A 56,459-nucleotide genomic window follows, 5' to 3' on the forward strand; every position below is an offset into this window, starting at 1 on the left:
TCCCCGGTACTCATGACGGCGGTGCTGATGGCGGTGCCGACGGTGGTGCGGACGGCGGTGCTGATGGCGGTGCCGACGGCGGCGCCGGGCAGCAAGGCAGCTGAATTTGAGCGCTGCCAGTACTGATTTCCAGGACCCCGGTGCGGTGAAAGGCGGCGGGGTCCTGGAAACACGTTTGATCGATGTCGGCCGGGAGCAGTTCGCCAGTGATGTCTGGGGGCGGTCGGCCTTGCTGACCAGGGGTGTCAGTGATTTCGCCGATGTGTTCTCAAGCAGCGCCGTTGACGAGCTGATTTCACGCCGCGGGCTCCGGACACCGTTCCTGCGTGTCGCCAAGGGAGGATCCACCCTTCCCGAGTCCTCCTTCACTTCGCAGGCGGGGGTGGGCGCCACCATTTCCGATCAACTCGACGACACCGCGTTGTGGCGCAAATTCGCTGACGGGGCCACTTTGGTCCTGCAGGCCCTGCATCGCACGTGGGATCCGGTGGCGACTTTCAGTTCGCGGCTAAGTACCGAGCTCGGCCATCCTGTGCAGGCCAACGCCTACATAACGCCGCCGCAGAACCGCGGTTTCGATGACCACTACGACGTCCATGACGTTTTCGTGCTGCAGATCGAGGGAACCAAGCGCTGGATCATCCATGAACCGGTCCATGAGGACCCGTTGCGTACCCAACCCTGGACCGATCGCAGCGACGCAGTGGCCCAGGCCGCCAAGGGTGAGGCGTACATAGACACGATCCTGGAACCCGGTGATGTCCTGTATCTGCCCCGAGGCTGGTTGCACGCCGCGCAGGCCCAAGGCAAAGTCTCCATCCATCTCACACTGGGAGTCCATAACTGGACCCGCCATGCCTTGGCCGAACACTTGGCGCAGGCCGCGCTCGCAGCGTTGGGTGAGGATCCCGCCATGCGCCGATCTTTGCCTTTGGGTGTGGGCGGGCCCGAAGAAGAGATCGCTGCTGTTCGCGAACGGTTCGCCGCTGCTGTCATGGAAGCGGACACCACGTCCCTTTTCCACCGCACCCGGAGGGGCCAAGGACGCCCTGCCCCGCTTGGTCCGGTGGCCCAGCTCGCGGCCATCGAGCGCTTGGGGCCGGAGTCGGTGGTGCGGCTTCGGGAAGCACTGGAAGCGCGGCTTGAGGGCTCACGCCTCACTACCCGGGTAGGGTGGCTCGATTTCCATGATGACCACCTGTCATCGGTGCGGCGCCTGCTGGAGGGCGGGGACCACATTGCGGCTGATCTTGGCGTAGAACTCGTCGAAAGGCTGTTGCGCGCAGGCGTTCTCATCCCCGTTGAGCCGTGACGTCGCCTGTGGCCCCAACAGGACGTTTCTTCTGCGCCGAAAACGCCCGGATTCGCGGAGACTCAATGGCGGGGACGGCGTCGCCTTCCTTGGTGTGGGTCCTGGTGGAGTACCGGGGTGCGTGGCCGCCCAGCGGCTTCGAAGGCCTTGACCTCGATGCCGGAACCAAAGCCATGGTCCTCTCCTCGGCGCGGGCGGCGAATGCACGGGTCCTCCTGGTGCGGCGGCCCGGTCCCCGGCGCCGCCACGGAGTGGCCAGCTGGGCGGTCCTTCGCCATGAGAGTTCCGGCGCATATCGCCAGCATTGGGGAACGTGGGAGCGGGACGAGGACCTGGCGGAGATTGCTTCGGCCTTGGCCCTGCCCGGTGGGACGGGGTTGCCGCCGGCCATCCTGGTCTGCGCGCATGGCCAGCACGACCCTTGCTGCGCGGTGTGGGGGCGGCCGGTGGGGCTTGCCCTGAGTGAGCGCTGGCCTGAACTGGTGTGGGAATGCTCCCACGTTGGCGGTGACAGGTTCGCGGCCAATGCGGTGGTCGCCCCTGACGGCGTGTATTACGGAGGACTCGACGCCGGGACTTCCGTCACCACCATCGAGGAGCATCTTGCCGGCCGCGTCCATGCCCGGTATTTACGCGGCTACACGGATCTCCTGCCGCCACAGCAGGCAGCAGTCGCGGCCGTACTGGGAGAATTCGGGCCCGCCGGCAGGCATGATTACGTGGTCACGCAGGCCTTGCGTGAGGGCGATCAGTGGCTAATCCACATCGATGGCCGGCCGCCCCATCCGGCACGTATCGAGGTGGAACTGCGCGCACTGCGCACACCGCAGCGCCAGTTGACGTGCCGGGCAGCGGTGGAGGGCTCGGTGGTGATCTACCAGCCAACCTCCATCCGGAGTGCGTGAGGCACCTTGCTGCGCCAGGGGGCTGTCCAGGAAACTGCTTAGGGAGCTTGGCGGGATTCGGGGTCGTCGGACGGATCCATATCAAGTGGTGGATCCAGGAGGCCCGGAGGTTTGGGCACCCGCGCCAGCATGAGGCAAACGACGGTCAGCCACGCTACCGCCACCGTCAGCACCTCCGCCCACACTGTTTCTCCGAGACCCATGTAGAGATCATAGGACCCAATCCCACCAAATCATAAGTACCCTTAGTGTTGAAGCGAAGTTAGGGGAAATGTGTCGCTCCACTAGGCTTGACGCATGACTCGGATGGGGCGGAAATAGTGGCGAAACGCGGTAAAAGGTCGACGGCGGGAGTCGTCGAGGTGCCTTCCGGCGCCCGCCCTGACGGTCCAGTGGCGGGGGTCTACTATATCGATACCGGCGACTGCGAACTCATCCCGGACCAGGACAACTCCAACGGCTGGCTGCTGAAGATCAATGGCGTCATGAGCTCGCACATCGACCTCGCAGATCCCCTGTTCCTGGACTTTGAATACATGCGCTGGATTGCCGCCTTGGTGGAATCGCGGTGGCCGCGCGAGCAGAAACCGAAGCTGCGCGCACTGCACCTTGGTGGGGGAGCGTGCTCCATGGCCCGCTACTTCCACGCCGCCTACCCCGAAGCACGGCAGGTCGTGGTGGAGCTCGATGGCAAGCTGGCCGATTACGTACGCGGGTGGTTCGACCTCCCCAAAGCACCATTGTTAAGGCTTCGTGTGGGCGAAGCCCGCCAAGTCACTGAATCCCTCACTCCGGATACCAGGGACCTCATCATCCGCGATGTCTTTGCCGGCGCCTTCACGCCCCGTGCACTGACCACCCGTGAGTTCACGGCGCATGCCGATGCGGTCCTGGCAGCCGACGGACTGTACGTGGTCAATTCAGGGGATGCGCCGGACCTCAAGAATGCCCGGGCCGATGCCGCCACCATCGCGGACACGTTTGAGCACACCATGATCATCGCCGACCCCGCCATGCTCAAGGGGCGACGCTACGGCAACATGATCATGGCCGGCAGCCATGCGCCCTTCGGCGACGACCCCACATTGGCCCGCCGGCTCCTGGGAGGCGGAGTTCCGGCGCACATCTGGGACGACGCCAAAGTGCGCGCATTCGCCAAAGGAACCCCCGTGCGGCACGACCCCCAGGGGTGAGCTACTGCACTCCAAAAACTCCACGTCAATTCCGGCTCAGTGAGCTGTTCCAGGCATCCCACAACGTGGCGTACCTGCCTCCGGTGGCCAGCAACTGCTGATGCGGGCCGGACTCGATGATCCTCCCGTGGTCCATCACCACTACGGTGTCCGCGGAGGCAGCCTGGGACAAACGGTGCGCGATCACCACTGACGTCCGGCCCGCCAACGCAGCCTCCGCAGCCCGGTCCAGCAAGACTGCCGAGCCGGTTCCCGCTTCAGCAGTGGCTTCGTCGAGGACTGCGATGGGCGGATCCTTGAGCATGAGCCGGGCCAGGGCCAGTTGCTGCGCCTGCTCGGGCGTGAGCTGATGGCCGCCGGCGCCTACGGAAGTCTCCAGTCCGTCGTCGAACGCTTCAACCCAAGTGGCCCCGACAGCCTGCAAGGCATGGGAAAGTTCCTCGGTGGAAGCGTCCTCTTTGGCGATCCTGAGGTCCTCGGCCAGCGTGCCGGAGAAGACATGCACCTCCTGGCTGACCATGGCGATCCGCGAATGCAGGTCTTCCGTTGCCGAGCGGACGGAATCGAGCCCACCCACCCGGACCGTCCCTGTCTCGGGGTGTTCCAGGCCCATGATGATCTTGGCCAAGGTGGTTTTACCGGCGCCTGAGGTCCCCACGATCGCAACCCGCTCGCCAGGGCGGACCGTCAGCGAGACTTCCTGGAGCGCTGGCCGCTGGCCGGGATAGGCGAAGGTGACGTTCTCCACCATGATCCCGGAGTCAGCTGCCGCGGAGGTCCCTGGCGTGGTGGGTGATCCTGCAGACATGGTCAGCCCGAACATGCGGCCCAATCCGGCGGCTGCCTTCTGGAGCTCGTCGAACTGGCCCAGGACCAGCCCGATCGGATCGAACAGCCGGTAGAAGTACAAAGCCGCCGCCGTGGCTGCTCCAATGGTCACGGCACCCTCGGCGTGAAGCCAGAATCCCACCGCCAACACTGCGGACAAGCCAATCAGTTCTGCAAGGTTGAGGCGGTTGTAGAACCTGGTCAGGAAACCCACGCCGCGCAGCGAATGGCCGATGTTCTCGTGCGAGGCTGCTGCCACCAATCCGGCGTGGTGGGGGCCCAGGCCCAAGGCCAGGACGGACGGTGAGCCGTGGACGGTTTCGATGATCTGCTCGGTCCGGTTGGCCTCGGTGATCCGCACGGTGCGGTAAATGGGCGCGGTCCGCTTGAGGAACCAGCGCAGGGTGAAGACTTGCAGCGGCGCAGCAATGAGAACGGCCACGGCAAAGCGCCAGTCGATGACGCCCAAGCCCAGCAAGGTCACGCCGATGGTGAAGGCCGCGCTGGTGAACGCCGGCAGCACCCCCGAGATTGCTTCGCTGACGGCTTCCACGTCGCCGGATACCCGGGCCACGACGTCGCCGATCCCCGCCTTTTCCAACTGTGCCAGTGGTTTGCGGATGGCGGCCGCAAACACTTCCTCGCGCAGGCCTGCGAGGGCTTCCTCACAGATCCGGGCGAGCAGGTTCTGGCCCAGAATGCCCAGCAACGCTCCCAGGCCGCCAGCTGCCAAAAGCCCGATGGCCAGCCACAGCAGCGACATGACGTCCCCGCCGGATGCTGCGATATTGACCATCACCCCCAGGATTGCCGGGGCGGCCAAACCACAGCAGGACGCCGCCAGCAACACCAGGATGGTCAGGGCGAGCCTGCCGGGCCGTTGCGCCAGCAGGCGCCACATGGCCTTCCGGGTCTCGCGCGGGGTGGCAATTGGCAGGATCCCGGCACTCATGAGCCCACCACCTCGCGGTAGCCGGCCGATGCCGCGAGCAATTCCCGGTGGGTGCCTGTTTCCGGTGGCCCATCGGCGCGGCCCACCACCACGCGGTGGCAGACGGCCAGCAGCGTGGGGCTCGTGGTGACCAACACCAGGGCTTTGTCCGGGAAATTTCGGAGACCCTCGGCAATGACGGCTTCGGTGGCGGTATCGACGGCGGTGGTGGGGTCGTGCAGGACCAGCACCGGTTGCTGCTGGTGCAGGGAGCGCCCCAGCACCAGCCGCTGCCGCTGCCCGCCGGACAGGCTTTGGCCATGTCCGGAAAGAACGGTTTCGGCGCCTTCCGGAAGTTGCGAAACAAAGTCCCCGACGGCGGCCGCCGCCATGGCCCGTTCCTGCAGTTGGGTGCCGGCTGCTGCGACGTTGTGGCGGACGCTGCCCCGGAAAAGTACGCCCTCGTGGCTGTCGGCAAAGACTTTGGCACGGACGTCCAAGGGGTCCAGGTCCGCGGCATCGCGGCCCTGGATGGACACGACGCCGCGGGGAGCCGGTATTCGGAAGCCGAGTGTGTCCACCAAGCGCCGGGCCTGGGAACTGTCGGGAAGAACGACACCCACGATTTCACCGGGAGATGCAGTGAACGGTGGGAATCCGTTGTTTTCCGGGGTGTAGAAGAGTTCAAGGAGCGGGACTGGCTGTCCCTTGGAGGTGGGGCGTCCCGCTGAGGCGGCTTGCCTCGCTGAGGCCGACTGCCCCACGGAGGTGGGCTGGGCCGCGGACCCGGCGGACGTCGTCGTGCTGGAACCGGTCGCGGGTACCGCGTCCGGTTCCTCGAGCAGGACTGCGATGCGTGCTGCGGAGGCCCGTTTGCGGGCGAGTTCAACGCTGAGGAATCCCAGCCAGGTCATGGGTCCCTGAACAAACTGGGCCACACCAACAACGGCTACCAGTTGGCCCACGGTGATGCTTCCCTGGAGCGCGAACCAGGCCGCGAAGAACGCGATGCCCGCCAGGAACGCTGCCGACAGGGCCGTGCTTGCCCCTGTGTAGGCGGATTTTGCGCGGATTGCTTTCAAGGCGGACGCCAGCGACGTCCGGCTCGCATTGCGGTAGCGGGCCAAGGCGGCATCTTCCGCGCCCAGGCCTTTGAGCGGGCGGGAGCCGGTGATGAAATCCGTGGCCAGCGCGCCGGCACGGGCTGCCGTGGACTGCTCCACGTCGCTGCGGATTTCCAAGGGTTTGGTCAGCCGGTGCATCACCAGGAGCACGATTGGGGTGGCCACCAGGACGGCGAGGCCCAGCGGGACGGAAATGAGCAGGAGGGTGACGGCGGAGGTCACCACACCGGCCACTGCAGCAAGGGCGCCGCTGATCAACCAGGCCAGTCCGGCCACCCTGTCAGCGTCCGAAGAGGCAATCGCCACGATTTCGCCGGGGGCGCGCCGGGCAGCCATTCCACGGGGATGCAGGGTCCGCTCCACCACCAACTGGCGGAGGTCGTGCGAGCCGTAATTGAAGGCACGTTCCGTGGCCAGGGTGCCGAAGCGCCAGGAGAGTGCAAGTACCACGAACACCGCGGCCAAGGCGCCCAGCCATCCCAGGAGGGCTCCGGCGTCGTTGGGTTCAATCGCGTTGTCCACCGCGGCGCCAATGGTTGCCGGCACCAAAGCCTCGCTGACCTGGTGAAGGGCGAGTCCGGCGCAACCAGCCACCAAGAGCTTCCAACGGCCGTTGGCGAACAACGTGAACCTGAAGAGGCGGGACGCTTTCCAGGGTGCTTGTTTGTTGCGCCCGGGCGGGCAGGGCGGAATGGCGGAACGGGAGGGCATGCTTACCATAGTAAGGCTCACCTAACTTCAAGAAGGCCAGATGACCCGCCAAGCTATATCGCAATCCGGACAGACCGTGCCCCGGGCGACACCGGAGGTGGAAGTCCACGTCAGGGGCATCTCGACCCAGTATTTCGAGTGCGCGACGCCGGCTACCTGGACTGACCACGTCCACGCTACCCACGAACTGCTGTGGGGTGCCCGGGGGGTTCTGACTGTGGAGGCCGACGGCGGGTTCTTCGCCGTTCCGGCAACACTGGGGCTGTGGATTCCGGCCGGTGTGGTCCATGCCGTGAAATCCACGCAAGGCACAGGGTTCTACTGTTCCAACATTGATGGCCAGGTGGTGCCGCACTTGGCGGAGAGGACCGTGGCGGTGACGGTGCCCGCCGCCGCGCAGGAGTTGTTGCGCCACATGAGTGCTTACGACATGGAGGATTCCCTTCGTGCCGGTTCCGAGCAGGTGGTGGTGGGACTCCTGGACGTGGTGGACGCCCGGCCGATGTTGCTGCCGATGCCCACCGATCCGCGGCTGGAACTTATTGCCCGGGCGCTCCTGGATGATCCGGCCTTGGATCGTTCGCTGGAGGAGTGGAGTGCGGAAGTTGCCATCAGCGTGCGCAACCTTTCCCGTTTGTTCCACAAGGAAACCGGAATGACGTTTGCCCAATGGCGGATCCATGCCAGGGTACGGGTCGCCTTGGGTTTGCTCGCTGCCGGCTACCCCGTTTCCTCGGTCAGCAGGCGCGTGGGTTACAACAACCCGAGTGCCTTCGTGCAGGTGTTCAGGAAGGTCATGGGGCACACTCCGGGGTGGTATGTGTCATCGATTAAGGCCGGAAACCACCACTCTTTGGCCGGTACCGAATAGAATCCACCGGTTTCTCAGACCATGACGTTGTTAGGGTAGGTATACCTAACTTCGGCAGCCGCTGCGAGAGTCCATCACACGGGCCGCGGCAGCCATCGGGAGCTCTCCGTCTCCCCTGAGAATCAAGAGGACCGCAGTGATTTCACGCTCTAAAACCATGTCTGCCGCCGTCGCGGCACTGGCATCAGCAGCCCTTCTCCTCAGCGGTTGTGCTGCAACGGATGCCAGCGCAAGCGCGAAATCGGAGACCCGCACCGTCACCAGCGAGGTCAAAGAGGTCAGCATCCCGGCCGACCCCAAGAAGGCCCTGGGCATGTACACCACCGACCTGGACATGCTGATCACGCTCGGCATCCCGCTGGCCAGCCAGCAGCCAATCCGTGACAGCGGCTACTCCGGCTTCCCGTACTTTTTCGACCAGGACGCCCTCAAAGGCATCTCGCCGTTCACCAATTACCCGGAATTCAACTTCGAGGCCATCCTCAAAGCCCAGCCGGACCTCATCCTGAACGGCCTGGGTTATGACAAGGAGTTGGACGGGAAGCTCTCCGACATCGCCCCCACCTACACCTTCAATGGCTTTGACGGCAGCGACTGGCGTACCAAGTTCAAGACCGTGGCCGAGGCCTTCGGGAAGACCGCGCAATACCAGGCCTGGATGGACAAGTACCAAGCCAAGGTGGACCAGGTGAAGAAGCGCCTGGCCGCGGCAGGTAAGTCCGATCTTGTCATCGGCCCCGTGGACTACTACGAGGACCAGGTCTCGGTCAGTTGCTATGGAACACCGTGCCTGGTCATCAAAGACCTGGGCTTGAAGGTATCCCCGCTGGCCGATGGCGAGGGCGTCAAGCTCAGCGCCGAGCAGTTGGAACAGCTCAACGGCATCGACGCCATCATCACCACCGAGGTTCCTGAGAAGGACGGAGCCAACCCGGATGCTTTCGCCCCGCTGGCCAACAACAAGCTCTGGACCTCGCTGCCCTTTGTGGCCAACAAGCAGATCCACCCGTACGACCTCGAAATGATCTACGGTTCCCCGAGCGGCCAGTACGCACTGCTTGAGAAGTTTGAAAGGCGCTCCTGCCATGATGAGTATCTACAGGGCAGAGGTAGTGGCCACGCGCCTGCTCACGCCGGGAATGTGTCGGATCACCTTCGGTGGTCCCGGCCTGGCCGGCTTCGCCAGCACGGGTGTGGGCGATGAATACCTGCGGGTTTTCCTGCCGGATCCGGGGACCCGGGAGGCTCGCCTGCCGATCTCCGCCGGAGACTCCTGGGACTGGTCGCCGGGGGTGGAGCCGTCCGCCAGGCGGACCTATACCGTCCGCGCTGTCGACCCTGCCGCCGGAACGGTGGACATCGACTTCGTCATTCACGACGGCGGGTTGGCAGCTTCCTGGGCGCAGCACGCCCAGGTGGGTGACGTCGTCGGACTTAACTCGCCCACTGGATTGTACGAACCGCCCGCTGACCTTCAATGGCAGATCCTGCTGGCCGATGCCACCGGGCTTCCGGCTGTTGCCCGGCTGGTGGAACAGACGCCGCCCGGTGTCCGGACGCGTGTGCTGATCGAGGTGGAAGCTCCATCTCACCGGCAGGAACTCACCTTGGGCGCCGGCACTGAAATCGCGTGGATCTACGGCGGGAACGGCCACAGCCAATCGCGGTTGGATGAGGTGCTGCGCTCCATGGAATTGCCCGGCGGTGTGGGCTACATCTGGGTAGCAGGAGAGACCAAGGTCCTTCGGGGGATCCGCAAATATCTCCGGCATGAGAAGAAGCTGACGCCCGCGGCCTACAAGCTGGTTGGCTACTGGACGGACCAGAGCGAAGCGTGGGAAGAACGTTGGGAAAACCTCGACGCCGAAACCCGCCGCTGGTTCGACGACCTCTGGTCCAACGAGAAGCGCGATCGCGAGGAAATCGTGGACCTGCAGGACGCCAAGTTCGAATTGCTGGGCCTGTAGTGACGGCTGGAACCATGGCGTGGGCGTCGCAGGTGTCCGCGCCCGCCGACGCTCAGGGGGCTTCCGGTGGCGAGGCTGACGGTCTTGCCTCCGCGAACCGGTACCGGCTCATGGGGTTGCTCACGGCGGTGGCTGCCCTGGCCCTGGTTCTATGGCTCAGCCTCGTAGTGGGCTCCAAGGACGTGGACCTGGCCAGCCTTTGGCCGGCGATCACTGCGTATGACGGTTCGCCGGAACATGTGATCATCCGCGACCTCCGGCTGCCGCGTACGGTGACCGGTGTGCTGGTGGGAATCGCACTGGGTTTGTCCGGGGCGCTGATCCAGGCATTGACGCGCAACCCCTTGGCAGACCCCGGCATCCTGGGAGTCAACGCGGGTGCGGGTTTCTTCGTGGTCCTGGGCGTTGCGTTGTTCGGTGTCACCACCATCGGGGAGTACATCTGGTTTTCGTTCGCCGGTGCAGTGGTTGCCACGGTGGGTGTGTACTTCATCGGGTCAAGGGGGAGGGGCGGGGCGACACCGCTCCGCCTCACCCTTGCCGGTGTTGCCCTGGGTGCGGTGCTGGGTGGAATCTCGTCCGGTATCACCCTTCTCCGCCCCGCAGTGTTTGAGAGCATGCGCAGCTGGAGCGCCGGCACGTTGAGCAACCGAACCTGGGAAATCTTCACCGCTGTCACACCGTTCATCGTGGTTGGCGCCCTGATAGCCCTCGCCCTCGCACGGCCGCTCAACGCCGTGGCCATGGGCGATGACACCGCCAAGTCACTTGGTGCCAATATCACCAGCACCCGGGTCTGGACCATCGTGTCCGTTACCCTCCTCTGTGGCGCTGCGACGGCTGCCGCCGGCCCCATCGGCTTCGTGGGGCTCATGATTCCGCACGTTTCCCGGTGGATCGTGGGACCGGACCAACGCTGGATCCTGGCCTACACCCTGGTGCTTTCACCGGTGCTGCTTCTCGTCTCGGACATCGCGGGCCGCCTGGTGCTTCGTCCCGCGGAAATGCAGGTGGGCATCATCACCGCGTTCATCGGCGCACCGGTCCTGATCTGGCTCATCCGACGCCGGAAAGTGAGCACCTTGTGACGGGCGCCAATCTTGTGCCTTCCATCAGGCAGGCGGCCTCCATTGACTTCGGCCGACGGACCCTGGCCATCCGTGGGTTCCGCGGGCGCGTCTCACTCCGCGTCGACGTCCGCACGGTGGGTGTCACCGCCGTCCTCGTCGCCGCCGCCCTGGCACTCGCCGTCGTCGCCCTTGGTTTGGGTGAGTTCAGCATCGCGGTGCCGGACGTCGTGTCCGCGTTGCTGGGTCAATCCACTGGAGCCGTGCACATGGTGGTGGTGGAGTGGAGATTGCCCCGCGTGCTCCTGGCCCTGTTGTTGGGGGCGGCCCTGGGTGTCAGCGGGGCGATCTTCCAGTCGCTGACGCGCAATGCGCTGGGCAGTCCGGACGTGATCGGCTTCAACACCGGCGCGTACACCGGTGCACTGGTGGTCATCCTGCTGATGGGCGGCGGGTACTTCGCGGTGTCCGCCGGTGCCTTGGTGGGTGGGCTGGTGACGGCTGCTTTGGTGTACCTGTTCGCGTACAAAAAGGGTATCCAAGGCTTCCGGCTGATCATTGCCGGCATCGCCGTGAGTGCCATGTTGGCGTCGGTGAACACCTGGATGATCCTCAAAGCCTCGCTGGAACAAGCCATGTCCGCAGCGGTGTGGGGTGCCGGTTCCTTGAACAAGGTCTCCTGGGATCAGGTGCTTCCGGTGGTGGGTACCTTCGCGGTGCTGCTGGCCCTGCTGGCCTTTTACGGCAGGCGGTTGGGACTGCTGGAGATGGGCGACGACGCCGCCAGGGCCTTGGGCGTCCGGCTGGAAGGCTCGCGGCTGGTCCTGGCAGTGGTGGGTGTGGCACTGACTGCCATGGTCACCGCGGCGGCCGGTCCCATTGCCTTTGTTTCCCTGGCCGCTCCCCAACTTGCCCGGCGATTGACCCGGTCCGCCTCGGTGGGAATGCTCCCTTCCGCAGCCATGGGCGCCTTCCTGCTGGTGGCCAGCGACATCGTGGCGCAGAATCTGTTCGCGCCCATCCAACTGCCTGTGGGAGTGGTGACCGTCAGCATCGGCGGCTGCTACCTCGTCTGGCTCCTTGCCCGCGAGGTGAAGCGGCAATGACTTCCGAGGAGATTGTCATGACTGATGTGTTGGATAGCGCTGCTGCCGTTGGCGCACTGCCCGGTTCCGCCCGCCTCCGCGCTGAGCAGGTGAGTTTGGGTTACGCCGGGCGGACTGTTTCCGAGTTCCTTGACGTACGCATTCCCGATGGTGAATTCACCGTCATTGTTGGGCCCAATGCCTGCGGGAAGTCGACGCTTTTGCGTGCGCTGTCCCGGCTTCTTGAGCCCAGCACCGGTTCCGTGTTGTTGGATGGGAAGAGCATTTCCTCCTATGGGGCAAAGGAAGTCGCGCGTCGTCTGGGGCTCTTGCCGCAGACCTCCATTGCCCCCGACGGAATCACCGTAGCTGACCTGGTAGCGCGCGGACGCTACCCCCACCAGAAGCTGTTGCGGCAGTGGTCCGAAACGGATGAAGCCGCTGTGGTGGCGGCCTTGGAGGCCACCAATGTGACTTCGCTGTCCGGCCGATTGGTGGACGAGCTCTCCGGCGGGCAGCGGCAAAGGGTGTGGGTGGCCATGGTCCTCGCCCAGCAAACCCCGCTGCTCCTGCTGGATGAGCCCACTACGTTCCTGGACATCGCACACCAGATTGAGTTGCTGGAACTCTTCCGGCGGCTCAACAACCAGGGCACCACGCTGGTTGCCGTGCTCCACGATCTCAACCATGCCTGCCGTTATGCCACGCACCTGATCGCCATGAAGGACGGTGCCGTGATTGCCGAGGGGCGGCCCGCCGACGTGATCTCGGCCGAGCTGGTGGAGCACGTGTTTGGCCTGCCGTGCATGGTGATCGATGACCCCGTAAGCCACACGCCGCTGGTGATCCCGCTGGGCTCCTGACCTCGGCGCCCGCGTTACTGCGCCCCCAGCAGCTCTTCCCGCCGCTGCTCCGTCTCCTCCCGCAAGGCCTGCACGACGGCGGCTACCGCGGGGCGGCGCATCGAGTCCGGGCGGAGGACCATCCAGTAGGGGAGAAGCTCGGCGAAGTCGGACGGGAGCAGGCGCACCAAATCCGGGTGCCGGTCGGCCATGAAGCACGGAAGGAATCCCACGCCTGCCCCGGCCCGGGTGGCTTCCACATGCACAAACACGTTGGTTGAACTCAGTCCGTCACGCATGGTGGGAACCAGCCGGCGGGGAGCATCCAGGTCATCCACTTGCAGCATCGAGTCAACAAAATAGACCAGCTGGTGCTGCGTCAGTTCCTCGACGCTCTCCGGCGTGCCCTTGTCTGCCAGGTAAGCGCGGGATGCGTACATGCCCAGCCGGTACTCGCCGAGCCTTATCGCTTCGGCGCGGTGAACCTGCGGAGTCCCCACCACCACTTCGATATCCAGGCCGGAACGTTGCTGCAGCGCCCTGCGTGTCACCGTCACGATCTCCACGCTCAGCCCTGGGTGCTCCCTCCGCAAGCGCGCCACGGCGGGCGCCGCGACGTAGGCGCTGAAGCCATCGGTCGCGGTCATGCGTACGACGCCGGTAATGGGGTCCGGTGCGGTGTCGCTCGGTCCCAGCGAGCCCACGGCCGCTTCGATCCGCTCAGCAACCAGTGCGGCTTCGGCGCCCAGTTCCGTCACTTCCCACCCACCGGCAGCCCGCGCAAGGACCCTGCCGCCCAGCGCTTTCTCCAGCGCCGCTATCCTGCGCGAAACCGTGGTGTGGTTCAATCCCAAGGCCTGGGCCGCCGTCGTAAATTTTCCTGAACGTGAGACGGCAAGGAAGATGAGGAGGTCGTCGGGGTTCGGGTTCATATCTGCAATTTTGCACACCTAAGGTGCCTGATTGGTCATTGAGGCATAACGAATCTGCAGCAATACTCAGTGAAGCTATTCGTGTTGTGGATCACAACATGGTCAAAAGGGTCAAAGAGGACACTGAGGAGATGGATATGAGCGTAGAGCAGCGCTCCGCGTCAAAAGCCGGGAAAGGCGCCGGCCAAGGCTCCGGCCTGAAGAAGATCGTCGCGGCCTCGATGGTGGGCACGGTGGTGGAGTGGTACGAATTCTTCCTCTACGCCACTGCCGCCACGCTGGTTTTCGGCAAGTACTTCTTCCCGAGCACCGGCAACGAACTGGATGGCATCATCCAGGCCTTCATCACCTATGCGGTGGGCTTCGTGGCCCGTCCGCTCGGAGGCATTGTCTTCGGCCAGATAGGCGACAAACTGGGCCGCAAGCCCACTCTGCAGCTGACAATCGTGATTGTGGGCGTTTCCACCTTCCTGATGGGCTGCCTCCCCGGCTTCGTTGACATCGGCTACTGGGCCCCGGCCATGCTCGTGGCGTTGCGCTTCATCCAGGGTTTCGCCCTCGGTGGCGAATGGGGCGGCGCCGTGCTGCTCGTGGCTGAGCACAGCCCCAACAAGTCCCGCGGCTTCTGGTCCTCATGGCCCCAGGCGGCAGTGCCGGTCGGTAACCTCCTGGCCACGCTGGTCCTGTTCGTCATGTCCACCACGCTCAGCAGCGAGGCCTTCCTCGGCTGGGGCTGGCGCGTAGCGTTCTGGCTCTCCGCAGTGATCGTGTTCGTGGGCTACTACATCCGTACCCATGTCACCGAAGCCCCCATCTTCCTCGAAGCCAAGGCACAGGTGGAAGAGTCCAAGGCCATCAGCTACGGCGTGGGCGAAGTCATCCGCAAGTACCCCAAGGGCATCCTCCAGGCCATGGGGCTCCGTTTCGCGGAGAACATCATGTACTACCTCGTAGTGAGCTTCGCGATCGTCTACCTCAAGAGCGTCCACAAGTACGACACCTCCTCGCTCCTGCTGGCACTCCTGATCGCCCACGTCATCCACTTCCTGGTCATCCCGCAAATCGGACGCCTGGTGGATTCATGGGGACGCAAACCCGTCTACCTCATCGGCGCGATCACCGGGGCAACGTGGCCGTTCTTCGCCTTCCCCATGTTCGACACCAAGAACGCCGTGGTCATCGTCCTGGCCGTCACCATCGGCCTCTGCCTCCACGCGTTCATGTACGCAGGACAGCCGGCCATCATGTCCGAGCTCTTCCCCACCCGCATGCGCTACTCGGGTGTCTCGCTCGGCTCGCAGGTCACCTCGATCTTTGCCGGTTCACTGGCTCCGCTGCTGGCAACGCAGTGGCTCAAGGACACCGGGTCCTGGGTTCCCACAGCCATCTACCTCGTGGTCGCCTGCGCGATTACCGTCGTCGCAGTCGTTTCGTTGAAGGAGACCAAGGGCATCGCCCTGCAGGACGTGGACCAAGCCGACGCGATCCGCCACGGCCTGACAACCGCTACCTCGAAAGGCTGATCCGATGGAGAACTCCTTGAACGGACGCAAAGCACTGGTGACCGGCGGGGCGAGCGGGATCGGGGCAGCCTGTGCCCGTGCGCTCGCCGCCCGGGGGGCGAAAGTTGTAGTGGCCGACGTCGATGCCTCCGGAGCTGCGGCCCTCGCCGATGAGCTGGGCGGCACTGCCTGGACGGTGGATCTGCTGGACGTGGACTCCTTGGCCGCGCTGAGCCTGGACTGCGACATCCTGGTCAACAACGCCGGTATCCAAAAAGTTGCCCCGATCGAGGAGTTCGAGCCTGCGGAGTTCCGGCGGATCCTGGCCCTGATGCTGGAGGCGCCATTCCTCCTCATCAGGGCCGCGCTCCCGCACATGTATGCCAACGGATTCGGCAGGATCATCAACATTTCCTCCGTCCACGGGCTCCGGGCATCCGCTTACAAGAGTGCCTACGTCTCCGCCAAACACGGGCTCGAAGGGCTCAGCAAAGTCACCGCCCTGGAAGGCGGCGAGCGGGGCGTGACGTCCAACTGCATCAACCCGGGCTACGTCCGCACGCCGCTGGTTGAGAAGCAGATCGCGGATCAGGCCCGGCTCCACGGCATCCCCGAGGCCGAAGTACTGTCCAAGGTGATGCTCACCGAGTCCGCAGTGAAGCGCTTGGTGGAGCCTGCGGAAGTTGCGTCGTTGGCCGCGTGGTTGGCCTCCGACGACGCCGGTATGGTCACCGGCGCGAGCTACACCATGGACGGCGGGTGGTCGGCCCGGTAGCCCTGTAGTTTCGGCGCGCACGGCCCTTCCCGCCGAGGTGGCGCTGGGCTTCAAACGGCTGCTGCGAAGCGGGCGTTTGGAGTGTTGGATCCGCTGCCACGAGCCACAGGAAAGCGGCCGCCGGACGGGCTGGGAGCGCGGACTGGTGTCGTTTCGCACTCCAGCGGTGGACTTTGTCAGAACGGGCCCCGCCAGACCGTCGCAAGAAAGGCTCTTCACTTTCCTCATCAGTGGGAGGGCGGAGCCCAATCTCTGGGACCCTCATCCCAACGATGCGAGCTTGCTTGGCCGGGGTGTTCGCTCGATCCAGCTGGACACAACCCTGGGCGTGATAGACGTGGCCGGCTTTCCCGAGGCCATGGAGGAGGTACGAGGACTGCTGTTCAATTTTGAGCCTGCGAGGTGACAGCTGGCCCCAATGCTCGTCGTGAACATTGGCGTTGTTGGCCTTTTTGTTTTCCTGCCCTTCCCGGGCGTTTTGAAGGTTGTCCACATAGACAACATGGGGTCTGATGTTCGGGCCGGGTCGCTGGAAGAGTGGCTTCATGGACGGAAATCGGGGATCGCAGCAGGCGCCAGTGGCTTCGCCACCGGATGCTTCTTCCGTTGTCCTGATTCCCTCGGCTACCGCGGCTACCGGGTCGGCGGTACCTGGCGCGGCCGTACGAGGACCGGGTATTCAGGGGCTCATCTTTGATCTGAGGACGCTTCCGATCAACACTGATAGCTCGGGGCTTATTGATGAGATGCGCGAACTTGAGGAACTGACGTCTGCAATTTCGGCTCGGCAGGCCCGGGTTGCGGTGGCGTTTGATCTTACGCAGCGGGCCGAGCAGGCCCAGTCCGGGGTTCCCGCAGCAGAACGCGGCATGGGCGTTGCTGCGCAGGTGGCGTTGGCACGGCGGGAATCACCAAACAAAGGGTCCAGGCTCTTAGGGTTTGCCAAAGCGCTGGTCATGGAGATGCCCCGGACCATGGCAGCGCTGGATTCGGGCCAGTTGAACGAATGGCGGGCAACGCTACTAGTGAAGGAAACAGCCTGCCTGTCCGTTGAAGACCGGGCTGCTGTGGACGAGGAACTAGCCCCTGACTCCGGGACCTTTGAAGGAGTCGGGGACAAAACCATCATCGCTGCCGCCAAGGCCGCCGCGTATCGCCGTGACCCGCGCTCGGTGGCGCAACGAGCCAGCCATTCAGCCACGGAACGGACGGTCAGCCTCCGTCCTGCGCCGGACACCATGACGTACCTCACCGCCCTGCTCCCGGTCGCCCAAGGCGTGGCTGTCTATGCCGCGCTGACCCGGACGGCTGACTCCCTTCGCTCCAGCGGAGACCCGCGAACCCGCGGCCAGGCCATGGCAGACACCCTAACTGAACGCATTACCGGTACACCGGGTGGTGTCTCAGGTATCAACCTCAACCTCGTCATGACCGATCGCACGCTGTTCCAAGGGGATCCCGAGCCGGCCCGACTCGAAGGCTACGGAATCGTACCCGCGGAATGGGCAAGGGCGCTTCTTGCTGAGGAACCATCCGGGTCCGAGGACCAGCATCATCGCAGCGAATTCACGGTGTTGCTCCGCCGCCTCTACACCGCTCCCGGCAGCGGCGAACTCTTGACGATGGACTCCCGAGCTCGATTCTTCCCGCAACGGTTGCGGCGCTTCATCAACATCCGGGACAACACATGCCGTACCCCGTACTGCGACGCGCCCATCCGGCACATCGACCACATCATTCCATGGCATTCGGAAGGCGGCACAAACCTCCAAAACGGAGCCGGTCTTTGCGAAGCCTGCAACCAAACCAAGGAAAATCCGGGCTGGAACGCCGCTAGCATGCCCGGTGAGGTGCACACACTTCAGGTCCGCACTCCCACCGGGCATAGCTACCATTCCAAAGCACCACCGTTGCCGGGGCACAAGTCCGCACGCCTCAGAAGCTGAGGCTGGAGCGACTTCAACAACATGAGGCCTTCAACAAATTAGCGTGCCTTCACCACGGGGATGGCGGCCGTTTCGTCCACCAGCTCTGCCCGGCGAAGGCCACCCCCGCGGACCCACAGTTTGTAGGCCACGAACAGGAGAACCAGCCAAGTGCCACCTACGTACAAGGCAATGCGCGTGTCCTCGAAGACGCCGAGGATCACGATCACCATTGCCATGAACGCCATGGTCAGGATTGAGGCGACGGGCCACAAAGGCGACCCGAATTCCGACGCCGGCAGCCCCTTGCGCTTGATCTCCCGTTTCATGGCGACGTGCGAAGCCAAGATCATCACCCAGACCCACACCGTGGCAAAGGTGGCGATCGAGGCGATGAGCACGAACACGTCCTCCGGGATGACGGCGTTCAGCACGACGCCCACCAGCAGGATGCCACCCATCATCAGCACGGTCATCCACGGAACTCCGTGCCGGGAGATCTTGCTGAAGCTCTTGGGCGCATGACCCTGCTGTGCAAGGCCGAACAGGATGCGTCCGGCCCCGAAGATGTCGCTGTTGATCGCCGACAAAGCAGCCGTGATCACCACGGCGTTGAGGATGTGGGGCGCGGCAGGGATGCCCAAACCGTCGAAGATCTGCACGAACGGGCTACCGCTGCTGCCGATTTCGTTCCAAGGGAAGATGCTCATCAGCACGCCGAGGGTCAGCACGTAGAAGAGCAGCACACGGACGGGAACAGTGTTAACTGCCTGCGGAATGACCTTCTTGGGGTTGGTCGCTTCGCCGGCCGTGATGCCGATGGTTTCAATCCCGCCAAAGGCAAACATCACTACGGCGAAAGCGGCGAGGAGCCCCTCAAAACCGTTCGGGAAGAAACCGCCGTGGTTTACGAGGTTCCCCAGCCCCGGTGCCACGCCGCCGCCGTCGCCCGTTTGGAAGCCGAACACAACGATCGCGGCACCGCCCACAATCATGGCGATGATCGCCACCACCTTGATCAGCGAGAACCAGAATTCCAGCTCTCCGAAGACCTTCACACTGAGCAGGTTCATGGCGCCAAGGAACAGGATGATCGCGAGCACCCAGATCCATCTGTCCACTTGGGGGAACCAGAAGCCCATATAGATGCTGAATGCGGTGACGTCGGCAATAGCCACAATCGCCATCTCGAACACGTAGGTCCACCCGGTCACGAAACCGGCGAACGGTCCCAGGTACTTGGACGCGTACTGGCCGAAGGAGCCGGACACGGGGTGTCGGACGGCCATTTCACCGAGGGCGCGCATCACCATGAACACGGCTGCGCCGCCGATGATGTAGGCCAGCAGGACAGCCGGGCCGGCTTTCTGGATGGCAGAGGCAGAGCCGTAGAAGAGGCCGGTACCGATTGCGGATCCGAGGGCCATGAAGCGGATGTGGCGGACGTTCAGGCCTCGGCTGAGCGCCGTACCCGCGGCTTGGAGGACAGAGTTCTCCGCAGCCAGCTTGGTTTGTTGCATAGTAAAACCTTCTCGTCTTTGGGAGGGGATCGCTATCCAGCAGATCACTTTTGAGCCCCTTGTGATCGGACTCACGGACGTTTGGTGTCTTTGATCGCAGACAGTGCGTTTTGTGAGCGGGCGCTGCCTTGCAGGATGGTGGTCAAAGTCATAGTCCGGGGTCGGATATGATGACCGCGGACAGCTCATCAAACCGGTCAGGCATCCCTCGCTTCCAGCGTCGCCCCCCCTTGAATTCAGCGCTGCCATCGCATCCTTATGGGGGACCTTTGATTTCTGTACTTCGCCACACCCGACGCCGTTGGGCCGCTGCCGCCGTGGCTCTTGTGGCCGGGGCATCCTTGCTCTTTGCCGCCCCTGCGCAGGCCTACGAGATTCCGGCGTTTGAGGTCCCGACCCAGTCCCAGGCTCCCTCGGCGTATGTGCAGCGGGCTGCTGACGCCGCTGGCGTGGTTCAGTTGTGGAAGACGGCCGGCCCCGCAACACGCGCTGCCGCCGCTGCCGCCTTGGCTGGAGGCCCGCAGGCCGTCCAGGCATTCGTCGACGGCGGACAGGACGCTCCGCTGGCAGCGGACCGCAAGCAGCTGGTCACCGAGCTGACGCAGCGGGGGAGTGAGCATGTGCGCTCGAAAGCGAAGGAGATTCTGGCCTCCGCCAACCCCGCGTTGATCGATGCGTTCCTCGCCTCCGGCTGGGAGAGCACGTGGAGGGTGGACCTCAAAACAGTCGCCTACTACTTCACCGAGTACAACAATGGCCTGGTTCAGCGCGAGGCTCAGAAGAGCCTTGACGAAGGCCAGCAAGCAGTCGAAGAGTTCGTCCTGAGCGGCTGGAAGGTCAAGGCCCAGGTGTCGGACCGGCAGGCGACGTACGCACTGATCGCCTCGCCCAACCCCGCGGTTTCAGCCGGAGCCAAGACCGCACTCGGCACCACAGAGCCCGCCGCCGACGCCGCGAAGGTTGCCGACTACCTCCGCTACGGCCAGTTCGTCGCAGGCGACCACCACAATGAATCGGCCGCCGTTGCTTCGCTGCTCCAGCAGGTCAAAGCTGACATCAAGGCCAACCCGGCGGGAACCGCAGACGTCGCTGCCCGGGCGAAGACCGCCGTCGAGCAGGCACGGAACACCGCCGCCGCTGCCCGCACAGCAGACTCGGCCCGTTTGGTTGCCGACAGGGACCTCCTGAGCGCCCATGCTGTTCCGCGCGGCGCCCTGGACAACGTGACACTGGTTTCAGAGAAGCCTGCCAAGGAAGCGTTTGCCGCTGCAGCCAAGGAGCTGCCGGGACTTTTGGCAGTCCTCGCTGCGGCCAATGCTGATCCTGACGCCCTTATCAAGAAAGCCCGTCAAGCGACGCTGGATCTCGCGCTGGTGGGCACACCTGAGGTGAAAAAGGCTGCCGAAAAGGCCCTGTTGGCGGGCGACCCGGCGATCAAGGCTTTCATAGCCAAGGGCCACGACGAGGCCATTGTGAAGGATTCAAGCGGAGTCTCGGCTTTCGGTGCGGACCGTCAGCGTGTTTATCAGCTTCTGAGCCTCGGCGGCAGCCACGTCAACAAGGCCGCTGACCTTGCCCTGGGCTCCGCCAGCCACGCAGATGTCCGTTACTTCCTGGAGTACGGGTTTGCTACCGCGCAGGATCTGGACAACCGCATCCTTGCCTACGCATCCCTGGACAAGGCCGGGCCGGAACTTCGGGCGGCCGCCACGGTGGCCCTCGAAGGCAGTCGCGCGGATCTCCGGGCATTCGCCGCCAGCGGTCAGTTTGCTGCCGCCAAGCGCGACGAAGCCACCGCAGCACATGTGGCGTCGGTTGACGCCATGCTTACCGAGCTCACAGGACTTGCGGACAAGGCGGCGCTCGACGCCGGTATAGCAGCCGACGCTGCGAAGGCCGCCGACGCTGCGAAGGCCGCGGAAGCTGCGCGCCAGGCGGAGGCGGCGAGGGCCGCTGAAGCAGCACGCCAGGCGGAAGCGGCGAGGGCCGCGGAAGCAGCACGCCAGGCAGAGGCTGCAGCGGCGGCCGAGCAGGCTCGCGGTAAACTCCCGCTGAACGTGCCGAGGGGTAATTCATCCGAACTCTCCGCATCAGCTCCCACGGTGGTGCCGTGGCCGCAGGCGCCGGTACCCGCCGTCGCGCTTGACGTCACAGGTGAGGCGCCCGATGGTGAGCCCGTTGCCGCTGAGCGCCCGGAGGCAACGGATGCCAGTGTCCCGCCGGCAGCTACGTGGCCCAGCGAATCGGCCACGGCGGAGTCGTTGTCGCAAGAGGCAGCCGCGCCCCTGGCCGCGTCATCCACTGGGCTGGGAGCTTGGACCATCGCCTTGATCGTGGCGCTGGTCTTGGCGGCTGCGGGAGCAATTACCTTCCTGCTGCGCCGTAAGGTTCCGGTTCCTGCCACGGCGTCGGCGTCCGCCAGCACTACCTCGCCCAAGGCCACGCCCAAGCCGTAGGCTTCGCCGAGCCGCAGGCACCGCCCGCCGCAGGCACCGCCCGCCCCGGGCACCTCGCAGTGTTCTGGCATCCCAGACACAATGCTGATCATGCGGCTTGGATGCGAGACCCGACAGGGTGCACGCTTGAGTACGGGATACCGGACAGCCCCGCGTCCGCTGGTCCCGGACCCGAGCAGTGAGGAACCATGACAACGTCGCCAGTGGCACCAGGCAAGGCCAGTTCCAAGGTCCCTGCCGCCGAAAACACCCTCAGGATCCTGAAACTGCTGGCCTCGAGGCGGGGCCCTATGGCGGCGTCGAATATTGCCACTGCACTGGGTTTGCCGCGTTCCAGCGTCTATCACCTGTTGGGTGTGATGGAGGCCAACGGCTTCGTTCTGCACCTGCACGAAGAGCAACGGTATGGGCTTGGCATCAGTGCCTTCGAACTCAGTTCCGCATACTCCCGCCAAGAGCCCTTGTCCCGGCTCGGCCGGCCCATGCTCGCGTCGCTGGTGGACGTGATTGGCGAGAGCGCGCACCTCGCGGTGCTCCATGGCCGCGATGTCCTCTACATCGTGGAGGAACGCGCCAAGAACCGCCCCAGTCTGGTGACCGACGTCGGAGTCCGACTGCCGAGCCACCTCACCGCTTCGGGCCGCGCCATTCTTGCTGCCCTGCCCAAGTCCCAGGTCCGGGCGCTGTACCCCAATGCCGCAGCCTTCACTGCCCGGCACGAGGTGGAGTCGCCCATCATGAAGTACTCAACGCTTTCCTCCCACCTTGACCAGGTACGCCAGCGCGGCTACGCGACGGAAAACGGTGAAGTGACGCCCGGTTTCGGTTCCATTGCCGTCGCCGTGACGGACCATGTGGGATGGCCGACGGCGGCAGTCGCCGTCACGTTCCTGGAGGACAAAGTGCCTGCTGAGCAATGGCCGGTGCTGGCTGCGCGGATCCGGAAGGCTGCAGACGAGCTCTCGGTCCGGATCCACGGCCGGCCCGCGCAGTAACTTTCCGCCAGGTCCTCCCGGCACGCCAAAGGCGCCAACCAAGCCGGACTCGGGTGCGTCTGTAATCCCGGACAGCACCACCCCAAAACCCGTTCCAGCCGCGGGATAAAGGGGCTTTAGTAGAGGTAGAAGATCTTTCCACCACACTTTCCCACAGACGAAGGAGTCACCATGGCACCCGCCGATTTCACTACTGGTGCCCGTCCGGTTAAGGCCGCCCGGGGTACTGAGCTCACTGCCAAGTCGTGGCAGACCGAGGCGCCGTTGCGCATGTTGATGAACAACCTGGATCCGGAGGTCGCTGAGCGCCCGGATGACCTGGTGGTTTACGGCGGCACGGGCCGTGCTGTCCGGTCCTGGGCCGCGTTCGATGCGATCACCCGGACCCTGGAGACCATGGAGAAGGACGAGACCCTCCTGGTGCAGTCGGGCAAACCCGTAGGTGTGTTCCGCACCCATGAGTGGGCGCCGCGTGTTCTCCTGGCGAACTCGAACCTGGTGGGGGACTGGGCGACGTGGCCTGAGTTCCGCCGGCTCGAGGCCGAGGGCCTGATGATGTATGGCCAGATGACGGCCGGGTCATGGATTTACATCGGCACCCAGGGCATCTTGCAGGGCACGTACGAAACTTTCGCCGCCGTCGGGAATAAGCTGATTGCCGCCAGGCAGAACACCGCCGGCCACCCGGCACCCGCCGCTGCGGGTTCCACGGAAGGCCCGCTGGCCGGAACCCTGACCCTGACCGGTGGTTGCGGCGGTATGGGCGGCGCCCAGCCGTTGGCCGTCACGCTGAATGACGGCGCCTGCTTGATTGTCGACGTCGACGAGACCCGCCTGCGTCGCCGCGCCGGCAAGCGGTACTTGGACGAGGTCGAAACGGACCTGGATACGGCCATCGCGAAGGTCCAGAAGGCCAAGGACGAGCGCCGCGGCTGGTCCGTGGGCTATGTGGGCAACGCCGCCGAAGTGTTCCCGGAACTGCTCCGCCGCCACAAGGCCGGGGAAGTGACCTTCGATGTGGTCACGGACCAGACAAGCGCGCACGATCCCTTGTCCTACCTGCCGGAGGGCATCACCGTGGCCGAGTGGCACACCGAGGCTGAGGCGGATCCGGAAGGGTTCACCAAGAAAGCCCAGGCTTCCATGGCCCGCCACGTCCAGGCGATGGTGGAGTTCCAGGACGCCGGTGCTGAGGTGTTTGATTACGGCAACTCCATCCGTGATGAGGCACGTAAGGGCGGCTACGAACGCGCGTTTGAGTTCCCCGGCTTCGTCCCGGCTTACATCCGCCCGTTGTTCTGCGAGGGCCTTGGCCCGTTCCGCTGGGTTGCCCTGTCCGGGGACCCGGAAGACATCGCCGTGACGGATAAGGCCATCAAGGAGCTGTTCCCGGAGAACAAGCACCTGCACAAGTGGCTCGACGCTGCCGCGGACCGGGTGGAGTTCGAGGGCCTGCCGGCACGTATTTGCTGGCTCGGTTATGGCGAACGCGCCAAGGCCGGCCTGCTGTTCAACCAGTTGGTGAAGGAGGGCAAGGTCAAGGCCCCGATCGTGATCGGCCGTGACCACCTCGATTCGGGTTCGGTGGCATCTCCGTACCGTGAGACCGAGTCCATGGCCGATGGTTCGGATGCGATTGCGGACTGGCCGTTGCTCAACGCCCTGATCAACACCTCATCGGGCGCTACCTGGGTCTCGATCCACCACGGCGGCGGTGTCGGCATTGGCCGTTCCCTGCACGCCGGACAGGTCTCCGTTGCTGACGGAACCGACCTCGCCGCAGAGAAGCTCGAACGGCTCCTGACCAACGACCCCGGCATGGGCGTCATCCGCCACGTCGACGCCGGCTACGACCGCGCCGTCGAGGTCGCCAACGAACGCGGCGTCCGCATCCCCATGAACGAATCCGCAGAGAGCAAGTAAGAACATGACCATTACCTCGAACGAACAGCTCACCGTCACCCTTGGTTCCAGTGGCGTCACGCCGGAAGACGTCGTCGCCGTCGCCCGCCACAACGCCAAGGTGACCATCTCCCAGGACGCCCTGGACAACGTCGCCAAGGTCCGTGCCCACATTGACGACCTCGCCACCAGCGACGTCCCGGCCTACGGGATTTCCACTGGCTTCGGTGCGTTGGCCAACCGCCACATCCCCAACGACCTCCGCACCCAGCTGCAGAAGTCGCTGATCCGCAGCCACGCCGCCGGTATGGGCCCGGCCGTTGAACGCGAAGTGGTCCGCGGCATCATGTTCCTCCGCGCCAAGACCCTGGCTTCCGGCCGCACGGGCGTCCGTCCGGTGGTCCTTCAGACCATGGTGGATGTCCTCAACGCCGGCATCACCCCTCTGGTCCGCGAGTTCGGCTCGCTGGGTTGCTCCGGCGACCTCGCGCCGCTGTCCCACTGTGCGTTGGTCCTCATGGGCGAAGGCGAAGCAATGGGTCCCGACGGCGAACTGTACGGAACCGCAGGACAAGCACCTGTCGCTGAGCTGCTCGCGCAGCACGGGATCGAGCCGGTTACCCTCGCCGAAAAGGAGGGCCTGGCCCTCGTCAACGGCACCGAGGGCATGCTCGGCATGCTCCTGATGGCCATTGCCGACATTCGTTTGTTGCTTGCGACGGCGGATGTCACCGCTGCGCTCAGCGTCGAGGCGCTGCTCGGCACGGACCAGGTGTTCCTGCCGGAGCTCCACGCCGCACTCAGGCCCCACCCGGGGCAGGCTGCCAGCGCAGACAACATGCTGCGTGTGCTGTCCAACTCGCCGATCGTCGCGTCCCACCGGATCAACGACACCAAGGTCCAGGACGCCTACTCGCTGCGTTGCGCCCCGCAGGTTGCCGGAGCTGTCCGCGACACTGTGGACCACGCCGCACTGGTTGCTTCCCGCGAACTCGCCGCAGCGATCGACAACCCGGTGGTCCTCCCGGACGGCCGCGTCACGTCCAACGGCAACTTCCACGGCGCCCCCGTGGCCTATGTCCTGGACTTCCTGGCCATCGCGGTGGCGGACCTCAGCTCTATCGCCGAGCGCCGCACCGACCGCATGCTCGACCCCGCACGCTCCCACGGGCTTCCGGCGTTCCTGGCCGGCGATCCCGGCGTGGACTCGGGCCTGATGATCGCCCAGTACACGCAAGCCGGGCTCGTCTCTGACAGCAAGCGACTTGCCGTTCCCGCATCAGTGGACTCCATCCCGAGCTCCGCCATGCAGGAAGACCACGTGTCCATGGGCTGGCATGCTGCCCGGAAGCTGCGCAAGGCCGTGGAGAACCTCCGCCGCGTGCTCGCCGTCGAGCTTGTCACCAGCGCCCGCGCCATCGACATGCGCACGCAGATGTCCGACGGCGAACTCACCCCTGGTCCCGCCGGCACGGCGGTCCTTGAGGTGCTGCGCGAAGTGGTCCAGGGCCCGGGCGCGGACAGGTTCCTTTCGCCGGAACTGGAAGCGGCCGACCGTCTGGTTGGCTCCGGCGCGGTCCGTGCGGCCGCCGAATCCGCCGTCGGGATTTTGGCCTGACGTCGAATAAAACGCTCATTTGATGGGCATATTTGCCACGCCCCGGTCTTTGTTCGCAACGCAATCACCGGGGCGTGGCAAATGTAGTAAAACTTATGGTGTACGTCACGTCCACAACAACGGTGTTGTGGGCTTGACGGTCATCCGTTCACACAACTCAATACACAACAGAGAACATCCACAAAGGGGTAGAAGTTCAATGAAGGCACGCGGTGCAGTCCTGTCCAGGCGAAGCGCTCACACGGCTACGGTCACCGACTGGCGAACGCTGGTGGTTGGCGAGGCAGTGGAAGTGGTCAAGTACGCCCACGTGGTTGCGACGGGCCGGGTCGAGGAAGTTTCCGGCAGTGGAAACGTGGTGTGGCTTGAGCATTCCGGCTCGGGCGTCACCGAAGAGGGCAAGGAACTGTTCATGAAGTCCGACGGCGTCACTCTCCGCCGGGCGTAGCTGCAGTTACCGTCGAGGTACTTGTTAAACAGAAACCGGGGCTCGTTCCCTTCCGCGGGTAGTAGATGCGGAAGGGACGGGCCCCGGTTTTTGGCGTCGCTGCCGGCGATGCGTTGGGGTATCAGGCAGCGAGTACTTCGCGGGTCTGACCGAAGGGAACGGATTCGTCCAGAGCCACGGTGTAGGTGCCGGGCTCGTGCCGGGTCACCAGAATGCCGCAGTTAGCGTCAGCTGCTGCGCTTTCGATCAGGGCATCCACGGCGCGGTCAAGGCCGTCGTGGATCTCGTCTGCCTTGGAAAAGGACAGGCGAATTTCGCGTTCTGCAATCATTGCAGGGGTCATTGGGGGGCCTCCTATTACGTGCCGCATGCGAGGGCGACCCATCAATCATAGTGGGCGGGGCTGAAAATTTGTAAGATGACCGGCAGTCCCGTGATGTGGGTCTCATATGGAGCCTGCGGTGGATGCGTGCTGGCGGAGGGGGATCCGCTGTGGGCCCAGGAGACGTGGTGGCGGGATTCGAACCCGCGTACGCTGCTTTGCAGGCAGCTCCCTGGCCTCTTGGGTACACCACGTGCAAACGACATTAGGGTCCGGCAAGTGGGCGTTGCAAAGTTGGTTTCGAAGACTGTCGTGGGGCTACGCAGGGTGTCGGCGCGCTACGGAGTGGTGTCGCCGCGCTACGGGGTGGTGTCGCCGCGCTACGCGAAAGTTGCCCTGCGTTGCTTCCGGTGACTGACAGGCTCCAGCGGCTCAGCGGCCCCCGCGTGGTCCCTGGCTTCATCCCGTCCGGGAGCGCAGCCGGGCCACTTTGGAAACTCCAGACGCCACCAGCAGTGTGAGAATAGCCGCTGCCATGTGTGTGTAAAGAAGGAGATGTACGTCCCCGCCACTGCTCGCAGCACCCTCAGGTACGTCCCCCAGGGCCTGCCCTCCGTGGAAGTGGTCCAGGAAACCGTTGCCGGGGAAGTAGCCTCCAAAGGCGTCGAATCCGAGGTGCAACAGCTGCTGGGCCACGCCGGAGAGCAGCAGCAACAACAGGGGCCAGTGCACCCACCGGGCGATCAGCTGGGCGGCCAAACAGCCGAGTGCGGCGAAGGCCAAGAGAACGGGAATGGCGGGTGCGCTCCCGCCGGCCACCATGTGCGCCACCAGGCCCAGGGCTACAGCCACCAGGCCGGCCACCCAGGCCCACTTGTCCTGCACAGACGCTGCGCGCATCGCCATTCCTTTCCTCCACACAGGCTATGCGGAGGAAGTTCCCGGGAACAGGCCCGGCTAAACGCCTCTCTACGCGAGCAGGGTGTTCACCAGGCGTGCTGCCACTTTGGCGGTGCGGTGATCTATGTCGAACTCCGGATTCAGCTCCGCGACATCCAGGTGCAGCAGCTTCCCGCTCGCAGCAACCTGGCGGCAGACCGCGCTGATTACCGGCAACGGCACACCGTAAGCAGCAGGGGCGCTCACCCCGGGTGCCACCGAAGCCGGCATCACGTCCAGATCGATGGTCAGGTACAGCACGTCCACTCCGGCCAGGAAGTCGGCAACAAAAATCTCCACAGCCTCGGGCGTGCACAGCTCGTCCGGCAGGTACTTCACGCCCAGGCGGTCGGCCGTATCAAAGAGGGCACGCGTGTTGTTGGGCTCCGAAATTCCGACGACGGCGTACTTCAGTTCCCGCCCAGCGGCGGCTTCTGCGTGGGCCATCTGAAGGAACGGCGTGCCTGAGCTCGGCGTGGGCTCATCGCGCAGGTCAAAGTGGGCATCCAGGTTCAGTACGCCGAGCCTTTTGCCGCGAACTGCTTCAGAACCGGCCACCCCAAGGTAGCTGGCGAACGCGGTCTCGTGGCCGCCGCCCAGCACCACGGTGAGGTTTCCGGCGTCGAGCAATCCCGATATGGCGCGTCCGGCGCGCTCTTGTCCCGACTCCAGTGAGTCGTCCTCCACAACCACATCACCGGCGTCGAACACGTCACGGCCAAGGTGGAACGCCAGCGGCCCCAGCGCTGAACGGATGGCGGCAGGTGCTGCGGCAGCGCCCACGCGGCCCTTGTTGCGGAGGACACCGGCGTCGCTGCAGAAACCAAGCACGACGGCGGGACGCGAGGACGTGGCCGGCGTGGCCGAGGTCAGGGGTGCTACTGCTTGCCACCACCGGCGGTGTTCGGTGCCGTCCCCGTCAAAGCGGCCCGTCCAGGGTGTGGGGCTGACGTCGACAGTGGGGATGCTGCTGGTTTCCATGCCTTAAGCACACCCGAAGGCGGGCACTAAAACCAGCGATCCAATCACCCGGGTGTCCGGAATCCCGGACTTCCCTACTTGACCCCCAACAACTCCTCCACAGTTCCGATGCCGAAGAACAGCAGGAAGGCAGCTGCCACGGCCCACATGAGGGGGTGGACTTCACGGGCGCGGCCCTGGAAAGTGCGGATGAGGACGTAGGAGATGAAGCCCGCGCCAAGGCCGTTGGCGATCGAGTACGTGAACGGCATCAGGGAAATGGTGAGGAAGGCCGGGATGCCAACGCCCCAGTCCTGCCAATCGATCTTGCCCACCTGGGAAACCATCATGAAGCCCACAACCACCAGGGCCGGGGCCACGGCTTCGAACGGGACGAGGTTGATGAGCGGGGTGAAGAACATGGCCACCAGGAACAGCAAGCCGGTGACGATCGAGGCGAGGCCGGTGCGTGCGCCCTCGCCGATCCCGGCGCCGGACTCAACAAAGATCTGGTTGGAGGAAACCGAAGCGCCGCCGCCCACGATCGCCCCGAGGGCATCGACTTGGAGGACGCGGTCAACGTTGGGGATGTTGCCGTCCTTGTCCACAGTTCCGGCCTCGTTGGCCAGGCCCACCATGGTGCCCATGGCGTCGAAGAAGATGCTCAGCAGGATCACGAACGCCAGCAGTGCCGCGGCGATGAACCCCAAGTGCTCGAAGGCGCCGAACGGGTTGGCCTTGCCGATGAGGGACAGGTCCGGGGCGCCCCACTCCGAAAGAGTGGGAGCAACCAGGGACCAGCCGCGGGGGTTGACGTTCTTGCCGTCAAAGCTGGGGCCGATGTGGAGGGTGAATTCGAGGATGGCGGCCAGTGCGGTGGAAACCACAATGCCGATCAGGATGGCGCCGCGGACCTTGCGGACCACCAGCGCGATGGTCAGGATCAGGCCCACTGCGAACACCAGGGTAGGCCAGCCCATGAGCTTGCCGTCCACGCCAAGTCCCAGGGGAACCGTGGTGCCGGCAGCGTCCGGAATCCGCCGGACAAACCCTGCATTGACCAGGCCGATCAACGCAATGAAGAGACCAATGCCCACCACGATCGCGGTCTTAAGGGCTTCCGGAACGGCCTTGAACACGGCAGTGCGGAAACCGGTGAGCACCAGGATGAGCATGGTCACACCGGACAACACCACAAGGCCCATCATGTCCGGCCATGTCAGTTGCGGGTGCGAGGCCACTGTCACGGCGACGAACGCGTTGACGCCCAATCCTGTTGCCACGGCGAACGGGTGCTTGGCCCAGGCGCCCATGAGGATGGTCAGGATGCCCGCTACGAACGCCGTGGTGGCGGCGACGGCGGTGAATCCAAGGGACGCCCCGCTCGAATCAGCCCCGGAGAGGATCAACGGGTTCAGCACCACGATGTAGCTCATGGCGAAGAACGTCGCGAAGCCGCCACGAATTTCCCGTGAGTACGTGGATCCACGTTCAGTAATTTTGAAGTAGCGGTCTACTGCCGAACCTTGTTTAAGCATGAAGGACTCCGGGGATCGAGGGGAGTGTGCTTTCAAATCCTATGCGGTCCGGTAAAGGGCCTCCGGACGATTCGCCTAGTCTGTAAGGAAGCCAACACTAGGAGAAACCGCCCCATGCGTACCATCCGCCCGCTTCTGGCCGCCGTCGTCGCCGCTCTTGCCTTCGCCTCTGCCCTGCTGTTTTCCGCGGCCCCGGCATCTGCCCATGACGTCGCAGAATCCACGACGCCGGCCAACGGCACAGCGGTGGCGGAAGTTCCGGCGTCGGTCTCCATTACGTTCAACAACCGGCCGCTCGCGATCGGTTCGGGCGTGACGGTCACGGCGGCCGGCGAAAACTGGGCCGACGGACCTGTGGAAATCATCGACAACCAGGCCGTTCAGAAGCTGCGCGAAGGCGCTCCCGCCGGCGAATATACCGTCGTGTGGCGCGTCGTCAGCAGCGATTCCCACCCCATCGAGGGCACCTTTACGTTCACCGCCACCGCAGGAAGCACGACGCCGGGTGGCTCGGCAGGTGCCTCGCCGTCGGCCCCGGCTTCATCCTCCGCAGCTGTGCCCACCGCAGGAACCGGGGCGCCGGGAACGGGCAAGAGCGAGCCTGCCGCCGACGCCTCCCAGCCCTTCCCTTGGAGCATTGTTGGGCTGGCCGTGGTTGCTGTTGGTCTCGTTATTTTTCTGGCTGTTACAGCACGCCGGAAACTGGCTGCGTCAAATGACTCTGAGGGCGATTCCGCCGCGGAATAACGGGGTTTTCTACGTAGCTGCGAAGATCTCGAAATGGTCACCGCGACACGCCAGAGGCGCGGTTCTCGTTACTTAAATGTGACTTCGGCGTGATCATCGCGTACGGTTATACCTGTGCCTGTTCCACGTAGCGGGCACTTCCGGCCTGATTGCCTAGCTCTGCCGCAGTCCGGAATCCGTTCGCAGACAAACCTTACGGCAGAGACGGGGAACCCATTTTAGGTCGCTTTCGAGCGTGCCTTGGGGTGAAGTCACGAAGCTTCCGCGTAACAGCGGGGCGTAGTGGCCGGGTGACTCCCATCCGAATCCGACAGCTAACCTCGCAGGCATCGGGAGAGGCTCTTTCATGTCTTCACGCATTCTTCGCGGCCGTCGTAAGGCGGACAGCGTACGTCCTAATCCGTTCATCTCGATCTCCAAGGCAGTCGCCAGCAACGCTTCCGGCGCTGGCCGCCAGGCAGCTGTCATCGCAGCAGCCTCTGGCCTTGTCCTGACCGGCTCCATTGCTGCCCACGCAGCTGAAGCTCCGGTTCAGCGGGACTCCAGCCCCGCCACGGTCGCTGAGACCGTTTCCGAGGCTCCCACCCAGGTTGTGACCGCACTGGCCACCGCCACCGTCAACTTCGAGCGCCCTGCTGTTGCTTCCGTAGCAGCTCCGGTCATCGAAAAGCCGGCTCCGGTTGCTCCGGCTCCCGTCGCCAAGAAGGCTGCAGTCACCACCGCAGCTGCAACGGCTCCTGTTGCCAAGGCTGCTGCTGCCGCTCCGGCCGCCGCTGCTCCTGCTCCTGCAGCAGCTGCTGCCCCGGCCGTCGGTGGCGTCAACGCTGCCATGGTCGCCTCGGCCTACGCCCAGATCGGCATCATGCAGGACTGCACCGCCATGGTGGAGCGGGCACTCGGTTCCGCAGGCATCCCTGTTGGCGACCTCGGTCCCATGCAGTTCATGAACTACGGCAAGGTTGTCAGCTCACCCCAGCCCGGTGACATGATCGTCCAGTCCGGCCACGTTGCCATCTACATCGGCAACGGCCAGGCAATCAGCGGTGGCATCAATGGCAACCAGACGGGTATCCACCCGATCAGCTGGTTGACTGCTACGGGTCCCCTGACCTACGTACGCGCTGGCGCATAAAGCCTCACGCTTCAGTTCAAAGGCCGGTGTCTTCGAAGAACCAATCTTCGAGGACACCGGCCTTTGGCGTTAAGTTATGTGAGTAAAAGTTCGGAGTCAGGTTCGACGCCGGTAGGGCGCGTCATGAATCCGTGCGCAGGAGGGTCCTTCTTCGCCCAAACGGCGCTTCAGGGGCGGCCCCGGAGCCTTTGTCCGCTAAGCGGTGGCTATGCCCGGCCCTGCGGCAAGGGCGACCTTGGATGAGATCGTCTGGCCCACGGCCTTTGCCTGCCGAAGCACTTCCTTCGGTGTGGGCGTGATGAGTTCGCCGACTCCGACGAGGTGCATTCCGACAGCCCGCATGGCCGCGGACAGGTTCTGGCCGATCGCTATGCCCAGTTCCGCCAGCATGCGGCGCAACTGGCTCTGGGCACAGCGTGTCACCACTATGTGGTCGGCCAAAAGGACGCCGCTGGCAGTGTGCACTGCCCATTGGCGGCGCGTGGATTCCAAGGGGCCGGAGGCGTGGAGCCCTGTCCTGAGGCCGGCAGTGGTCATACTCGCAGCCAGGCCGTAGCCAATCTGCTGGGAGGGGTCCGAGCCCAGGAAATCAAGGCGCACCGCTCGCGTGGTGCTGCGGACGTCCAGGTGATGGCTGGCGGCGTAGTTCCGCAGGTGGCGGAGGATCTCGTTGCGTTCCTGCATGGCTGCGGGATCGCCGGCATCACAGCGTTGAAGCATGCCTGTGTGGACTGAAGGGCCAGTTGCCGACAACGCACCGAACCCGTCCACCACTATGGAGCCCACGCCGTAGCGGCTGAGCTCACTGGCAACTGCCAAGCCGGACAGGCCGGCTCCGATGACCACGGTGGTGGTGCGTTCCGTGGCGGAATCAGGCGTGAGTGACACTGCTTGGTTCCTCCTTGACGTGTGTGCCGTTCGGCATCGCGTGGGCTCGCGTCCGAGTCCCCAAGCGGCCGCAAATAAATGGCCGGAGTGTGGTTTGGAACACGTTTGCCGGCCATTCGGTGACTCGAACACTACCGAACTTTTTCTGCCATGGATAGCCTCGGACGTCCGCGTGTTTCCGGTGTTCATCCGCAGCGCAAAATGGGGTCGTGGCAACCGAGCCCGGACCGTTATGCACATAGCCCAAAGTCGCCTTGATTCGGCGGTGCCGACCGAGAATAGTGGGCCTTGGGAGGAGGAATTACCAGGTTTCTTCTGCCCCGGCCATTGACAATGAAGCCGTGAGGGAATCCGTGGCGGAGAACCTCTGGCAGAATGGCCGGAACATCAAGCAGCAGGTGGAAGGCGGGCCCCATGGACCAGCACAGCAGAGACATTGAAGAGCCACAGGACGGCCAGGACCAGGCAGTGGCGCCAGGTGGCATTGTCGTTGGAGTGGACGGTTCAGAGCACGGACAATGTGCCTTGGTTTGGGCCGCACGCGAGGCCGAGCGCCGTCAGCTGCCGCTTCACATCGTGACGGCCTACTCCGTGCCCATCTTTGCCGCGTCAGGCCTGGATGGTGGCTACGCAACCGTGGATGATTCGGTGATTCGCGAAGGCGCGGACGCGATCATCAAGCAGGCCATGGACAAGGTTTCGGGTTACGCCATCGACGTCGACGCTTCCGTGGAAAACGGCGACGCTGCCGGTGTTTTGCTGGATCTCTCGGAAGACGCCGCGCTCCTCGTTTCCGGAAGCCGGGGCCGCGGTGGCTTTGTGGGACGCCTTTTGGGCTCTGTGAGCAGTGCGTTGCCCGCCCACGCCAAGTGCCCCACGGTTACTGTCCCCTTGTACTGCGCCGACAGGCTGGGCGAAAACACGGAGGACAAGCACATCAAAGCCGAGCACGCCAAAGCCGGGTCCCGCACTGTGGAGAACGTGGTTGCGGTGGGTGTGGATGGCTCCGAGCAAGCCCGTGTGGCAGTGCTTGAGGCAGCCGAGCAAGCACAACGTATGGGGGCAAAGCTCCGCGTCATTTGCGCCGTACCGCAGTACAGCGGGTCTTTGGCCTGGGTGCCGGCGCCATTGGACCGCGACGCCCTCTTTGCCGACATCAGGGTTCAACTCGATGCCGGGGTGGCGTGGCTCAGGAGCCACTTCCCGCAGTTGGCCATTGAGACTGACCTCCGGGACGGCTCTCCGGTGGACGTGCTGGTGGAAACAAGCCGCAGCGTCGAGTTGGTGGTGCTGGGAACACGTGGCCGCGGTGGTTTCGCGGGCATGCTCCTGGGTTCCACCTCGGACGGCGTACTGCACCATGCAAAGGGACCAGTGCTGGTTGTCCCTGACCGTGAAGACCCACGACTTGCTGATCGTGACAAGTTCGGCCCCATGCTCGGGGCAGCGTAGCGGAGCGGAACCTGCATCGCCATGGAAGGCCAGGAGACCGGGGAACAGCAGCAGGATCGGCACGTCACAGACGCGCACGGGCCCCTGTTCATTCTGGACATCGCCGGAATCCGGGGGTCAATGCTCCCGGAGGTGGGTGGCAAGGGAGCCAACCTTGGTGAGCTGGCCGGTGCCGGCCTGCCAGTACCGCCCGGATTCTGCCTGACCACCGCGGCTTACCGTTACGCATTGTCCGCTATTGGTTTGGATAAGGTCTTTGCGGCCTTGAAAGGGACCTCTGCCTCCCAGCTGGACCAGCTGAACGGGCTTGCCGCGGATGCCCGGTCGCTGGTGCTCGAGGCCGGCGTCCCTGCCGTGATCTCCGAAGCGGTGCGGGCCGCCTACGGGCAGTTGGGAGACAACGTCCCCGTCGCCGTCAGGTCTTCTGCCACCGCAGAGGACCTGGCTTTCGCGAGTTTCGCCGGCCAGCAGGACACTTTCCTGAATGTCGTTGGCGTGGAGTCGGTTCTGGACGCGGTGAGCCGCTGCTGGGCTTCGCTGTGGACAGACCGTGCGGTGACCTACAGGACCACCAACGGGATCGATCACGCATCGGTCACCCTGGCTGTGGTGGTGCAGGAGATGGTGGATTCAGCAACCGCTGGGGTTATGTTCACTGCAAACCCCGTGACGGGAAACCGGCACGAGACAGTGATTGACGCCAGCCCAGGCCTGGGAGAGGCCGTGGTTTCCGGGGCCGTGAATCCCGATCAGTACGTTGTTGACGTTCGCCACAACGCCATTGTGAAAAGGGCCGTCGGGGACAGGCAAGTGGAGATCAGGCCAATCCCTGGAGGCGGCACGGAACGCCTTGAACGGGCCACTGGATCCGGGCGGGATGGGCAGGAGGATCCACAGCCCTGCCTCAGTGATCCTCAGATTTTGGCGCTCGCGGACTTGGGCCGGAAGGTCCAAATCCATTACGGGGCCTCGCAGGACGCTGAATGGGCCATCGATCAGGACGGAAAACTGTGGCTCACGCAAGCCAGGCCCATCACTACCTTGTACCCGCAAACCACGCGAACCCCTCCTGCACCCGGAGAGCACGCCTTCCTGAACTTCAGCCTCGCCCAAGGACTGACCAGACCGCTCACGCCCATGGGCCTGGCCGGCATCCGGCTCATCGCCTCCTCGGTAGCCAGGACAGCCGCATTCGACGTCCCCGATCCACGCTCCGGACCTCCGCCGTATTACGAGGCCGGGCAGCGCATCTTTTTCGACCTCACGGCTGTAGTGCGGAGCAGGGTGGGGCGTGCGATCGTGCCCCGCGTTTTCGACGTCATGGAGGCCCGCTCGGCCACCCTGATACGTGGCCTCTTTGACGATCCTCGCTTTAGGGTGACGTCAAGGACGCCCTTGAAGCTGATTCGCCACATAGCTCCCGTCGCGGCCAGGTACCGCGTCCCGGAGTCACTGTTCCGTGGACTGTTCCGCCCGGCTTCAGCCATGAAACGGGTGGAGAGGCTCGGAGTGGACCTGCGGGCCGCCTTGGCCGTCCCGCCCCAAGCTACGCCCCACCAGAGGATCGGCCACGTCCAGCGGATCCTCGGCCAAGAGCTGTTCGCCACGGTTCCGCAGGTGTTGCCCTTGCCCGCGCTCGGCTTCGCCATGCTGGCCTTGGTTGGCCGCCTGTTGGGAGACCAGGCTCCCAAGGGGGAACTGCAGGCTGTGATCCGCGGCCTGCCCAACAACGTCACCACGGAGATGGACCTGGCCTTGTGGCAGCTCGCCTCCCGGATTCGGAAGGACACCGACGCCGTTGCCTCCATGGCAGGCTCCACGGCAGCAGAATTGGCCGGGCAGTACCGAAACGGTGAGCTCCCGGCAGTTGCCCAGGCGGGATTGACTTCATTCCTGGCCATGTTCGGTCACCGGGCCGTGGCCGAGATCGATCTCGGCATGCCTCGCTGGTCAGATGACCCCACCCACATTCTCGGCGTCGTTACCAACTATTTGAGGCTGGCCGAAGGTGCTGAGGCGCCGGACCAACAGTTCGCGCGGGCAGCCCACGAGGCTGATGAACAGATTGCACGGTTCATCGCCCGTGCCCGGTTGAAGAGCCCGTTGCACGCGGCCGTGGTTCGCATGGCATTGGACCGGACACGGAGATTCGCGGGCCTGCGCGAGTTACCCAAGTACAACCTGGTTCTGGGGCTCTCAGCTGCACGAAAGCAGTTGCTCCTTGTCGGGGAGGAACTTGCCGCCGCCCAGCGGATCGAACATTCCCGGGACATTTTCTTCCTGGATCTCGATGAAGCCGAGACAGCATTGGCCGGAGATGACCTGAAAGGGCTGGTCGCTGAGCGCCGGGAAGCCTACCAGCAAGAACTGCGGAGGCGGCATATACCGCGTGTGCTCTTGTCTGACGGGACCGAACCCGAAGCCGCACCCCGGAACGCCGGTATCCAGCGCCTTGGCACTTTGTCCGGCAGTCCGGCGTCGGCGGGGCGGGTCACAGCGCCTGCGCGCGTCATCATGGACCCCGTTGGTGCGCACCTGGAGCCCGGAGAAATCCTCGTCGCACCCTCAACTGATCCCGGCTGGACCCCATTGTTCCTCACGGCCGGTGGGCTGGTCATGGAGATGGGCGGACCCAACTCCCACGGAGCCGTGGTGGCCAGGGAGTACGGCATCCCTGCTGTTGTTGGGGTTCCGGATGCTACGTCGCGGCTGGCCACCGGCCAGCGCGTCACAGTGGACGGGGCCGCCGGGACGGTCAGCGTTGAAAGTCCCGCTGGCGGGACAGGCTAGGCGTGCTGGTGTGACAGGCTAGGCATGCTGGTGTGACTCGTGTTCGGAGTGGCTCACCGGCTCCAACTGGAACGTGCAATGCTCAGTGTCGAAGTGCCGGCCAAGGCAAGACCCCAGCTGGTCAAGGATGCTGTCCGCACCGCTGGCGTTGAGGACTTCGTCCTCCACCACAACGTGTGCCGAGAACACCGGAACGCCGGAGGTGATGGTCCAGATATGGATGTCGTGGGCTTCCACCACACCGTCCACGGCCAGGATGTGCTCGCGGATCATGTTCACGTCCACGCCCTTCGGGGTGGCTTCCAGGAGGACGTCCACCACATCGCGAAGCAAGTGCCAGGCGCGGGGGATGATCATCACCGCGATCAAGACTGAGGCGATGGGGTCCGCAGCACTGAAACCGGTTGTCATGATCACAATTGCCGCAATGATGACAGCGATGGAACCCAGGAGGTCGCCAAGGACTTCAAGGTAGGCGCCGCGGACGTTGAGGCTTTCCTTTTGTGCGCCCTGCAGGATCAGGAGCGAGACAAGGTTGGCCACGGCACCCAGGATGGCCGCCCACAGCATGACGTCCGTATGGATCTCCGGGGACTCTCCGAAGCGGCGGATCGCCTCGATCATGATCACTACAGCGATCACAATGAGGATCAACGCATTGGCCAAGGCCGCCAGGACCTCGGCCCGCTGGTATCCGTACGTCCGTTGGTCACTGGCCGGGCGGGTGGCAATCCAGGCCGCCATCAGGGCGATGAACACACCGGCGGCATCCGAGAGCATGTGGCCTGCGTCTGCCAGCAGTGCCAGGGATCCGGAGACGACGGCGCCGATCACCTGGATGCCCACCACCCCCAAGGTGATGGCGAGGACGGCAATAAGCCGCTTCCGGTGCTTGCCGGTTGCTGTGACTCCGTGGGAGTGGTTGTGGTCGTGCCCCATGTCTATAAGGCTAGCCCCAGCCGAGTTCGTGCAAGCGATCGTCGTCAATCCCGAAGTGGTGTGCGATCTCGTGGACCACCGTGATGGCCACTTCATCAATGACTTCTTCACGCGTACTGCAGATGTCCAGAATCGGCTGCCTGAAGATGGTGATCCGGTCAGGAAGGGAGCCGGCCTCCCACCAGGAATCGCGTTCGGTCAGGGGCACGCCTTCGTAAAGGCCCAGCAGCACGGTATCCGGATTTTCACCCGGTTGGGGTGTGTAGTCGTCTTCAATGAAAATGGCCACGTTGTCCATGGCGCTGGCCGCCTTGGGCGGGATCAGCTGGAGGGCATCGCTCACTGCTTCTTCAAATTCCTCGGCAGACATGTCGAGAGGCCGGGCGACGCCGTCCGCATAGGCCTCGTCCACCGGCGTCTGCTCAACAGGGCTATGGACCGCGTTGCGTTCCCGCAGGGGCGATGATGGGCGCTCGCCGTCCGGAACAATGGGCAAGCCGGGTGGAAGATTCGCGGGCATAATCCGACTTTAGTCCGCCCAGGCATCATCGGCGCCGTGTGTGATGAGAGATACTGAAAGTCAATCCTCTTCGACAGACACAGGAACCGCATGACCGGCACCTCTTCCCTCGCGCCTGAACCCCTTGACGTCGTCGTTGTCGGCGAGGCGTTGATCGACATTGTGGAGTCCTCCGAAGGCCAGGTGGAGTACCCCGGCGGTTCTCCGGCCAACGTCGCCTTCGGCCTGGGCCGCCTGGACGTCAAAACGGGCCTGCTGACGGCCATTGGACGCGATACCCGTGGCGATGCCATTGCAGCACATCTGCACAGCGCCGGAGTGGTGCTGCTGCCCGGATCCATGTCAGCAGGCAAGACCGCGACGGCGACGGCCCGGATAGCTGCCGACGGTTCGGCTGACTACACCTTCGACATCGACTGGAAATTGGTTCCGCTCGCCCTGCCGTACGCGCCGAGGATCCTGCACACGGGCTCCATCGCCACGTTCCTCGAGCCTGGCGCAAGCGTTGTCCGGAGCCTGCTGGAGCAAGCGCAGGGCGGTTGCATGGTCACGTACGATCCCAACATCCGCGCGGACCTCCTCGGCAGCCATCAGGAAGCCCTGGCGCTCTTCGAGGAGATCGTGCCGTTGACCGACGTCGTAAAGCTCAGCGGCACCGATGCCCGATGGCTGTACCCGGGCAAGGCCCTTGAGGACACGGCCAAACATCTCCTCGCACTGGGGGCCGGGTTGGTTGTGGTCACCCAAGGCGTCCAGGGTTCGCTCATGGCCACCCGGCACATCCAGCTCAACGTCCCAGCCGTCCCGGCCACGGTGGCGGACACCATAGGTGCCGGAGACTCCTACATGGCAGCGCTCATCATGGGCCTGCTGCTGCGTGGCAGCGACGGGCTGGCGCCCACCGTCATGGAGCGGATCGGCACCATTGCCTCCATGGCGGCATCCATCGCCGTCGGACGTCCTGGCGCCAACCCGCCCACACACCGCGAACTACTGGTGGGAATGGCCCGCTAACGGAGCGGCTGGCGGGTCCGGCGACGGGTGAGGCCCACGCCGATCAGGCACACCACGCCGCCGATCAGCCCCCAGATCGTGGGGACTTCCTGAAGGACAGCCCAGGAAATCAGGATGGTGGTGCCCGGAACCAGGTAGGTGGTGGCAGCCAGCTTCCCTGCCGAGATCAGGGACAGCGCGTACGCCCACGTGGTGAAGGCGATGGCTGTGGGGAAGATCCCCAGATACACCAGTCCCAGGGTTGCCGGCAGCGGTGCCGCCTGGACCTCGGAAATCAACTGCCCGGTCCAAGGCAGGCAGCAGATTGCCCCCACCATGATTCCGAACCACGTCGCCTGTCCAGCGGTGAACTTCCTCAGCACGGGTTTCTGCAGGATCGCGCTCACAGAGGCGAGCACAGCGGCAAGCAGGCACAACAGCACACCGGCGACGTCCGCCGTCGAGCGCTGGCCGGAGCCCAACGCGATCATCGCGACCCCGCAGAACGCAACACCGCTGCCGATCAGGAGCCACCGCGGGAAACCCTCCTTGAGGAAGATTCCAGCGAGGATTGCGATCAGGATGGGGGAGACATTGATGAGCATGGCGCTGGTGCCGGCGTCGAGCACGTGCTCCGCAGCGTTCAAGGCAACGTTGTAGCCGCCAAACCACATCACTCCATACGCAACGATCGGCAACCATTCCCGGCCGCGTGGCCAGACCTTCAGGGTGGGCAGCACCACGATTCCAAGCACGACGGCGGCCACCACCAACCGTCCCAACGTCAAGGAGCCGGGGGAGAAGCTGGGGCCCACTGCGCGGATGCCCACGAACGCGGAGGCCCAGAGGACGACGGTGACGATCACGGCGGCAATGCCGAGTTTGCTGATGGCTGCTCCCGGCGCGGGGGTGATGCGCTGGGGCAGGTCCGGGGAGGGCTGGCCGGGTTCGGCCGGGGTGGTGGTTGTCATAGAGCCAAATCTAGCCGCCGCCGGGCCGACGCGGCTGGCGGTTTTCGGACGCGTCAGGGCAAGATCCTGCCAAAATTCCTCGGCCGCCCCTCCCCGGTCTTCCAGCCTGCTCGCGAGGGGCGGGTTCTCGACTCTTTGGGTGTCTCTTAGGGTTGGGATCCAACCCCTCGATGGTCATCGGATGAGGTGTCCAGATGCCCGGCAAATCCTCGATTTGGGAATATCGCCATCTATGCTCTAAAGTTTTAGAGTCCAGTTCGGACGAGCGAGACACGGAAAGAACGCGTAAGCGTCGCTTTTGTTTTGTGAAATCCGAATTGAGTTCAGGCCCCCATCGTCTAGCGGCCTAGGACACCGCCCTTTCACGGCGGCGGCACGGGTTCGAATCCCGTTGGGGGTACGCAAGGAAGTGGTAAACCGGATGAAAAAAGTCTGGTAAGCTAGAAGCCTTGAAAAAAACGCGGTAGAGATACTGCAAACGCAAGGCCCTGTAGCGCAGTTGGTTAGCGCGCCGCCCTGTCACGGCGGAGGTCGCGGGTTCAAGTCCCGTCAGGGTCGCTCTGAGCGCCGAAGAAATTCGGTTCTCAAGGTGACATGTCACCTAGGCTCTGTAGCTCAGTTGGTAGAGCGTTCGACTGAAAATCGAAAGGTCACCGGATCGACGCCGGTCGGAGCCACCAGCTAGAACCCTCGGTTATCCGGGGGTTTTTTGCTTTAACATTCGCGCCTCCGGCCGAAGCCCTTTGGAATTTTAGCGGGCACCCCAAGCGCCGGCTTTTGATGCCGAGCATCTCAATTGGCCGCCTCGATGCTCGTTAGCTTAATCACTCCTTCCAAACTGCCCTCCAAACTGTCGATGGATTCTGGAGACTCGCGCCCTTCACGTCGGAGGTGGATTGCTCGTAAGCCAGCGTTGCGGGCGCCTGCGACGTCGGTGAGGTAGTTGTCGCCTACGTTCAGGGTCGCTGCCGACTGCACATCCATGCTGCGGCAGGGTAGCAGGAAGGCCCTTGCGTCCGGCTCGGCGAAACCAGTGAGCTCTGAGCTGAAGACCCTGTCAATGAGCCGCTCAAGGCCGATTCTCCTGATCTCGGAGACTTGCTGCTGGTGATTCCCGTTGGTAATGACACCAGCCGGGATACCGATGGAGCGCAAGTGCTACAGGGCGGGCACGGCGTCGGGAAATGCGGCCCAGGCTTGCTCGTAGTTCTCAAGATAGACCGCGAACAGCGCGTCGAGGGTGGTGTCCGAGGGGGAATGGAGTCTCCGGCGAGCGGAAGAAACTGGCGAAGCCGTTCGCGGCGTTGTTCTTGGAAAGAAAATTCTCCACCAAGGAAGCGGTCGTAGCGAGCTAAATCCTGACCTTCCACCTCCCACTCATTCCTGCAACGAATCCCGCTGCCTCCGATTCGCTGAGCCAAGCTATTGACGCCTCCAATTCCCCATGACACCATGATGACCACATCTTGATACCGGTATCAACTTGTTTCAACCGTCTCAGGTCGTCATACGAAAGGACCATCCGTGCTTGGCTTCAAAGAAGAGGAATTCCTCACGCAGACCCGCAGCGCACTGGCACTGCAGGGGCAGATCGAATCGGTGGTTGATTCCATCCAGCAGTGTGGGATGACCAACCTGTTCCTTATCGGTGCAGGTGGAACCTATGCCGCGATGCTGCCGTACGAGCACTTCATCCGGTCCCGCTCCACCTTGCCGGTCCGTACGTCCATCGGCAAAGAGCTGATGTTGACCGAGGATCCCACATTCGGCCCCGGCTCCGTAGCTGTCTTCGCCTCAGTCTCGGGCACCACGGAAGATGTTATCGAGGCCATCGAGTTCGCTAAGGCCAAGGGCGCCTACACCATCGGCTTCACGGGTTTCGGTGACAGCCCGTTCGCCAAAGCCCTGGACGTCGCCTTGGTTACCGAACCCAAAACCTGGCCGTTCGATATCCCCATGATTCTCCTGAGCACCCGGCTTCTCGCCGTGCGGGAGGAATTTGAAGGATATGAGGAACTGGCAGCAGAACTGCAGTCCGTTCCCGAAAGCCTGGTCGGCGTCGCCCGCCAAGCAGAATCAGTGGCTGAAGCGTTTGCCGAGAAGAACAAGGACGCTGACTACCATTTCCTTGTGGGCACCGGGAATCTGTGGGGCCTCACCTACCTGTATTCCATGTGCATCCTCGAAGAAATGCAGTGGCTCCGGACCACCCGCGTGCACGGTGCGGAGTTCTTCCACGGATCCCTTGAACTCATTGAGGAAGACACCAGCCTCATGCTGCTCATGGGCGAAGACGAGACACGCCCGCTGATGGACCGTGTGGCCAAATTCGCCGAAAACTACAACAAGAACACCACTCTTCTGGACAGCAAGGCCTACGAACTCCCAGGCGTTAGCCCGCGGTTCCGCGCACTCCTGTCTCCGCTGGTCCTGGACACGGTACTCGACCGTTTCAGCAAGCACCTCGAACGCGTCCGCAACCACTCCCTGGATCTCCGCCGCTATTACCGCGTGGTCGAGTACTAACCCAGAACCGCACCCGGGAGGGGCTTAAGGCAATGCGCTGCGGGCCCGGCCCTCCCGGGCCCGCAGCTTCGAGACAGGAAGAGCATGAAAGTAATCGGTTTCGGGGACAACATTGTGGACCGTTTTCTCGACCGCAAAGTGATGTACCCCGGGGGGAACTGCGTCAACGTTGCGGTTTTTGCCCGACGGATGGGCGTTGAATCCGGCTACCTCGGCGTCTTTGGCTCGGACTCCTTGGGCGCCTTTGTCCGCGATGCCATTGTTGCAGAAGGCGTCGATACAAGTCAGTGCGTCATCCGCGATGGCCTCAACGGTGTTACTGAAATCAAAGTTGTCGACGGTGACAGGGTCTTCCTTGGCTGGAACGAAGGTGGCGTCACCACAAGTGATCCTTTCGTGCTGGAGGATGAACACCTCCGGTACCTGGCCTCGGCCGACTTGGTACATTCGAGCGTCTACTCCGCTTCCGAAAGCCAGTTGCCTGCCCTGCGCAACGCCGGGACACTGGTCAGTTTCGACTACTCATCGGAGCCGGAACGTAGGACGGACGCCTACTTGGCGCAGACGGCGCCCTACGTGGACCTTGCACTTTTGTCGTGCGGAAACATGACCGTTGCCGCCGTCGAAAGTGACCTTAAACGCGTCCACGCAGCGGGCGTTTCGCTTGCGGTGGGGACGCGCGGCCAGTCGGGCGCAATGATGTACGACGGCGAACGCTTCCTGTCGCAGGCGGCGGCACCTACCGATCCGCTGCTGTTTGCGGACACGATGGGTTGCGGTGATGCTTTCCTGGCGGGACTCGTGGTCAGTCTGTTGGATTCGGGTTGGAGTCGATCGAATCGGCCGCCGGTTGAGGAGTGTCAAAAAGCCTTGGCCAGAGGTGCGCGGTCCGCCGCTGCCCAGTGCTATGTGGAGGGCGCCTTCGGTTACGGCCGTGCAGTCGAGGTAGCTACCAGCCGGCCAGGTAACTACCAGCCGACCAGGTAACTACTAGGATCTGATGCAGAGACAAATCAACGCAGGAGACCGCAAACGCGGATTCCACAACTGAAGGGGGCCGGATGGCGACGGATCATCAGAACCACCCGGCTGCCCCGACCATCACCGAAGTGGCAGCAGCCGCCGGCGTGGGCAGGGCGACGGTTGCCCGGACCCTGGGGAACTATGGATCGGTCAGCGAAGCCACACGGGCCAAGGTGATGCGTGCGGCCGAGAAATTGGGCTATCAGCCGAATACGTTGGCCCGAAGCATGACCACGGGGGTCACCAAAACCCTTGGAATCGTGCTGGCTGATGTGGCCAACCCGTTCTTCTCGGGAGTGCTTAAAGGCATTTCGGAAACCGCCAAAACGGCCGGCTACGATGCCATCATCCTGAGCACTGACGAGAAGCTTGAGCTGGAGCGCGACGCGATCAAGGTCTTGCTGGCAAAGCAAGTGGATGGCCTCGTTGTGGCTTCAGCTGCGGGGCGAAGTGATGACGTCTCCCATCTGTCCAATGCCATTGATCGAGGAACCCCTGTGGTTCTTATAGACCGCCTGGTGGACAAACTGGAGACGGACTCGGTGGTGATCGATAACCGGGAGGCCGCGAGGTCTGCCGTTGCTTCGCTCATTCAGAATGGTCATCGGCGCATAGCATTCGCGTGGGGGCCGGTGACCCTGAGCCCGGCGACGGACTTGAAGCAGATGCACGGCATTCTGGACGAAGCGCTCTGGAGTGACGGCGAGCGGTTGAGGGGTTACCTCGACGCGCTCGAGGAGGCCGGGATTCCTTTTGACACTGCTCTCATCACCCACGTTTTGAAGAATGAGGGCCAAGCCACGCGGGCTGTCAGTGGAATGCTCGCCCTTGCGGACCCACCCACTGCCATTTTCACTACCGAGACTGAGGCAACGGTGGGGGCGCTGCACTCCTTGCGCGCCAAAAACCTGCGCCTGCTCAAGGATGTCTCGCTGATCGGGTTCGATGACAGCCCGTGGGCTGCCGTCATGGAACCGCCGCTGACCATGATCCAGCAGCCCATGCGCCAGATGGGAGTGGTTGCTTCCCAGCAGCTCATTGCCAGGATTGACGGCGATACGTCTGCCCCAAAGAAGCACGTCCTGCCTTCGCTGTTGGTAGCCCGCTCGTCGGATGGCCCGGTGCGGGCCGCCAGCGGCGAATAGAAATTTCCCGCCCCTAATTTTCTCCGCTCTCTTCCCCCGGTGCCTCAAATCATGATTCACTGTGGTACCGGTATCACATGTTTCACCCCCAAGTCCCATCAAGAGTTACCCCTTCAGCCCGTACCCGAGTTCATCCCAACGGCGGGCATAACTTTCCTACTCCCCTTGAGGAGTACCGGCTGATCGGCCCTTCGACCGAAAGAAGAACTGATGCGTAAAAGCACCCAATCACTGATGGCATTGCTGGCCGGCGCCGCATTGGCGCTTACCGGTTGTTCCGACGGCGGCAGCCAGCCCGCCGCTGCCTTGGATCCCAACGCTGCCCCGCAATACACCGGGACCCTCAGCATCCTCACGAAGTTTGGCGGAGACCCGCTGGAGCCCTACTTTGAGGACCTGGCAGCGGAGTACAAGAAGCTGCACCCGGAGGTTTCCTTCGACCTCATCCAGGAGACGGACCAGAGCATCAAGGACAAGACCAAGACGCTGACTGCGTCACAGGCCATGCCTGACATCTACTTCACCTGGGCCGGCAGCTGGGCCAACAACTTCATTGACGGAGGCCTCGCAGCAGACCTGACCCCGGTCATTGCCCCCGGTACCGAGTGGGGAAACAACTTCGGAGAGTCCGCCCTCAAGGCGTTCGCGAAGGACGGGAAGTACTATGCGGTACCCCTCTACAACAACGGCAAGTTCATGGGCTACAACCAGCGCATCTTCAAAGAACTGGGACTGACCCCGCCGTCCACTTTCGACGAGCTCATCTCATCGTGCTCTGTACTCAAGGGAGCCGGCTACGAGCCGATCTCGTTTGGGAACAAGGATGGCTGGCCAGGCCTGCACTACCTGCAGCAACTCTTCGCCTACGAGGTACCCGCCGAAACGCTGCAAGGGGATTTCAGCCCTTCAACAGCCAAGCTCGAGGACAAGGGTTACCTCAAGGCCATGGACCAGTTCACCACCTTGGTCAAGGAGTGCACCGGCAGCGGCAAGGATTCCAACGGTGTTCTCTACACCACGGCGCAGCAGGCCCTGGCTGAGGGGAAGTCCGGTATGTACTACCAGGAGATCCTCGAATTCGACTCCACCGCCTCCGCCGATTCAAAGCTCAAGCAGGATGGGTTGGGCATTTTCAAGCTTCCGGCGGCAGCAGACGCCAAGGGCGATCCGAAGGCCATTGAAGGTTCCCCGGAGGGTTACATCATCAATGCGCGTTCCAAGAACGCCGCGCTTGCCGCTGACTTCATGAAATTCGCTACCAACAGCCAGAACGCTGCCAAGCTCTCCGCTCCGCCGTACGGGCAGCCCAGCGCCGTCAAAGGTGCGGTTTCCACCGAGAACTCCTCAGGGCCTGTGATCGAGGGCATCAAGCAGGTAAACGAAGCATCTGCGGCCATCACCTGGCTGGACTCCGTTACTGTTCCTGCAGTCGCTGACGCCTGGTTGGCTGGTGGGGAAGCCCTGGTGGCCGGAACCCAGACCCCGGACCAGGTACTTGCCTCCGTCCGGGCCGCTTCCAGTGCAGCGAAGTAGCAAGGGACGCCATGACTGTTTCGCATACTGACTGGAAGCCTGCGGCGCCGCCCACGGCGCCTGTTTCCGCCGGAAACTCCAAGGGTCGCAAACCCAGGTCTGTCCAGGGTCGCCGTTGGCGCAATGTGGTGTGGGTGCTGCCGGCAGTCCTGCTGCTGGGCGTGTTCGCGTACTTGCCCCTGGTGCAGAATCTTGGGTTCAGCTTCCTCAAGTGGGATATCTACAGTGGCCGCCAGACCTTTGTGGGTGCGGACAACTACGTGCGGATGTTCAATGACCCCATCTTCTGGAAGTCACTCCTCAACAACTCGCTGTACGCGGTCATCTCAATCGCCTTCCAAGTATTCGGGGCGGTGATCCTCGCCGCGATGATCGAGGGACTGCGGAGCCAGCGGTGGAAGGGGATCCTCCGGGCCGTGTACTTTGTACCGTCCGCAATCTCCCTGACAGTTGCCGGCCTCCTGTTCTACTTCATCTACGAACCCGAGATGGGCATCCTCAACGCCGCCTTGGATTTCCTGGGCCTTGGAAACTTCACCCAAGCCTGGCTGGGACAGGAAAACACGGCGATCTTTGCCATCATCGCCATGAGCCAATGGCAGGGCTTTGGATACTGCACGCTTCTCTTCTCGGTGGCGCTTCAGCGAATCCCTTAAGAACTGTATGAAGCTGCATCCATCGACGGCGTTGGACCCTTCCAGAGGTTCTTTTCGATTTCCTTGCCACTTGTCAGGGAAATGACCGGCCTGATGATGATTGTCACCGTCTCCGGAGCCTTCCAAGTGTTCAACGAAGTCATGGTGATGACCAGCGGAGGGCCGAACAATTCCAGCCAGGTCCTTGGTACATGGCTCTACAGGAGCGGATTCGTCCGCAATGACTTTGGTTATGCGGCCGCCGTCGCAACCGCCGTCTTCATCATCACCCTGGTCCTGGCAGTCGTCCAGCTACGTATCTCCAAGAAAAAGAGGGTCCAATGGTGACGCGCTCAGCCCTGCTGTTGGTACTCGGACGGGTCCTCGTCAAAGCCTTCCTGATTGCCCTGGCTGTCGTCGTCGTTTATCCCTTGATCTGGATGCTGCTGAACGGTGTGAAGTCCAACTCCGAGCTGTTCTCCAATCCGTTTGCACTGCCCGTTGCGTGGAAATGGGACAACTACATCACTGCATGGAATCGAGGGGTGGGCGACTACCTCACCACCAGTGTCCTGGTAACCGTTGCTTCCACCATTGCGACAGTATTCATCAGCGCATGGGCGGCTTACGGACTGACCAGGGTGAACATCCCCTTCAACAGGGTGGTGCTCATTCTCATCCTGGGCGGCCTGATGCTCGCTCCCACGGTGGCCCTGATCCCACTGGTGAAGATGTTCCAGAGCCTGGGGCTCTACAACAATCTCTGGGCGTTGCTCATCCTGTACACGGCATTTCGGGTTCCCTTCACAACGTTCCTTATCAGGGCTTACATGATGGACCTGCCCGCGGAGGTGGATGAAGCCGCATCCGTGGATGGAGCGTCGAAGGCCCGGGCCTTTTGGCAGGTTATTCTGCCTATGTGTAAGCCGATCCTGGTCTCGACTGTTCTCTTGAATATTCTGTTCACCTGGAACGAGTACTTGTTCGCCATGGTCTTCACCAGCGGGGGAGCGCTGCAAACCCTGCCAGTGGGGCTCACCAACTTGATGTCCAAGCACGGTACGGACTATCCCGTGGTGTTCGCGGGTATGGCTATTGCGGCAATTCCGGTGATTGTGCTCTTCTTCGCCGGACAGCGGTACTTCATTCGTGGACTCGCCGACGGAGTTGGTAAGTAGTTATGAGCGTGATGGGTTTACTGAGCCTGGACCAGGTCGGTGGATCGAACTTCGCCTACCAGCACCACACCCTTGAGCGTTGCCTCGATGACATGGTCGAGCTGGGAAGGACCGAGGTGGAGCTTTGGGGAATTGCCCCGCACCTTTATATTCCGCAAGTTGATTCTGCGCATCTGCTGAAAGTCAGACGACAGCTGCGGGAGCGGGAGCTTGCAGTCAATTGCCTTACCCCCGAACAAGTGGCCTACCCCGTCAATATTGCCTCCGCGGAGAAATGGCTAAGAGATCAAAGCGTTCAGTTGTTCTTGCGGGCCGCGGAAGTGTGCAGCGAACTGGAGTCACCTCTGTTGTTCCTGACAGCGGGACGAGGCTACGAGGACCAGCCGGTTGAGGCGGCGTGGGCGAGGTCCGTCGAAGCCCTGCAGACTATCACCCAGCGCGCTGCCGAACTTGGTGTGAACTGTGTCCTTGAGCCTCTTCAGCGTGTTGAGTCGAACCTGGTCACTGATGTCGGTTCGCTCCGGTCAATGCTCGACGACGTCGGATCCCCGGCTTTGGGGGTGGTGGTAGACACCGTTGCCATGGCAGCGGCAGGGGAAAGCGTCAGGGACTATGCCAAGGCCTTCGGCGAAGCTATCCGACACGTTCATTTGATTGACGGTACTCCAACCGGACACTTGGCGTGGGGTGATGGTTTCCTGGATCTCACTAAGATTCTGCGCGACCTAAGCCGGCTGAATTACGGCGGGGCCCTGACGTTTGAACTCTTTGGAGACGGCTCCTACTCATTGCAACCCCGCGCCGCGGTATCCAAGTGCCTCGAAGCTGTTGCGGCCAGCCTGACGGCGATCTCGTCCTAGCCGGACTTTGCGCCGGGGCAGCCCCAGGAGTTGGGGTTTTCCTGGCAGGTGTCGGCGACGAGTGCTCTTTGTGTTTTCCAGACTTGGATGTTTTGGGCTGGTGTGGTGAGGTTCAGGGTTCCGTTGATGGGTAGGGGTGGGCCGTTATTGACGGAGTAGGTGCCGGTGAAGCTGGTGGTGAGGGTGGCCTGGTAGTTGCCGGTTTCTGTGTAGCTGTGGCTGGTGCGTGTTTGGGTGTTGAGCCATTCGGTTTCCGGGATGGAGTAGCCGGCTGCTGGTGTTGGTCCGAGGGTGGTGCCGTCACCGAAGGCGTAGGTGTAGTTGGCCGGTGTTGCGGTGAGGTGGACTGCTTGGCCGAGGATGCTGACGTTGAAGTCTTGCTCGCTGGCGGTGGTGTAGAAGTTGGTGGGTGCGCCTTTGAGGGTGTGGGGGAAGGGTTGGGCTTGGAGGGTTCCGGGGTTGATGGGTAGTTGTTGGAAGTCGTTGAGGATCCGGGCTGCGATGTTGTCCAGGACGTTCTCGGGTTGGGCCGAGTAGAGGCAGGTGGGTCCGGTGACGGGGATCCAGTCGGTCCAGCCTGGGTTGGTGATGGCTTTGGGGGCTTCCTTCCAGATGACCGGGGTGCCTGCTTCGGTATTGGTTTCGGTGGCGGGGCATTCGAGGGCATCGCAACCGGGGTCCTTGGTGTCGGGCCCATCGGCGCGGCAGTGCGTGTCGGCCATGTACTGGTTGGGGTCCACTGTTTCGGACGAGGTTGATGTTCCTCCGATACTGGCTTCTAGCTGCCCGGTCTGCGGATCGATTCTGAAACGCGCGCCAATATCGATGCTGCTATCGCCCGCGTTGTTGGCGGCCCACGTATCGTCAGCTGCCAGAGAGGGCGCCGCCACAGCAGGGCTGGCAGAAAGCCAGACAACCAGCGCAACAATGACCACGCCGATTCTTTTTACGGGCCTAAGAGATGACGCCAAGGTCCACCACAATCCATGAGCCATCAACGTACGTGGCGAACAGAGCGAAAGCGTCATTGGATGCTTCTGAACTCGATCGACCGACGCTGCCATCTGCGTTGTAATAGTCAATCTGCTGCTGAATCACTTGGACCTTTGCCGACTGCACGGAGTCGGCCCTCCAGAGCACCTCTACAACAGGAACTGAAATTTTCCCGCCCACGAGCCACCTCCCGTCGATGTATCCATCTTCACCGGACTCTTGAAGACGGAGGCAAAGCCGGCAATCTTGGGAGATTAACGGCAGCCACGATGACATGTCTCCTGTCTCGCCCACGTAAGAAAGCTGCGCGTACCAATACCCAATAAACGCCTCCAACCCTGCCTTCGAGTTCTCCTTCGCCAGCTCGGGCATCACCGGAACCGGCACATTCTGTGCCTTCCCCTTCGCATCTGCGGGCTTGTAAACCGCGGACGGCGACGGTGCACTGGAGGTAGCCGAAGCAGCCGGAACGGCGCTGCTCGAGGTGGGGGACACCGTCGTCGAGCCTGATTCGGAGGTTTGCAGGCCGGGCGGACTGCCGCCTTGGCAACCCGTGAGGAGCAGGGCCAGTCCCACTGCCAAGGCCGCCGTCCGTGGCAGTGCAACAGGAAAAGTGGCAGACGAAAGACGTGGCATGACAGGCTCCCCAGCAGCTGTTTTGTGATGTTTCGGCCAGTCTAGGTGGGCTGCCAAGCGGGTCCCAGCCATGAATTGTGCCTTGTGGATAACCCGCCCGTGGCCAGTGTGGAAGTGCCTCGTGAGGGAAGGGCCGCAGCGCGATCGGACTAGGTATTCCAAGCCGGATGGATCGATCGGGCAGGCTCAGATGTATGCCACGTCACGATCAGTGACTCCGGCTCACTAAGAGGTAGAGGCGCGTCATTGCATCTACATGGATCACGGACCCTGTGTGGGGAAACAGGTGCCTCTTTCGCGCTGTGCGATGACGAGGAGAGATGATGGAATCGACGCTGGGTAGACGAGCACTTATTGCGAGCGGAGGGTTTGCATTGGCGGCCGGGGCAGCTTTCGCGGGGGCGGGCCCAGCTGCGGCGGGCACTGCTGTGACGAAGAGTGCCAGGCGTGTTTACTACGCATCGGACTTTGGAATTTTGCCGAAGGCGACCATGCCTGTCAGTCCCCCCGATGAATATGGGCGCAAGTTCTCTGCCGGCAAGCAAGGCTTCCCGAATGTCCAGGCTGTCGGTGCTCCGGGGACTGCGGCGATCGATCAGTCTGATGAGATCAATGCGTTCCTGCAACAGATCGCGGTTCTTGGTGGTGGCGTTGCTGTCTTCGAGGGCGACATAAACCAACTCGTCGGATACGGCGTAAAAAAGCCCATCGTGATGCTGAGTGAAGTGGCGATCTGGGGACTCGGCTGGAACAAGACGACTTTCATGTTGATCGACGGCGCGAATTGTTCCGTGTTCGTCAACAAGCCGAGGAGTAATCTCCACGATGTCCGCGATTTGAGGATCAACGGGAACCGTTGGGGCCAGAGTTTCCCGGACGGATTGAACTTCGCTGGCCCAGGGGCGGTGCTGGGCGGCAATCATCCCGCCAATCCTGATAACTGGCAGTTCAATTCGCACGGGATACTCATGGTTCCTGACTACACTGCCCCCGCCCAGCCAGTTCAACCCACATATGGAGACACTTATTCGAACTTTGAGAACATCTTCGTGGTGAACCCTTACGGCAGCGCCGCGATGACGAACAAGATCGGTGGCGAGATTCGATTCCGCAACATTATCTGCACTGGAGCGGGCGGAAACGGTTTTACCGCCGGTTACGACACGTTCCTTACCGACGTCACTGTGGGCAGTTCGGAATACCACGGGTTTCTGCAGCAGAACGGGTCGACCAGATTCACTAATACGAAGGCATTTTGGTGCGGTCAGGTGCTCGAGAGGTGGCAGGTCGGCGGAGGTGGCGCGAAGATGCGTCGAGCGGCGGCAGGCTACAAAATCGTCAACGGTACCTGCGAATTTTCATCGGCCGAAGCGCAGAATTGCGGGGCTGAAGGATTTTGGATCCAGGGTGAGAGCGTGAACGGGCAGCTGGCTACGATTGCCAACAACATGCTGGCCGACACCAGTGATAAGGCCAATCCGGCCGGATGGGCACCCATTCCGGATAACTACGTCAACGACACCGTTTGGACCGGCCAGGCTACGGGGCCGGGACCGACGCCGGCACACCATCCTGGCGTGCAATTGTGGGCAAAGTCCAAGTACAACAACCTCTCCATCACTTCCCGGACTGCGGGTCTGCAGGATGGTGGCGGGCTAGGCCAACAGGGCTACGCGCTCGGCGTGGACTCGACGGGCGGGTCGATCGAGAACAATATCTCCGTTACACATTCAGATGGATACGACGGGCAACGCGTGAAGGGGATATTGACGCCAGCTACACCTCATGAAGCGGTTTCGAAGAACTGGATTCTTGCCAATGGCCGTCCCTTGAGCGACGCGGTGCGCGAGGCGCCGCAAGACCTCCTCGCCATAGAAGCTGTGGGCACCTATATCGCCGGAGGCCAGGGATATCTGAACAACCCTTTCCCCGGGGGCACGGTCCGGATCATTTTTACTGAATTCAGGAATGTGTTTTCCATGGAAGCAGTCCGACTCGACGAAGCAGGGGCTCCGTTCACCAACATCAAATACAACGATGGGAACGGCTGGAGGGGCTGGATCCAGCGAAGCAGGGCGATTCTGTAACGAGCTTTATTGCCTTGTCCGAGACTGGCGTCGATGAAAGTTTCCTTGCGAACGGTCAGCACAACAAACAGCAGTGCCCGGGCGCGCTCCCTTCTCCCGGGAGCTTCTCCCAAAGCGTCGGAGCTAGACGCTAGGGTGGTACTCAAGAGAAGGGGAGTGCTCCATGGAAGACCAGAACGTGCAGCTTGATCCTGTGCCTGGGGGCGAAATCCTGGGGACTGGACGCACCATCATCTCCGAAGCGGCGGTGGCCAAGGTTGCAGGCATTGCTGCCCGCACAGTGCCGGGCGTCTACTCGTTGGGTTCGGGTCCGTCCCGCGCGCTCGGCGCGATTCGCGACGCCGTCGGCAGCTCGGACCATGCAGCGGGCGTCCGCGCAGAAGTGGGCGAGACCCAGGTGGCCGTGGACATCAACCTTGTAGCCCTCTATGGACACCCCCTGCACGGCGTCGCCAACCAGGTGCGCAGCGCAGTCTTCCGCGCGGTTGAAGAGCTTGTTGGCCTGCAGGTCATTGAAGTCAATATCGAGATCAATGATGTCTATGTGGCCCCGCCTGTTAAACCCACGGGAAGCAAGGCCGCCGTAGTGGAAAGGGAGGCACTCCAGTGAGCATGACCGTTGTGGGCATCGCGATCGGCGCCTTCGTAGCCTTCATGTCCTTTTCCTTTGGGCTGTGGGGATTCCTGATCTCACTGCTCTTCATGGGCATCGGAGCACTGCTGGGCCGGGCAGCTGACGGAAAATTGGATCTTCGCAGCGTCCTGGACGCCATTACGGGCCGGCGCTCCTCGTCATGAGCGTGGCTGAGGCTGTGGAATCCACCACCAGCCTGGCCGGCCACAACCGGATCAGTACCCAGGCTTTGACATCCTTGGCGCGCGCCGCCGCCGCTGAAGCCCTCGGCGTTGAGGCCAGCGACATCCGCGCTGATTGGGCGGACGACGACGGCCTGCTGGCTTTGTCGATCGTGGCACCTATCAGCATCCCGGCTTTGACCGAAGTCTTGCGGGATCCGCTGCGCGTCCAAGGCTTCGGCGGCTCCATCTGGGACCGGGCAGTAGCTGCGAAAGCCACTGTCCTTGAAACTGTCACGCGACTCAGCGGATCCCAGTTGAGCAGGGTGGACATCAGAATCAGCGGTGCCCACGTCACTGAAGGAGGCCGGGTTCATTGACGCAGGACCAGAAAGCCCACCGCCCAACCCGGGATCAAAACAGCATCGAGCAGCAAGCTGGAGCTGGACCGGTAGCCGGCGAGGACCCTGAGATGAGCCGTATCCTTCGGCGTGAAACCCATTCTTCCCGCGCCGGTGCTGCTGTCATTGCCGCCGTCCTGGTGATTGTGCTCTGCCTCTACGCACTTCTCGAGGCGGGCGTGCGGGCCGTGGGGCAGCCTCCCTGGCTGATCGACCCCACCACTGCGGCCGGGCGCATCATCGCTCTCCCGGAAGGTATTTCCCCTTTGCTGCTAGGCGCCAGTGGTGCCGTGGTTGCCATGGTGGGACTCTTCTTCTTCCTGCACGCAGTGCTGCCCGGCAGGCGAGCCCGGCATTTGCTCCGGGACCGTCGTACCGCCGTCGTGGTTGATGACGAAGTGCTGGCTTCAGCGCTGGCGCGTCGTGCGCGAACTGCCGCGAACGTTACCCAGGAGCAGGTGATGGTGGTGGTTTCCAGGCAATTGGTGGTGGTCAATGTCCGGCCTACATCGGGCAGCAGGGTGAGCGAGGAAGCTGTGCTGACTGCTGTGCGGGCAGAACTTGAGGAGATGTCCCCGGTGCCGATGCCTTCCGTGCGGGTCAACGTGGCGTCCTCGGGGGTGATTGGCGCGTGAACGGGACACCGCGTGCCCTCAACCGTGTGCTGTTGTTCATCATTGGGGTGAAACTCCTGGCCGTCGGACTGTTGCTCATGCTGCTGGCGACCGTGCCCGCTGTGGCGGCGTGGTGGCATGGATTCTCTGCCGGTGTCTGGGCCGGGATGGAAAATGCCTTCCGCCAAACCCGCTTGCCAGGACATGAGGAAAGCTGGCTGTGGATTGTGGCTGGAGCGGTCCTGGTGGCCGTCATTGTCGCCATGATCGCCTGGCTCTCCCAGCAGGGCAAGGGCAGGGCCAACCTGTTGGTCGCAAGCGATGACGACAGCCATATCGATGGAGAAGTGCGGATCGGTGGAGGCGTGGCGGAACAGGCGCTGAGGGCTGCTCTGGCTGAGCGGACCGACCTCGCAGCCGCTTCCGTGGCCACCTACGAGGTGCGGGGGAAGCCGGGGCTGCGCATCCGGATCCAGCCCAGGCAAGGAGTGGCGCCACACGTGCTGGCCGCCGAAGTATCCCAGCTCGTTGAAGCATTGGACCTGGTTATCGGCCAAAAAACGCCGGTGTTGGTGCACATGGTTTCGGGTGCCCGGTCCAGGTTTACCAAGGCGGAACGTGTCCGCTGACATTGCGGAATGCAAGTCCCGGCCCCTAAGTTGAGTCCGAGGGGGAATGCCTCCTTTGGCACGCTACGTCACAGATTCGACCGTTACAGAGGAGAACACCATGAGTGAAGAGACCACGGGAGCCGAAGCAGTAAACGGCGCAGCAGGAAACGCCAAAGAGGCGGCAGGCGAAGCCCTGGAAAATGCGAAGGAATTTGCGGGCGAGGCTGTTGAAAACGTCAAGGAATTCGCTGGGGAGGCAGCCGGGAACGTCAAAGAGTTCGCAGGCGAGGCCGCGGAAAACGTCAAAGAATTCTTCTCCGGT

At 63.2% G+C, this 56,459-nt stretch carries 53 protein-coding genes, 4 tRNA genes and 1 riboswitch (1 of these 58 only partly in view); of the genes, 40 read left to right on the top strand and 17 right to left on the bottom strand.

The features are described from left to right. Positions 1–145: 145 nt before the first annotated feature. Positions 146–1,312 carry a cupin domain-containing protein gene (locus BLQ01_RS15385; RefSeq protein ID WP_035761115.1) on the top strand — a complete coding sequence of 389 codons (1,167 nt, stop codon included), beginning with the start codon at positions 146–148 and terminating at the stop codon, positions 1,310–1,312. Positions 1,313–1,377: 65 nt separating this feature from the next. After that, positions 1,378–2,217 (top strand): sucrase ferredoxin, encoded by an 840-nt coding sequence (locus BLQ01_RS15390; protein WP_035761100.1) that lies wholly within the window; start codon positions 1,378–1,380, stop codon positions 2,215–2,217. 38 nt (positions 2,218–2,255) lie between these two features. Here the strand turns inward: BLQ01_RS15390 and BLQ01_RS22430 are convergent, their stop codons facing one another. After that, positions 2,256–2,420 (bottom strand): hypothetical protein, encoded by a 165-nt coding sequence (locus BLQ01_RS22430; RefSeq protein WP_167332887.1) that lies wholly within the window; start codon positions 2,418–2,420, stop codon positions 2,256–2,258. 117 nt (positions 2,421–2,537) lie between these two features. On the opposite strand from BLQ01_RS22430, the gene BLQ01_RS15395 reads away from it, so the two are divergent. Next, positions 2,538–3,410 carry a spermidine synthase gene (locus BLQ01_RS15395; protein WP_026542088.1) on the top strand — a complete coding sequence of 291 codons (873 nt, stop codon included), beginning with the start codon at positions 2,538–2,540 and terminating at the stop codon, positions 3,408–3,410. A 25-nt stretch (positions 3,411–3,435) separates the two neighbouring features. Here BLQ01_RS15395 and BLQ01_RS15400 read toward each other — a convergent pair whose 3' ends face one another. Then, positions 3,436–5,190 (bottom strand): ABC transporter ATP-binding protein, encoded by a 1,755-nt coding sequence (locus BLQ01_RS15400; RefSeq protein WP_091552679.1) that lies wholly within the window; start codon positions 5,188–5,190, stop codon positions 3,436–3,438. Further along, entirely contained in the window at positions 5,187–7,004 is a 1,818-nt protein-coding gene (locus BLQ01_RS15405; protein ID WP_254779485.1) for an ABC transporter ATP-binding protein, read from the bottom strand. Before BLQ01_RS15405 ends, BLQ01_RS15400 begins: the two co-directional genes overlap by 4 nt. 40 nt (positions 7,005–7,044) lie before the next feature. Between BLQ01_RS15405 and BLQ01_RS15410 the strand changes: the two genes are divergently transcribed. The 6 genes from BLQ01_RS15410 (at position 7,045) to BLQ01_RS15435 (ending at position 12,857) form a co-directional block, all read left to right on the top strand. Continuing rightward, positions 7,045–7,875 carry an AraC family transcriptional regulator gene (locus BLQ01_RS15410; protein WP_091552681.1) on the top strand — a complete coding sequence of 277 codons (831 nt, stop codon included), beginning with the start codon at positions 7,045–7,047 and terminating at the stop codon, positions 7,873–7,875. Positions 7,876–8,011: 136 nt separating this feature from the next. Then, entirely contained in the window at positions 8,012–9,079 is a 1,068-nt protein-coding gene (locus BLQ01_RS15415) for an ABC transporter substrate-binding protein (RefSeq protein WP_254779486.1), read from the top strand. Next, positions 9,015–9,842, top strand: coding sequence for a siderophore-interacting protein (locus BLQ01_RS15420; RefSeq protein WP_254779487.1), 828 nt, complete (start codon positions 9,015–9,017; stop codon positions 9,840–9,842). The genes BLQ01_RS15415 and BLQ01_RS15420 overlap by 65 nt, the downstream gene beginning before the upstream one ends. Continuing rightward, positions 9,842–10,930, top strand: coding sequence for an iron chelate uptake ABC transporter family permease subunit (locus tag BLQ01_RS15425; RefSeq protein WP_254779488.1), 1,089 nt, complete (start codon positions 9,842–9,844; stop codon positions 10,928–10,930). Before BLQ01_RS15420 ends, BLQ01_RS15425 begins: the two co-directional genes overlap by 1 nt. Beyond that, the gene (locus BLQ01_RS15430; RefSeq protein ID WP_091552683.1) at positions 10,927–12,015 is read left to right on the top strand and encodes a FecCD family ABC transporter permease; all 1,089 of its coding nucleotides are present in this window, start codon (positions 10,927–10,929) and stop codon (positions 12,013–12,015) included. Before BLQ01_RS15425 ends, BLQ01_RS15430 begins: the two co-directional genes overlap by 4 nt. A gap of 17 nt (positions 12,016–12,032) precedes the next feature. Next, complete coding sequence (locus BLQ01_RS15435) at positions 12,033–12,857, top strand: ABC transporter ATP-binding protein (RefSeq protein WP_091552684.1); 825 nt, start codon at positions 12,033–12,035, stop codon at positions 12,855–12,857. A 14-nt stretch (positions 12,858–12,871) separates the two neighbouring features. Here the strand turns inward: BLQ01_RS15435 and BLQ01_RS15440 are convergent, their stop codons facing one another. Then, entirely contained in the window at positions 12,872–13,768 is an 897-nt protein-coding gene (locus tag BLQ01_RS15440; RefSeq protein WP_091552685.1) for a LysR family transcriptional regulator, read from the bottom strand. A gap of 137 nt (positions 13,769–13,905) precedes the next feature. Between BLQ01_RS15440 and BLQ01_RS15445 the strand changes: the two genes are divergently transcribed. From BLQ01_RS15445 to BLQ01_RS15460, 3 genes are all read left to right on the top strand, one after another. Then, positions 13,906–15,291 carry an MFS transporter gene (locus BLQ01_RS15445; RefSeq protein WP_026542079.1) on the top strand — a complete coding sequence of 462 codons (1,386 nt, stop codon included), beginning with the start codon at positions 13,906–13,908 and terminating at the stop codon, positions 15,289–15,291. 4 nt (positions 15,292–15,295) lie between these two features. Then, positions 15,296–16,045: a 3-hydroxybutyrate dehydrogenase gene (locus tag BLQ01_RS15450; protein ID WP_091552686.1), complete on the top strand. Its 750-nt coding sequence runs from the start codon at positions 15,296–15,298 to the stop codon at positions 16,043–16,045. 512 nt (positions 16,046–16,557) lie between these two features. Next, the gene (locus BLQ01_RS15460) at positions 16,558–17,991 is read left to right on the top strand and encodes an HNH endonuclease (protein WP_091552689.1); all 1,434 of its coding nucleotides are present in this window, start codon (positions 16,558–16,560) and stop codon (positions 17,989–17,991) included. A gap of 38 nt (positions 17,992–18,029) precedes the next feature. Here BLQ01_RS15460 and BLQ01_RS15465 read toward each other — a convergent pair whose 3' ends face one another. After that, complete coding sequence (locus tag BLQ01_RS15465; protein ID WP_091552690.1) at positions 18,030–19,490, bottom strand: amino acid permease; 1,461 nt, start codon at positions 19,488–19,490, stop codon at positions 18,030–18,032. A gap of 269 nt (positions 19,491–19,759) precedes the next feature. Here BLQ01_RS15465 and BLQ01_RS15470 point away from each other — a divergent pair, with 269 nt between their 5' ends. The 5 genes from BLQ01_RS15470 (at position 19,760) to BLQ01_RS15490 (ending at position 26,909) form a co-directional block, all read left to right on the top strand. Next, positions 19,760–21,946: an ALF repeat-containing protein gene (locus tag BLQ01_RS15470; protein WP_254779489.1), complete on the top strand. Its 2,187-nt coding sequence runs from the start codon at positions 19,760–19,762 to the stop codon at positions 21,944–21,946. A 188-nt stretch (positions 21,947–22,134) separates the two neighbouring features. Beyond that, positions 22,135–22,941 carry an IclR family transcriptional regulator gene (locus BLQ01_RS15475; RefSeq protein ID WP_026542074.1) on the top strand — a complete coding sequence of 269 codons (807 nt, stop codon included), beginning with the start codon at positions 22,135–22,137 and terminating at the stop codon, positions 22,939–22,941. Positions 22,942–23,112: 171 nt separating this feature from the next. Beyond that, complete coding sequence (locus tag BLQ01_RS15480) at positions 23,113–24,864, top strand: urocanate hydratase (protein ID WP_091552692.1); 1,752 nt, start codon at positions 23,113–23,115, stop codon at positions 24,862–24,864. 4 nt (positions 24,865–24,868) lie between these two features. After that, complete coding sequence (hutH, locus tag BLQ01_RS15485) at positions 24,869–26,461, top strand: histidine ammonia-lyase (RefSeq protein ID WP_091552693.1); 1,593 nt, start codon at positions 24,869–24,871, stop codon at positions 26,459–26,461. 199 nt (positions 26,462–26,660) lie between these two features. After that, positions 26,661–26,909, top strand: a complete 249-nt coding sequence (locus tag BLQ01_RS15490; RefSeq protein ID WP_026542071.1) for a hypothetical protein — start codon at positions 26,661–26,663, stop codon at positions 26,907–26,909. A gap of 121 nt (positions 26,910–27,030) precedes the next feature. On the opposite strand, the gene BLQ01_RS15495 is transcribed toward BLQ01_RS15490, so the two are convergent. The 5 genes from BLQ01_RS15495 to BLQ01_RS15515 form a co-directional block, all read right to left on the bottom strand. Further along, complete coding sequence (locus tag BLQ01_RS15495; RefSeq protein ID WP_026542070.1) at positions 27,031–27,252, bottom strand: hypothetical protein; 222 nt, start codon at positions 27,250–27,252, stop codon at positions 27,031–27,033. A 162-nt stretch (positions 27,253–27,414) separates the two neighbouring features. After that, a tRNA-Cys gene (locus BLQ01_RS15500) sits at positions 27,415–27,485 on the bottom strand. Positions 27,486–27,690: 205 nt separating this feature from the next. Continuing rightward, on the bottom strand, positions 27,691–28,131 hold the full coding sequence (locus tag BLQ01_RS15505) for a hypothetical protein (RefSeq protein ID WP_091552695.1): 441 nt from the start codon (positions 28,129–28,131) through the stop codon (positions 27,691–27,693). A gap of 69 nt (positions 28,132–28,200) precedes the next feature. Then, on the bottom strand, positions 28,201–29,151 hold the full coding sequence (hutG, locus tag BLQ01_RS15510) for a formimidoylglutamase (protein WP_091552696.1): 951 nt from the start codon (positions 29,149–29,151) through the stop codon (positions 28,201–28,203). Between the two features lie 74 nt (positions 29,152–29,225). Further along, complete coding sequence (locus tag BLQ01_RS15515; RefSeq protein WP_026542068.1) at positions 29,226–30,668, bottom strand: NCS2 family permease; 1,443 nt, start codon at positions 30,666–30,668, stop codon at positions 29,226–29,228. Between the two features lie 114 nt (positions 30,669–30,782). On the opposite strand from BLQ01_RS15515, the gene BLQ01_RS15520 reads away from it, so the two are divergent. Beyond that, the gene (locus BLQ01_RS15520) at positions 30,783–31,415 is read left to right on the top strand and encodes a copper resistance CopC family protein (RefSeq protein WP_091552698.1); all 633 of its coding nucleotides are present in this window, start codon (positions 30,783–30,785) and stop codon (positions 31,413–31,415) included. 150 nt (positions 31,416–31,565) lie between these two features. Next, positions 31,566–31,758: riboswitch (cyclic di-AMP (ydaO/yuaA leader) on the top strand. A 3-nt stretch (positions 31,759–31,761) separates the two neighbouring features. After that, on the top strand, positions 31,762–32,547 hold the full coding sequence (locus BLQ01_RS15525) for an NlpC/P60 family protein (RefSeq protein WP_026542066.1): 786 nt from the start codon (positions 31,762–31,764) through the stop codon (positions 32,545–32,547). Between the two features lie 195 nt (positions 32,548–32,742). Here BLQ01_RS15525 and BLQ01_RS15530 read toward each other — a convergent pair whose 3' ends face one another. Beyond that, positions 32,743–33,435, bottom strand: coding sequence for an NAD(P)/FAD-dependent oxidoreductase (locus BLQ01_RS15530; RefSeq protein ID WP_091552699.1), 693 nt, complete (start codon positions 33,433–33,435; stop codon positions 32,743–32,745). A gap of 414 nt (positions 33,436–33,849) precedes the next feature. Here BLQ01_RS15530 and BLQ01_RS15535 point away from each other — a divergent pair, with 414 nt between their 5' ends. Both BLQ01_RS15535 and BLQ01_RS15540 read left to right on the top strand, forming a co-directional pair. Beyond that, positions 33,850–34,887, top strand: a complete 1,038-nt coding sequence (locus BLQ01_RS15535) for a universal stress protein (protein ID WP_026542064.1) — start codon at positions 33,850–33,852, stop codon at positions 34,885–34,887. Between the two features lie 21 nt (positions 34,888–34,908). Continuing rightward, positions 34,909–37,677: a PEP/pyruvate-binding domain-containing protein gene (locus BLQ01_RS15540; RefSeq protein WP_091552701.1), complete on the top strand. Its 2,769-nt coding sequence runs from the start codon at positions 34,909–34,911 to the stop codon at positions 37,675–37,677. 18 nt (positions 37,678–37,695) lie between these two features. Here the strand turns inward: BLQ01_RS15540 and BLQ01_RS15545 are convergent, their stop codons facing one another. Both BLQ01_RS15545 and BLQ01_RS15550 read right to left on the bottom strand, forming a co-directional pair. After that, entirely contained in the window at positions 37,696–38,616 is a 921-nt protein-coding gene (locus tag BLQ01_RS15545; protein WP_026542062.1) for a cation diffusion facilitator family transporter, read from the bottom strand. 10 nt (positions 38,617–38,626) lie between these two features. After that, positions 38,627–39,136, bottom strand: a complete 510-nt coding sequence (locus BLQ01_RS15550; RefSeq protein ID WP_091552702.1) for a metallopeptidase family protein — start codon at positions 39,134–39,136, stop codon at positions 38,627–38,629. A 90-nt stretch (positions 39,137–39,226) separates the two neighbouring features. On the opposite strand from BLQ01_RS15550, the gene BLQ01_RS15555 reads away from it, so the two are divergent. Beyond that, positions 39,227–40,150 carry a carbohydrate kinase family protein gene (locus BLQ01_RS15555; RefSeq protein ID WP_091552704.1) on the top strand — a complete coding sequence of 308 codons (924 nt, stop codon included), beginning with the start codon at positions 39,227–39,229 and terminating at the stop codon, positions 40,148–40,150. Here BLQ01_RS15555 and BLQ01_RS15560 read toward each other — a convergent pair. After that, positions 40,147–41,100, bottom strand: coding sequence for a DMT family transporter (locus BLQ01_RS15560; RefSeq protein ID WP_091552706.1), 954 nt, complete (start codon positions 41,098–41,100; stop codon positions 40,147–40,149). The genes BLQ01_RS15555 and BLQ01_RS15560 overlap by 4 nt on opposite strands. Before the next feature lie 327 nt (positions 41,101–41,427). On the opposite strand from BLQ01_RS15560, the gene BLQ01_RS15565 reads away from it, so the two are divergent. From BLQ01_RS15565 to BLQ01_RS15575, 3 genes are all read left to right on the top strand, one after another. Next, positions 41,428–41,500: transfer RNA gene (locus BLQ01_RS15565), tRNA-Glu, on the top strand. Between the two features lie 84 nt (positions 41,501–41,584). Next, positions 41,585–41,658, top strand: a tRNA-Asp gene (locus BLQ01_RS15570). Between the two features lie 46 nt (positions 41,659–41,704). Next, a tRNA-Phe gene (locus BLQ01_RS15575) sits at positions 41,705–41,780 on the top strand. Between the two features lie 112 nt (positions 41,781–41,892). On the opposite strand, the gene BLQ01_RS22920 is transcribed toward BLQ01_RS15575, so the two are convergent. After that, the gene (locus tag BLQ01_RS22920) at positions 41,893–42,255 is read right to left on the bottom strand and encodes an HAD family hydrolase (protein ID WP_091552708.1); all 363 of its coding nucleotides are present in this window, start codon (positions 42,253–42,255) and stop codon (positions 41,893–41,895) included. A 369-nt stretch (positions 42,256–42,624) separates the two neighbouring features. Here BLQ01_RS22920 and BLQ01_RS15585 point away from each other — a divergent pair, with 369 nt between their 5' ends. The 8 genes from BLQ01_RS15585 to BLQ01_RS15615 all read left to right on the top strand — a co-directional run bounded on the left by BLQ01_RS15585 (position 42,625) and on the right by BLQ01_RS15615 (position 50,000). After that, the gene (locus tag BLQ01_RS15585; RefSeq protein WP_091552710.1) at positions 42,625–43,626 is read left to right on the top strand and encodes an SIS domain-containing protein; all 1,002 of its coding nucleotides are present in this window, start codon (positions 42,625–42,627) and stop codon (positions 43,624–43,626) included. Between the two features lie 84 nt (positions 43,627–43,710). Continuing rightward, positions 43,711–44,613: a PfkB family carbohydrate kinase gene (locus BLQ01_RS15590; RefSeq protein WP_091552712.1), complete on the top strand. Its 903-nt coding sequence runs from the start codon at positions 43,711–43,713 to the stop codon at positions 44,611–44,613. Between the two features lie 74 nt (positions 44,614–44,687). Next, entirely contained in the window at positions 44,688–45,794 is a 1,107-nt protein-coding gene (locus BLQ01_RS15595) for a LacI family DNA-binding transcriptional regulator (RefSeq protein WP_091552714.1), read from the top strand. A gap of 210 nt (positions 45,795–46,004) precedes the next feature. Beyond that, positions 46,005–47,327 (top strand): ABC transporter substrate-binding protein, encoded by a 1,323-nt coding sequence (locus BLQ01_RS15600; RefSeq protein WP_026542056.1) that lies wholly within the window; start codon positions 46,005–46,007, stop codon positions 47,325–47,327. Between the two features lie 11 nt (positions 47,328–47,338). Further along, positions 47,339–47,983 carry a carbohydrate ABC transporter permease gene (locus BLQ01_RS15605; protein WP_254779490.1) on the top strand — a complete coding sequence of 215 codons (645 nt, stop codon included), beginning with the start codon at positions 47,339–47,341 and terminating at the stop codon, positions 47,981–47,983. A 57-nt stretch (positions 47,984–48,040) separates the two neighbouring features. Continuing rightward, on the top strand, positions 48,041–48,310 hold the full coding sequence (locus tag BLQ01_RS22690) for a carbohydrate ABC transporter permease (protein WP_302846722.1): 270 nt from the start codon (positions 48,041–48,043) through the stop codon (positions 48,308–48,310). Next, positions 48,304–49,140: a carbohydrate ABC transporter permease gene (locus tag BLQ01_RS15610; protein ID WP_026542054.1), complete on the top strand. Its 837-nt coding sequence runs from the start codon at positions 48,304–48,306 to the stop codon at positions 49,138–49,140. The genes BLQ01_RS22690 and BLQ01_RS15610 overlap by 7 nt, the downstream gene beginning before the upstream one ends. A gap of 11 nt (positions 49,141–49,151) precedes the next feature. Continuing rightward, the gene (locus BLQ01_RS15615; protein ID WP_091552786.1) at positions 49,152–50,000 is read left to right on the top strand and encodes a sugar phosphate isomerase/epimerase family protein; all 849 of its coding nucleotides are present in this window, start codon (positions 49,152–49,154) and stop codon (positions 49,998–50,000) included. On the opposite strand, the gene BLQ01_RS15620 is transcribed toward BLQ01_RS15615, so the two are convergent. Both BLQ01_RS15620 and BLQ01_RS22695 read right to left on the bottom strand, forming a co-directional pair. Then, positions 49,997–50,935 (bottom strand): PKD domain-containing protein, encoded by a 939-nt coding sequence (locus tag BLQ01_RS15620; RefSeq protein WP_254779492.1) that lies wholly within the window; start codon positions 50,933–50,935, stop codon positions 49,997–49,999. The genes BLQ01_RS15615 and BLQ01_RS15620 overlap by 4 nt on opposite strands. A gap of 19 nt (positions 50,936–50,954) precedes the next feature. Beyond that, positions 50,955–51,629, bottom strand: coding sequence for a DUF6318 family protein (locus tag BLQ01_RS22695; protein ID WP_254779493.1), 675 nt, complete (start codon positions 51,627–51,629; stop codon positions 50,955–50,957). A gap of 320 nt (positions 51,630–51,949) precedes the next feature. On the opposite strand from BLQ01_RS22695, the gene BLQ01_RS15630 reads away from it, so the two are divergent. The 7 genes from BLQ01_RS15630 to BLQ01_RS15660 form a co-directional block, all read left to right on the top strand. Continuing rightward, positions 51,950–53,716, top strand: a complete 1,767-nt coding sequence (locus BLQ01_RS15630) for a hypothetical protein (protein WP_139183504.1) — start codon at positions 51,950–51,952, stop codon at positions 53,714–53,716. A 163-nt stretch (positions 53,717–53,879) separates the two neighbouring features. Continuing rightward, complete coding sequence (locus BLQ01_RS15635) at positions 53,880–54,326, top strand: Asp23/Gls24 family envelope stress response protein (protein ID WP_026548367.1); 447 nt, start codon at positions 53,880–53,882, stop codon at positions 54,324–54,326. Beyond that, entirely contained in the window at positions 54,323–54,514 is a 192-nt protein-coding gene (locus tag BLQ01_RS15640; protein WP_026542624.1) for a DUF2273 domain-containing protein, read from the top strand. Before BLQ01_RS15635 ends, BLQ01_RS15640 begins: the two co-directional genes overlap by 4 nt. Further along, positions 54,511–54,891, top strand: a complete 381-nt coding sequence (locus tag BLQ01_RS15645; protein ID WP_026542623.1) for a hypothetical protein — start codon at positions 54,511–54,513, stop codon at positions 54,889–54,891. The genes BLQ01_RS15640 and BLQ01_RS15645 overlap by 4 nt, the downstream gene beginning before the upstream one ends. Beyond that, a complete protein-coding gene (locus tag BLQ01_RS15650; protein WP_026542622.1) occupies positions 54,888–55,547 on the top strand; it encodes a DUF6286 domain-containing protein in 660 nt (219 codons plus the stop codon). The genes BLQ01_RS15645 and BLQ01_RS15650 overlap by 4 nt, the downstream gene beginning before the upstream one ends. Continuing rightward, positions 55,544–56,155, top strand: coding sequence for a hypothetical protein (locus BLQ01_RS15655; RefSeq protein WP_091552717.1), 612 nt, complete (start codon positions 55,544–55,546; stop codon positions 56,153–56,155). Before BLQ01_RS15650 ends, BLQ01_RS15655 begins: the two co-directional genes overlap by 4 nt. A gap of 100 nt (positions 56,156–56,255) precedes the next feature. Further along, positions 56,256–56,459, top strand: the 5' portion of a protein-coding gene (locus BLQ01_RS15660) for a hypothetical protein (RefSeq protein WP_139183505.1). 132 nt of this gene lie beyond the right edge of the window; the window shows 204 of its 336 coding nt (coding positions 1–204); the start codon lies at positions 56,256–56,258; its stop codon lies beyond the right edge, outside the window.

It is taken from the genome of Arthrobacter sp. UNCCL28, assembly GCF_900102805.1.
Classification (GTDB): Bacteria; Actinomycetota; Actinomycetes; order Actinomycetales; family Micrococcaceae; genus Arthrobacter; species Arthrobacter nicotinovorans_A.

Coding starts and splice junctions, on each gene's coding strand:
- BLQ01_RS15525 (WP_026542066.1), top strand. CDS start 31,762: ATGTCTTCACGCATTCTTCGCGGCCGTCGTAAGGCGGACAGCGTACGT.
- BLQ01_RS15615 (WP_091552786.1), top strand. CDS start 49,152: ATGGGTTTACTGAGCCTGGACCAGGTCGGTGGATCGAACTTCGCCTAC.
- BLQ01_RS15445 (WP_026542079.1), top strand. CDS start 13,906: ATGAGCGTAGAGCAGCGCTCCGCGTCAAAAGCCGGGAAAGGCGCCGGC.
- BLQ01_RS15465 (WP_091552690.1), bottom strand. CDS start 19,490: ATGCAACAAACCAAGCTGGCTGCGGAGAACTCTGTCCTCCAAGCCGCG.
- BLQ01_RS15545 (WP_026542062.1), bottom strand. CDS start 38,616: ATGGGGCACGACCACAACCACTCCCACGGAGTCACAGCAACCGGCAAG.
- BLQ01_RS15590 (WP_091552712.1), top strand. CDS start 43,711: ATGAAAGTAATCGGTTTCGGGGACAACATTGTGGACCGTTTTCTCGAC.
- BLQ01_RS15490 (WP_026542071.1), top strand. CDS start 26,661: ATGAAGGCACGCGGTGCAGTCCTGTCCAGGCGAAGCGCTCACACGGCT.
- BLQ01_RS15520 (WP_091552698.1), top strand. CDS start 30,783: ATGCGTACCATCCGCCCGCTTCTGGCCGCCGTCGTCGCCGCTCTTGCC.
- BLQ01_RS15450 (WP_091552686.1), top strand. CDS start 15,296: ATGGAGAACTCCTTGAACGGACGCAAAGCACTGGTGACCGGCGGGGCG.
- BLQ01_RS15515 (WP_026542068.1), bottom strand. CDS start 30,668: ATGCTTAAACAAGGTTCGGCAGTAGACCGCTACTTCAAAATTACTGAA.
- BLQ01_RS15460 (WP_091552689.1), top strand. CDS start 16,558: ATGTTCGGGCCGGGTCGCTGGAAGAGTGGCTTCATGGACGGAAATCGG.
- BLQ01_RS15635 (WP_026548367.1), top strand. CDS start 53,880: ATGGAAGACCAGAACGTGCAGCTTGATCCTGTGCCTGGGGGCGAAATC.
- BLQ01_RS15405 (WP_254779485.1), bottom strand. CDS start 7,004: ATGCCCTCCCGTTCCGCCATTCCGCCCTGCCCGCCCGGGCGCAACAAA.
- BLQ01_RS15595 (WP_091552714.1), top strand. CDS start 44,688: ATGGCGACGGATCATCAGAACCACCCGGCTGCCCCGACCATCACCGAA.
- BLQ01_RS15400 (WP_091552679.1), bottom strand. CDS start 5,190: ATGAGTGCCGGGATCCTGCCAATTGCCACCCCGCGCGAGACCCGGAAG.
- BLQ01_RS15600 (WP_026542056.1), top strand. CDS start 46,005: ATGCGTAAAAGCACCCAATCACTGATGGCATTGCTGGCCGGCGCCGCA.
- hutG (WP_091552696.1), bottom strand. CDS start 29,151: ATGGAAACCAGCAGCATCCCCACTGTCGACGTCAGCCCCACACCCTGG.
- BLQ01_RS15540 (WP_091552701.1), top strand. CDS start 34,909: ATGGAAGGCCAGGAGACCGGGGAACAGCAGCAGGATCGGCACGTCACA.
- BLQ01_RS15535 (WP_026542064.1), top strand. CDS start 33,850: ATGGACCAGCACAGCAGAGACATTGAAGAGCCACAGGACGGCCAGGAC.
- BLQ01_RS15645 (WP_026542623.1), top strand. CDS start 54,511: ATGAGCGTGGCTGAGGCTGTGGAATCCACCACCAGCCTGGCCGGCCAC.
- BLQ01_RS15610 (WP_026542054.1), top strand. CDS start 48,304: ATGGTGACGCGCTCAGCCCTGCTGTTGGTACTCGGACGGGTCCTCGTC.
- BLQ01_RS15560 (WP_091552706.1), bottom strand. CDS start 41,100: ATGACAACCACCACCCCGGCCGAACCCGGCCAGCCCTCCCCGGACCTG.
- BLQ01_RS15605 (WP_254779490.1), top strand. CDS start 47,339: ATGACTGTTTCGCATACTGACTGGAAGCCTGCGGCGCCGCCCACGGCG.
- BLQ01_RS15555 (WP_091552704.1), top strand. CDS start 39,227: ATGACCGGCACCTCTTCCCTCGCGCCTGAACCCCTTGACGTCGTCGTT.
- BLQ01_RS15435 (WP_091552684.1), top strand. CDS start 12,033: ATGACTGATGTGTTGGATAGCGCTGCTGCCGTTGGCGCACTGCCCGGT.
- BLQ01_RS15550 (WP_091552702.1), bottom strand. CDS start 39,136: ATGCCCGCGAATCTTCCACCCGGCTTGCCCATTGTTCCGGACGGCGAG.
- BLQ01_RS15505 (WP_091552695.1), bottom strand. CDS start 28,131: ATGCGCGCAGCGTCTGTGCAGGACAAGTGGGCCTGGGTGGCCGGCCTG.
- BLQ01_RS15410 (WP_091552681.1), top strand. CDS start 7,045: ATGACCCGCCAAGCTATATCGCAATCCGGACAGACCGTGCCCCGGGCG.
- BLQ01_RS15390 (WP_035761100.1), top strand. CDS start 1,378: ATGGCGGGGACGGCGTCGCCTTCCTTGGTGTGGGTCCTGGTGGAGTAC.
- BLQ01_RS15495 (WP_026542070.1), bottom strand. CDS start 27,252: ATGACCCCTGCAATGATTGCAGAACGCGAAATTCGCCTGTCCTTTTCC.
- BLQ01_RS15440 (WP_091552685.1), bottom strand. CDS start 13,768: ATGAACCCGAACCCCGACGACCTCCTCATCTTCCTTGCCGTCTCACGT.
- BLQ01_RS15475 (WP_026542074.1), top strand. CDS start 22,135: ATGACAACGTCGCCAGTGGCACCAGGCAAGGCCAGTTCCAAGGTCCCT.
- BLQ01_RS15420 (WP_254779487.1), top strand. CDS start 9,015: ATGTGTCGGATCACCTTCGGTGGTCCCGGCCTGGCCGGCTTCGCCAGC.
- BLQ01_RS15630 (WP_139183504.1), top strand. CDS start 51,950: ATGATGGAATCGACGCTGGGTAGACGAGCACTTATTGCGAGCGGAGGG.
- BLQ01_RS22430 (WP_167332887.1), bottom strand. CDS start 2,420: ATGGGTCTCGGAGAAACAGTGTGGGCGGAGGTGCTGACGGTGGCGGTA.
- BLQ01_RS15480 (WP_091552692.1), top strand. CDS start 23,113: ATGGCACCCGCCGATTTCACTACTGGTGCCCGTCCGGTTAAGGCCGCC.
- hutH (WP_091552693.1), top strand. CDS start 24,869: ATGACCATTACCTCGAACGAACAGCTCACCGTCACCCTTGGTTCCAGT.
- BLQ01_RS22695 (WP_254779493.1), bottom strand. CDS start 51,629: ATGCCACGTCTTTCGTCTGCCACTTTTCCTGTTGCACTGCCACGGACG.